Here is a 57,671-nt window from a genome sequence, read left to right as displayed (position 1 = left end):
CAACAATTTTTTTAATGGCTGCAGGCTGATCACCTTCCGGCTTATATTTAGAGACTAACTCAAAACGATCGTTCACTTAAAAGCCTCCATTCTTAAATAATCATATTGATATTTTATCACAAATATTTGGAAAATCACTAAAAATACGAACTAAAGTTCGTATTTTTAGTGATTTTTTTTATAGTTCAATCCTTTCCCCTAAAAACAAAAACTAACCCTTTATTTTGATGAAAAAGGGCTAGTTTTTGTTATGTTTTTCTTTTAAATTTCTCGCAAACATAAAGCCTGCTACTAGAGAAACGGCATCCAAACCTGCAATCATGTAGTAATCTGAGTATCCTTTAAAATATGAGGCAAGCAGCAATGCGGCTGTTAACAACGCTCCAACATAGTGATTGTACGTTACCCTTGTAAACAATAAAACAAGAACGAAAGGAAGAATTAAAGCTAAAATAGCTTTCGTAACCATGAAAGATCCCTCATATGAGAAGTTTTCTTTTATTCTATCACATCATCCCCTTCAAAGTAATTTTTCTTCCATATACGATCTTAAGAGTTATATATTATTGACATAATGTTAATTATCCTTTACATTATGTATAGATTAATTAACAAGAAAGGAAATAATTTATGTTGCAAAATCGTGTTCGGGAGCTGAGAGCTCGATTTCAATTAAGTCAGTCTGATTTAGGGAAAAAGATAGATGCTACCCGCCAGACAGTGGGGATGATAGAAAAAGGAGACTACTCACCCTCAGTTGCGTTGGCTTTAAAAATATCTATGGTATTCGAGCTTCCGCTGGAAGAGGTTTTTTGGCTTGAGGAGGAAAAAAATGATTGAACGATTTTTACGATCACCATTCACTATGGCTGTAATGCTTCTTGGTGCGGCATGTGCTTATGGGGTATCCATTTACACAGAGGAGAGTACCCAATCCCTCTTGTATAAATCCACCATTATTCTTTTTATTGCATTTTATTTTGTTTACTTTGTCCTTCTTTATTTTTTTAACAAAAAGAATCCTAAAAGGAAGATTCCTTATTTAACCTATAGACCTTATGAATTTAAGGAAGAAGATGAAGGACATCAATATATTACATTTAGGGCATGCAGAAATGTGTATATCTATTATTATTTTGCTATTCCCGCCGCGCTTATTCTAGCTGCAATTTTTAAAGATTGGGCAATTGCACCTTTTATTATCATTGTGTTCTTAGGTATTGGACAATATTTAGTTTATTGGTTAGAAATTCGCAAATTACATTCATAAAATTAGGAGGAATATATATGGAGCTTTTATGGCCTTATTTTGTTGTCTTTATTTTAGCCGCCATTCCGTTATTTGAAGTAATTGGTGTGATTCCGCTTGGTGTTTTGGCAGGCCTTCCCCCCATTCCTGTAGGTATTGTTGCTTTTCTAGGAAATGTTGTAACCATCCTTTTATTAATATTTTTGGTTGATCATATGAAGGCATGGATGAAGAGAAGAAGAACAAGAAAAATTGACTCTCATGAAGAAACGGCTGCATCTATGGAACCTCCAAAAGAAGGAACCTCTAAACGATCAAAACGGGCAAGGAAAATTTGGGAAAAATATGGTCTTCCAGGTTTAACAATTATTGGCCCGCTTGTAGTAGGCTCCCACTTATCAGCATTTATGAGCATGAGCTTTGGCTCTAAGAAAAGCTGGGTTACAGGCTGGATGATTGGAAGCTTGCTGCTATGGTCAACCGTGACCACAGCAGCTGCTTTTTACGGTATAGGATTCCTTAATGAATCCACCGGAAGCGAAGGATTCCTGGTTGATCTGATAAAAGGGGAATAGATGTAAGAAATTTTAAAAATAGGCTGTCATTTACCTGGCGGCTTATTTTCATTTATGGATAAACGAATCGAAATTTTGCTTATCTAACACTTTCCTCTTAAGTATTTTTTCGAGCTGTTTCTCCCTGCTGCTGAAAAATATTTGTCAAATTGCCCGGGAAATTAGAATGTATTATATTTTAACGTCGTATAAAAGTGTGGATAATAGGTATTGCTGTACTTAGACTCCTTTATTTCGACTAAAAAATAGAGGATGTACCAGCCACTGGAGACATCCTCGTTCAATCTAAGCAAACAGGCATAGAAGGATCTAATAAGTGATCGAAAAGCATGTTGATCTGTGACTCAGTATTCCTTGCCTGGGACAATGCAGGTAATTCCTGTTGAGAGAAAAATTTCACATCATTTGTTTCAATTCCAGTCTCTGCTGCTCCGCCAATGATCTGACATTGTATAAATAATTTATAATAATGATAGAGCTGCGGGGGATGGGGGTGCTTGTTCATATCTAAAACAGCTAGAAGCTTTATGGGCTGCACTAGAAATCCAGACTCTTCTTCAACTTCTTTCTTGATATTTTCAGAAGGAGAAAGGCCAACTTCGCAAAATCCGCCTGGTAGTGCCCATTTTTGATCCTTTTTTTCCTTAACGAGCAAAATCCTTGAATCTTTGAATACAGCTGCTCTTACATCTATTTTAGGAGTTTGGTAGCCTTTCTCCTTGCTAAATAACTGTTTGACCTTCTCTATTTCAACTTCAGTATGTGCTTGCAGAATTTCTGCACTAATTTCTGTTAATTCTTCATAACGTTCAATATCATAGATATCCTTTGAAAAAGTTAATCCAGCCTGAGAAATCGCCTGAATTCTTCTTGCCCACTCTAACCATTGATTACCCAATGTATCAACCCTCTATTCTAGTTTTCGATTTATTCTATGAAAAAAGCATAATTTCTGTGTCGGCTTTTGTTTTACAAAGGGGGATTCTTGCAAAATAGATCACTAGGTTTGGCGAATCAAATCCTAATTTCAGTGGTTCGCAGCATTTAAAATTAGCTGGTTCATATCGACAATTTCCAGCTGCTAACAAAGTCTCCGCTACAATATAGAGGTACATGGGACATTGAACTTTTATATATTCTTCCAGACAATAAATCTTAAGTTCGCCTCCCAATAAAATCCTTTTTACACGTATATATTCAAACCTATCATAATAAAGGTAATTAAAAAAGGAATTCTTCTGATAAAAGAAGAAATCCTTCTAATGTAAGGTTGTGCAGCTTCAGTGGACTATTATTATCGCAGACACTTTTCGTGTTGCCTCATTCGCTCTATCTCGTACATATGGCGATAAACGAGCTCTTCTCTTTTTGAGGTTGCATTAAGCAGATGCTTCTTCAACTTGATTTAACAGTCTTGCATGAATGAGGCGCTTGCGAACTTCAATTCCGATCCAGCTTGCCAAGAATGCTTTGATTAAGCCGACAACGATAAAAGGGTACACACCAGCTGCCATAGCTTCAGGCCATGACAAACTTAATACAATTTTCAATTGAATCGTTCCGCAAATCAGGGTTACAATCATTCCGACAACGTTAGCGACAAGCGCCATTGCAAAGGTGTGCATAGTTTTTTCTAAAATAAGACCAGTAAAATATGCAGCTAATATAAAGCCGATTATATATCCCCCTGTGGGACCGATTAGGATTGCCAGACCCCCTTTAGCCTCAGCGAAAACTGGCAAACCAATTGCACCTAGTGCCATATAACAGACCATTGCAAGAGCCCCGTACCTGCTGCCCAAAATTGTGGCCGTAATCCCGACTGCTAGTGTTTGTCCACTTATTGGAACAATCGGGAGAGGAATTTCAAGCTGGGCAAGAATAGCTGTGACAGCCGCAAACATTGCACACAATATCATCATTCGTAAACTCTTTCTACCCTTTTCCACTTCATTAACCCCTTTTGTAAACTTTTATTAACAATAAGTTAACATAATTCCCGGAAAATAAATAGTATGTTTTTAAAACTAAGTTAGTTAAGGTATTAAATTGAAAAATAGTATAGAAAAAAGCATGAGGGTTAATTTCTCATGCTTTCATCATCTTTGATAACTTGCTTTTTTTCTTTGTTATAGAACCTTAATAAATCTCCATATATTATTCGATCAGAATATGTTAGTTCTTTATCTGCCTTATCATCATATTTTGAGCAGACTTCATTCTCTTCAACAACTTCTCCTGTTTCCCGCTCATAGCAAATTCCTGAAACAGAAATATATTCCTGTGTAATGAAATTGCCATTCCTCAAAACGGTAAATGGAGTGTGATCGTCAGAAAATAAATCGCTGCCGAAATGAATGATGTTATCTGTGTTTACACCCAGCAGATGCAAAAGGGTTGGTTTTATGTCAATTTGTCCGGAAACCTGTGTAAAGATTTCAGGATTCTTATCTGTTATCCCTGGCATATGGATGAGAAAAGGCACGCGCTGAAGCTGGGTATTTTCATAAGGAGTGATCTCTTCTTTCCCTAGCAGCTCTGCCATTGCTTCATTGTGATTTTCGGAAATTCCATAATGGTCTCCCATAAATAAGATGATAGAATTCTCATACAATCCTTCACTTTTTAACTTTTCGATAAATCTCTTTAAAGCTTCATCTTGATATCTGACAGTTTGGATATATTGATTCAATATCTTACTTTTAGAGGTGTATTCGTCAATTAAACGATCTTCTTCCTCTAATTCAAACGGAAAATGGTTCGTTAGCGTTATAAAATAACTATAGAACGGCTGAGGGAGATCCTTCATCATGTCAACAGACTGTTCAAAATACTCTATATCATTTAACCCCCACCCGATCGAATTTTCTTCGTTCACATCATACCGATCGACATCTATAAATTCATCCACTGTAAAAGACTTATACATCTGATCACGATTCCAAAAACTAGAATTATTGGCATGAAAAGTGGCAGAATAGTAGCCTTTTTCCTTTAATATTTCCTGTGTTGAGTAATACTTATTGTTGCTATGAGTAAAAAACACTGCACCTCTTGCTAAAGGATATAATGAATTCGCTACAAGAAACTCTGAGTCAGAGGTTTTTCCTTGCTCTGTCTGGTGATAGAAATTCTTAAAGTAATAGCTTTCCTTAATAAAATCGTTAAGAAAAGGAGTAATCTCCTGTCCATTGATTTTTCTATCGACAACGAAGCTTTGTGTGGATTCAAGTGTCACGAAAATAACATTTCTGCCTTCTGCTATGCCGAACTTATCTTCCTTAGGCTCTGTTTTGTTTGATTTAATATAGTTCTCAATTTCTGTTAATCTATTGCTGTCAGCAAGTGCTCTTTGGGCAGTTGTTTGTGTTTGTTGAATAGAATCATAAATATGAAAGTTAAACATTCCAATATTCTTGACAAGCATTTCACGGTCAAAAGATCTAGCTAACAATTGTGGTTTTTCAGCTTCTGCAAGTCCTAAGTTGAACATAAATAGGATCCCAACCAAAAGAAAGTATGCCTTTTTTTCTTTTAATGTCACTTTCATTTCTATGTTTTTTCGTTGCCTGGCAAACCAAGCTAATATTGCCACATCAATAAAAAATAGAAAATATTGAGGCTTGACCAATTCCAGAATACTGCTGCCTAAATCCCCCATATTACTCGATTGAAATAGGACCGGAATGGTTAAAAAGTCATTATAAAAATCGTAAAAAATCATATTTGCGATGAGAACAATCGTAAAGATGGCGCTCATAAAAATAATAAAAATGTTTCTTTTTCTTTCCTTCATAAATAAACTGAATCCGAATGTCAGCAAAAAAAAGCTGAGCGGATTCAAAAATAAGATAAAGGCTTGCAGTAAGTTTTCTATTTTCATATCAAAGCCGGTTAAATAAACTGCGTACGTCTTCATCCACATCAAAAACACGGCTAAAAATAAAAAAGAATATTTTTTTAACAAGTGACTAAGCATATGCCCTCCTGAAGCAGCGAGTTTTATGGTGAAAGGTGAGTTTTTACAATATATTTACACATTCTTAACAATACTCTTACATTGATAAAGATTACTAGAAAAAGGTATGTTTTTCAATTCATTCGAGTCAAAAGATTTTAATCTATTTCCAATCGCAGAATAAACCCATTTTTTTATAGAAAAAAACACCTCCTTCATCGCATTATTAAACGATTCAAGGGGTGCTCAACATTCATCTGTAGTCCGAGGCAGTTCCAAGCGCCTATGCTGTCTTTATTCTACTGGATCCTTACGCTGATCGTATAGGTTGCTTCTCATTTTAACCCACTCAAATAGGTGGGTTGCGATGACTTTTAGAACGGCATAGCCGGGAACGGCCAATATAATTCCAATAACTCCAAATAGATTACCTGCAGTCAGAATCACGAAAATAATTGTTATCGGGTGTATATGAAGCGTCCGTCCCATAATTTGTGGAGAGATGAATTTTCCTTCTACTAATTGGACAACCGTCCACACGATTATTAATTTAAGCAGCATAAATGGTGATGTGACAATCGCGATAATTAGCGCCGGAGTAATCGCAATTGCAGGTCCCAAATATGGAACAATAGCTGTACAAGCAGCAATCAGCGCAAGCAATGAAGCATAATCCAAACCAATAATCAAAAATCCGATATACATCAAGATTCCGATACAAAAACTGACGATAATCTGACCTCTAATATAGGAGCTGATTTGAAAATTCATTTCCTGCATAACAGTATATGTAGAGTTACGCAGCGAGATTGGCAGAAACTTTAGAATGAACTTAGGTAGTTTTTTCCCATCCTTTAATAAATAGAACAAAATAAATGGGAGCGTAATGAGGGCTAAAATAAAGTCCTTTACTGCTCCGACAATATTTCCTAAGCCTGTAAAAGTATTATCTATTATTTTTGTCGCCTGGTCCGAGATTTGCTTAGAAAGATCTGCTACATTTATATTCAACGTTTTTTGAGCCTGATTGACAAAGTCACTACCAACAACCTGTTTAACTAATAATTCAACATCCTTCGCATACTGGGGGAATCGAGCAATTAAACTCATCACTTGCTCACGCAAAAATGGAATGACAGACACAATTAGAATTGTCAGTATCCCAATAATTAAAACAAACAGCAGGAGAATCGAGTATACTCTTCTAACTCCCTTCCTCTCCAGGAAATCAACAATTGGATTTAATAGGTAATAAACCACTGCTGCCAGTAATATTGGAAGTAAAACAGTTTTTATCAAAACTGTTATAGGTGTAAAAATAAAAGATACTTTCATAAAAACGAGAATGTTCAATCCGATCAATAATGTAACTAATAAGAATAAAACAAATTTATTATTTAAAATGAATTTTCTAAAAATACCTACTCTAGTATTCTCTGGCTTCATGAGCGTTCTCCTTTCTCTCTATCCACTCAAGAAATGAAATAAGCTTTGACAATTATAATGAAATTATATGCCTTTCTTTGCCAGAACACAATCAATCTTCGCCTTCTGTAATAAATATTTCATACAAGATAAATCTTTTTACAATTCCGATTTTCGTCTTTTTAGCAAATTAGCTAAACAGCTTGCATACACATGAATGGAAGGAGGACAGTCATGCTCAGACAACGAAGAATACGCCGGCATAAAGGGCCTTTATCTTTTATGCAAAGCTTATTGCTTTCATTTATCATCTTTCTCCTGTTCACAGTACAAAGTTTATGGATTATTCATAAGGGAATCAAGCCTACCTTACTTGAGATTGCTAATTTAGAAACACAAAAAATAGCAACCTCAGCGATCAACTACGCTGTCGCAGATACAATCGAAAGGACAAATATGAATGAGTTAATTGACATTAATTATAATAATAAAGGTGATGTCAAAACGATTGGCTTTAACCCAAAAGTATATAATACAATTCATTCAAGTGCTGTAGCCAGCGTTCAGGAGTATTTAAAACGAATGGAAACAGACAGTCTTAGTGAACTAGACCTCCCTGAGAATATTGATGTGGGTCCAGAATTAGAAAATGGTATTGTGTATTCGATTCCCTTAGGCCGCGCAACTAACAATGTTTTATTAGCACAGTTAGGTCCTAAGGTTCCAGTAAAATTATCAGCCATTGGAGATGTCGATGTTGACCTTCAAGAAAAATATGAAAATGTCGGCATTAATAATACGTGGATAAGAGTATCGATGAATTTAATAGTTGATGTGAATGTCATTATTCCTTTTGCCACGGATACTGACACTGTCAAAACCTCTATTCCGCTCGGCATGATGTATGTGCCTGGTGATGTCCCGCAATTTTACAACAGCGGAGAAGATGCAGATGTCTCAGTTCCAACTAAATAAAAATTATTTGTATTTTATATTAAATTATAATAATTATAAAAAAGTATTGATTTTTTATTGAGAAATGATATCCTTATATCTAGCAGGAAAGCTATTCTATTAAAATATGAGGTGATTTTGTAATGAGCAATGAAAAGAACAAGCTTACTACGAGCTGGGGAGCACCGGTTGGAGACAATCAAAACTCAATTACAGCTGGTTCTAGAGGACCTACTTTAATTCAGGATGTGCACCTCCTTGAAAAATTAGCCCACTTCAATAGAGAACGTGTACCTGAGCGTGTTGTCCATGCCAAAGGTGCAGGTGCGCACGGTTATTTTGAAGCCACGAATGATCTAACAAAATATACAAAAGCAAAATTCCTTTCCGAAGTAGGAAAACGTACACCGCTATTTATCCGTTTTTCTACAGTTGCCGGTGAAAATGGATCAGCTGATACTGTCCGAGATCCACGCGGTTTTGCTGTCAAATTTTATACAGAAGAAGGTAACTATGATATCGTTGGGAACAACACGCCAATCTTTTTTATTCGTGATGCGATTAAATTCCCTGATTTCATTCATACACAAAAACGACATCCACAAACACATTTAAAAAACCCGAATGCTGTATGGGATTTCTGGTCATTATCCCCTGAATCCCTACACCAAGTTACTTATTTGATGGGAGATCGCGGTATTCCTGCAACATTCCGTCATATGCATGGCTTCGGAAGCCATACATTCAAATGGACGAATGCTGATGGAGACGGGGTTTGGATTAAATATCACTTTAAAACAGAGCAAGGTGTTCAAAATTTAACAGAAGATGTTGCCGCACAAATCGCTGGTGAAAACCCTGATTATCATACAGAGGACTTATTTAATGCGATTGAAAAAGGCGACTTCCCTGCATGGAAGCTGTATGTACAAATCATGCCATTAGAAGATGCTGATACTTATCGTTTTGACCCATTCGATGTGACTAAAACTTGGTCTCAAAAAGATTATCCACTAATTGAAGTAGGCCGAATGGTATTAGACCGTAATCCAGAAAATTATTTTGCGGAAGTAGAACAGGCAACCTTCTCTCCTGGAACATTAGTCCCTGGTGTTGATGTATCACCAGATAAGATGCTGCAAGGACGTTTGTTCGCTTATCATGATGCACATCGTTATCGTGTAGGCGCGAATCATCAAGCATTGCCAATCAACCGTCCGCGAAATAGCGTGAAGAACTACCAGCGAGACGGTCAAATGCGCTTTGATAACAACGGCGGCGGTTCAGTTTATTACGAACCAAACAGCCATAGCGGTCCGACAGAATCACCTCAAAACAAACAAGCCGCATACCCAGTCTCAGGTTCAGCTGACAGCGTCGCTTACGATCATAATGATCACTACACTCAAGCTGGAGACTTATACCGCTTAATGGATCAGGAAGAGCGTACACGTTTAATCAAAACAATTGTCGGTGCAATGAAGCCTGTCGAAAATGATGAAATTAAACTTCGTCAAATTGGACATTTTTATAAAGCAGACCCAGAGTACGGGAAACGTGTTGCAGATGGCTTAGGTCTAACAATTCCGCAGGAAGTTTAATAGATTTCAAAATTCATTCTCAGTTGCATTCCCTTATTCTCACATAAGGAGCCCTCTCTTCTAAATGTTATAGAAAAAGCCTGCAGATTCGTCAAATTTGATACGATCTGCAGGCTCTTTTTTTGGTACGAAATGTTGTTACCAATGATTTTTCTTCAACTTGTTTTAAACTTATCGATATAGACTTTTGCAGTTAGAGGCCTAAAGCAAAAGAATCCTTTATTAATTTCCCACGAAAATAAATTAAAATTTTATAGAAGGAGGGACTAATATAATATTAAAAACTTTGAAAAGACCTTAGCCTCATTCTAAAGTCTCTCCAGCCAGGACCCACTTTCGTTTCCTATAAATTATACCGCCGCTGTATCCCACTTCTTCTCATCTCTTACAAATAAAATCCCTAATTCATGATGTTCGTTCTCATAAAATGCACGTTTTTCGAAACGGACTTCACCATTTAGACCGACAATTTCCAGTTTACAAGAAGCACCATATGTTTGCAGTGCTTCATAAAATTCCTCTACTGTTTTTACGTTTATCCCATTCACCTTCATAATGATTTCGCCCACTTGGAGATTGAATTTTTGTGCAGGAGAATTCGGAAGGGTTCCTAATACTACTAGACCAACATCTCTTTTTGAGAAATAGAAGGCTGCCGAGTCATCATTCATTCTTTGTTTTATCGTTAGAAATTCCCTTCCGATAATCGCAATAACGATGGCTGCAAACATGAGCGGTGTCCATATAATACTAAAGCAAGCAACAACTGTTGTAATTGCACCGAGAATACTGATTCTTTTAGCCGTTATTTTAATGCTTTCCTGCGGAAGAGAGCCTTGAACTCGTTGATGGAATCCTAAGAAAAACGGAATAAATAGGAGCAGGAATGGTTCTCCATTAATTGTCAGCACCGGCCACCAGGAAACTATTGATGTTAATGAACCCCCTGGTACGAGAAAAAGCAACGGCAGCATCCATGTCCGATTTGAGACATGATTTCCGATTGGGAGGCCTCGCGTGCTTATTTTTAGAAATGGAGATGTCTTAATATGGGCAGATCTATAAACTAATACTCCCTCTACTACTAATACTAATCCTACCAATATTGCTAAACTGGAGAAATTTGTTTTCTCGATATCGATAAAAAAACGTTCAATATATGAGTTTTCTTGATTTATCAATACGTAGCTTACTATAAATGTAAAACCCAATGAAAAGGCCGCTGAAAGCCAGCGAACACGAAATGTCAAGCTAAGGAAAAAGGTAACGAGCGCTAGCACCACGACTGTTCCAAATGGAAGAGCTGCTCCTGCTGCAAACAAAATCACCGAAAGGATCACACCGGAAAGCAAACCCTTTGAATAAGTAAAGCGAATCTCATCATATATATCCTCTACTCTTACATGAAAGGATCTACGCTCTCTTTTAATACGAAAATACCCATAAGCTAACGTCACCAAGATAAAATAGTAAAACAATGGATGCAGAAAGAAACGCCCAATTGCCTTTAGAAATTCAATTGTCCAATCCATCATCATGTCACATCCACCACCTTGACTGCTCTCTATCGAACAAGTTTGTATAGCTATTTTATCATTAAAATAATGGGTTGGATATCATCAATCCAACATTATTATTTATTTAAATTTTGCCACAAATTTGTATTTGATAGAGAAAAATCCAACAACGAAGGATGTAGTTTTATTTCCAGCAGCTCTTCAATCAGCTGCATAGAACGTTTGATATCTGTTAAATTAAGAGAAAGACGTTTCCAATTATTTGTTAGATAGTGAAAGTATTCTTCTACTAAATCCTTATCAACTTCAGCAATATTTTTTACTGATGTATAGTTAGCCAAGTACATACAAAATAATTGCAGCCATTTTTGAATTTTAGCATTAGAATAAGTGGATGGCCCTGTGTACATCTTGAATTGTTCCAATAAATGTCTATAGGTTTCTTCTCTCATCACACTAACCCTTTTCAAATTTCCCCCCCCAATGTCTAAAGCATGTTGTTAGAGCAGCAGCTCTATTTTCTTTCTTTAGCAGCATTTCATTTTTTCAAAAAAAAGATGCCTGAACTGTTAATTTACTATATATTTCGAAATGATGACATTTTTTACGTTAATATTATAAAAAAACACTACTTTCGTAGTTGTTTTTTTAATGAAAATCAAACTAAAGAAATGTATCCTTTATGACTCTAAGGAACCAAATTGGAAGAAATTATATATTGACAAAATGTTGAGTCTTCGAAACGAACAAAAAAAGCTAAGCGAATTATCACTTAGCTTTTAAAAAGAGCTTGTATTGCTGTTTGTAGCTGTAGATCGTTTTTTTCATTCTTTATCAATTCTGTAATGGCTTCATTCATCTTTTGTGCAGTGTTTGCATCAATTTGACCCGAAGGCTTAACCTTATGGACCTGCTGAAAGGCTTTTACTGCTGTTTCAGTACCTTCACTATAATATCCATCTTCACGTCCAGGTTCGAAACCTAAGCCCTTAAGAAGAACTTGAGCGACTTTTACCTTTTCTTCATTCATATCCTTCTTCAGCACCTTTTCAATTTGCAGGGGACCTGCAGTGAAGTATTCAGGCTGCTGAATTTTAATTGTAGGCTCTACTCCTTTTTTATGAATCCAGTTGCCATCAGGAGTCAGCCACTTATAGAGAGTCAGTTTAATATTGCTGCCATCTCCCATCGGAACAGCCTGCTGAACCGTTCCTTTTCCAAAAGACGTATTGCCAACGACTTTGTAACCTGACGCTTCTTTAAGCGCACCTGCAAGGATTTCTGAGGCAGAAGCACTGCCCTTATCTGTAATCACGCTGACTGGATAATTCTTCTTTTTTTCTAAAGTAGAAAAATACCGTTTCTTTTCTCCATTCCGTTCTTCTATTTGGATATAAGGTTTATCTTTAGTAACAAATTGCTTAAGAATTTCTTCAACACTTTGCAAGTACCCGCCTGGGTTGCCTCTTACATCAAGAACCAGTCCTTCTATCCCTTCTTTCTCAAGTTGGACAAGCTGTTTAGAGAATGATTGAGCGGTATTTTCTGAGAACGAAGTAATCTCGATATACCCTACTTTTTTGTCTTGATATTTTTTTACTGAACTAAAGACGGTTTCAAGAGGAATTTCATCTCGTTTTACGTCAAATGTAATATTTCCTCTTGTTCCTGGGCGATGTATTTCAATCTTAACCTTTGTTCCCTTTTTCCCGCGAATTTTAAGAACCGTTTCATTAAGGTCATTTCCTTTTACAGCTTTATTATCAATCTTGAGGATTTCATCATTAGGCTGCAGCCCAGCTTTTTCAGCAGGTGAACCTTTAAAGGGAGAAACTATGATCACTTTCCCTTCATTCATTCCTACTTCCGCACCAATACCTTCAAATGAGGAGTCAAGAGAATCAGTGAATTGTTTAGCTGTCTCCTTGTCCATATAAACAGAATAGGGGTCATCCAAGGAGGAAAGCATTCCTTGAATGGCTCCTTCTAGGAGCTCTTCTTCATTCACTTCCTCCACATACCGTTCCGAAATCAACTCATAAGCTTGCTTCACTTTATCAAAGCCGGGCTCATCTTCCTCACCCGACTCTTGACTTATGATATCAGCCATTGCCGGAGCAGCAAGTTCTTCTGCCTTATCTGCTTCTTCTTTTTCAGTAAGTTGAATACCTGCATACATTCCGCCGGCACCCAATATCACCCCGCCAGCGAGTATGAATGCCATTATTCTTTGGTTCATTTTTTTCCTCCTCTTTTGAAACTATTACAGCAGCAAGTTCGTCTTAAATACTAGAAGGTCGTTCAATACTGTCTATAGTATATGTCAAGCTTGTACAAAACATGTAAAGAAGAGAAATGTTGGGCTTATGGAGTAGATCATAACTTCTCTGATTTAATTAAATACGAGGCAGATCTGGTTCCTTCTTAAATTATCAACAGCAAATATTTTATTTCTTGAAATAACGAAAACCCCAAGGCGCTAGTTTTTCTGCATAAGCACTCAGGCGAGATGGTATGAAGATTGTTATTTAACCTACTTGACAGATTGGCCTATGATCTAGGGCTGATGTTGCCTGGCCTGAAACGACGTCATGTCCTTATGCCTGCCCGCATTAGGAAGTCCTGTCAGCCTGCGTTGGAGGACAACACAAGCGCACTATAATAGGTTAATCCTTTATTGAACTTAAAATTATAATTAAAGAACGAAAAGCGCAGAGCACCCGTCTATCGGCGACAAGCACAAGGCGAGCCGGCATGAAGGTTGGTCTTTAACCTTCTTGACGGATTGACTTGTGACCTCGAGCCGATGGCGCTCGGAGCTGGACATAGATACCAACCTTTGTCACGTTAATACTTTAATTAACTTAAACTTTCTTAACTGAGAACGAAAAGCGCAGAGCGCCCGTCTATCGGCGACAAGCACAAGGCGAGCCGGCATGAAGGTTGGTCTTTAACCTTCTTGACGGATTGACTTGTGACCTCGAGCCGATGGCGCTCGGAGCTGGACATAGATACCAACCTTTGTCACGTTAATACTTTAATTAACTTAAACTTTCTTAACTGAGAACGAAAAGCGCAGAGCGCCCGCCTATCGGCGACAAGCATAAGACAAGCCGGCTGGAAGGTTGTTCTTTAACCTTCTCGGGCGGATTGGCTTATGACCTCGAGCCGATGGCGCCTGGAGCTGGACAACGACAACATTCTTTAACACGTTAATACTTTAATTAACATAAACTTTCTGAACTCATGAAAAAACTCTTAAAACGTTTTAACGTTTTAAGAGCTTTTACTTGGCTATATTTATGGAAGGAAATTCATTGGATCAACAGGGTTTTTCCAAGCACCGTTATGGATTTCAAAGTGCAAGTGTGGTCCAGTAGAATCTCCAGTGTTGCCCAATAAACCTATTTGTTGACCTTTGCTAACTGATTGGCCGGCACTTACTTGTCGTGCTGATAAGTGAGCATAAACGGTAGTATAAACCTTCCCGTTAATGTTGTGAGTTAAAAAGACAACATTTCCATAGCTGCTTGAATAATAAGAACGAATCACAGTTCCTGCCGCAGATGCAACGACTGGAGTACCTATACTGTTAGCAATATCAACTCCTGCATGCAATTTACCCCAACGTTGGCCATATCCAGAACTAAGTCTTCCATTAGCCGGCCACATGAAGTCACCGCTCGTTACAGCTGGTGCTGATGCAGGTTCTGAAGAACTGCTGCTGGAGCTGCTGCCAGCATTACTGCTGGCATTTGCAGCTTTTGGTGCCGAAGCAGCCTGTTGCTTAGCTGCTGCAGCCGCTGCTGCTTCTTCTGCTTTTCTCCGTTTTTCTTCTTCTTCTGCTTGCTTACGACGCTGCTCTTCTAATTTAATTGCTTTTTCCTGTTCTGCTAAGAATGCCGCTTCATCTTCAAGCTCGTACAAATCTGATTCAGCTGATTTATGTTGCTTTCGAACTTCTTCCATCAGCTTTGCTTTTTCAGCTTGCTGAGCCTTTAATTGATTTTTAAGAGTTTCTAGCTCAGTTAATGCTGTTTCTAAGTTTTTTAGCTCACTACTTAGTTCTGCTTCTTTTTGCTCTAAAAGTTTAAGGTCATTTTCATGCTCTTTCAGGATATCTTTGTCGGCCTCAACAATTGTTGTAACAGCGCTAATCCGGCTTACAAAGTCACTAAAATCCTGAGCACCCAGAAGCACATCTAAATAGCTAACTACACCGCCTCCTTGTTGAAGAGAGCGTACACGGTCTTTTAGAAGCTCATTCCGTTTTTCTATACGTTGTTTAATTTCATCAATTTCAACCTTCAATTGTTCAATCTCTTTTTTGGTTGCGTCGATTTCCTCTTGCTTTTTAATAATTTGCTCATTCGTGGATGTAACCTTCATATCAATACTTTTAATATCGGCATCTAACTGATCTTGCTTATCTTGAAGCTCATTTATTTCTTTCTTTTTTGATTCCATATTGGAATTGTTTTCTGATTTCTTACCCTCAATTTCTTCCTTTTGCTTATCCAAATCTTCATATGCATGGGCCTTTTCGTGCTTTAAAGGGATGAGGGTACCGCTTGTCCCAATCACAGCTGTTAATCCCAATATCAAAAGCTTTCTATTCACCGGGTTTCCTCCTCATTAATATGTATCAGATAAAAAAACGCTTCACGTCTTTCTCAGAAGTGAGAGCGAGAGGTCGGATTGGATGAAATCAGCGATTCAGCTGATTTCTTTTTTATAATCAACCGCCCAACTCCTCAACTCTTTAGTGCTTTAATAAAATTAAGCATTCTGAGCTTTTAGGTGAGGCAGACTAGCAATCTGCTAGTCTATACTCTTAAGAATTTACGCACCGACATTAAGCTTCCCCAAACTCCAATTAGAGCTCCGATTAGTAATAATATCGCCGACACCTGAAAAACAAACGGACTGGACGGTAAGAGTTCAATAAATGATCCGCTCACGCGAGGAGCAGCCCACTCATAAACATATTTATATGAAGCGATCACGATCGCGATTGGAATAATAGAGCCCAATATACCCAGGATCAATCCTTCGATAAAGAAGGGCCATCTTATAAACCAGTTAGTTGCCCCCACAAGTTTCATAATCTCAATTTCTCTTCTTCTAGCAAAAATCGTAATCTTAATTGTATTTGAAATGAGGAACATCGCAGTAAACACCAAACCAATGATTAACCCGATACCAATATTTCTTGCAATTTCTACCGCATTAAATAACTTTTCTACCTCATCCTGTCCATAACGGACTTTATATGCATTATCAAAGTCCTCAATCTGCTTGGCAATTTGGATGGTATCACGAGGGTTATCTGTTTTAACAACAAACACATCATTTAAAGGATTGTTTTGTTCAAACAAGCCAAAGGATTGACCTTCTTCTCCGAAGCTCTCAATTAAATTTTCTAATTCCTTTTCCTTAGGAGAAAATATGACACTATCAACTTTATCTATATTTTCGATTCGCTCTCTCAGTTGATTTTGTTCTTTTTCGTCGGCAGTTACATCAATATGTACTCGAATTTCTACGTCATCTTCTATGTTTACTGCAAAATTGTTTAAATTCAGCATAATCGTCAAAAATACGCCGACCAAAATCAGTGTTACAGTTACGGCACTGACAGATGCAAATGTCATCCAGGCATTTCGCCCCAGTGACTTTAAACTTTCACGGAAGTGACGTCCAAGGGTCCTAATCATAAGTCCCATACTCCCCTCTTGCTTCGTCACGCACAATCTGACCTTCTTCGATCGCGATGACTCGTTTTTTCATGGTGTTAACAATCTCTTTATTGTGAGTCGCCATAACAAGTGTTGTTCCACGATTGTTGATTTCTTCAAAGATATTCATGATTCCCCATGAAGTGTCAGGATCAAGGTTTCCGGTTGGCTCATCAGCAATCACTACCGCAGGATTATTAACGATTGAGCGGGCAATCGAAACTCTTTGCTGTTCTCCGCCTGATAATTCGTTCGGAAAATGTCTTGCTTTATGTTTAAGCTGAACAAGATCCAGCACATCCAAGACTTTCTTCTTAATATTTTTCGGCTGTTCTCCGATAACTTCTAGTGCAAAAGCAATATTTTCATAGACTGTGAGCTTCTCGAGTAATTTGAAATCCTGGAATACAACGCCAATACTTCTGCGAAGATATGGAACATTTCTTTCTTTAATTTCCGCTAGGTTCATGTTGTTAATAATGATGCTTCCTTTTGTCGGCTTTTCTTCGCGGTACATCATCTTAATAAAAGTTGATTTACCTGCCCCACTTGGTCCGACAACGTAAACAAATTCCCCAGGATGAATGCTGATGTTAATACCATTCACGGCGAGAACCCCATTGGAGTATGTTTTATAAACTTCCTTCATTTCTATCATGATAAATCACCCAAAGCTGTTTTTTTCAAATCAATACGAAAAAGAATCTCTCTTTTTGTCTAGCTTTGTCGAATTGATATGATTAGAAGTATTTGGCAAAACGATATTTGCTCAACAAAAATATTATATCATCAAATTTCGCCATAACTAGACTAAATTATATTACATTTTCATTTCAAAGGTATATTTTGTAGAAATATCTTAATAAACTTGTAATATAGGTGGAAGTATATAGTAGATTATTGTTAGCGAATAGGCCAAATGTCACTAATTATTTGAATATTTAAGTAATTATACTGAGGTAAGTCTTGGAAACACATGACCAATGAAAGGGTTGTCGATTTTTGAAGTTTTATGTTTTACTATATCGAGATTATATTGAAAAAACGAAAAAACACAGAGCTTCCGCCTATCGGCAACAAGGCACTCGAGTGAATCTCATTAAAAGGCTGTCTTTGAATTTTCGGGAGAATTGGCTTGTGACCTCAGTCGTACTAAGTGTTGAAGCTGGATAATAACAATACTATTAATCACGATAAATAGTTTAATAAACTTGTTTGAGCTAATAAGAAAACGCATGCCTCTTTCTAGAGTTGAGAGATGGGAGTTGATGAAATAGCGATTTCTTTATAATAAAACATTCAATAAAGCTTAATTTAAACTTAAACATTTGAACTTACTAAGGAATTGATGTGCTGTTATGAGAATTCTTTCATTCGTTTGATGCTTTGTACAGTCACCACTAATTGCACGGTTAACGAGATAAATGCATTGTTAATCCCATTAATTGCACCTTTTTCAAAATAATTGCACACAATTGTGATAAGACTAATTCACGAATCTCGTGTCCTCTCAGTTTGCATGCATCTTGATAGTTTGAGTTAAAAAAGGAAAAACTTATCATATCTTGAAAAGTCAAAAAAGGACCCTGAGGCCCTCTACTATCATTTCTTTTCTGACAGCCATTTTGCAACAGCTTTTGCTTGTTCCTGTTCAATAATTCCGCCTTGCATTTGTCCTTTACCATTATTAATAATGTCTTCTATTTCTTCATGGTTGTACTTACCGCCTACTGTTGCTAACTCAGGTCCAACTCCGCCTTCTAGATTCTGGCCATGGCAGCTTATGCAGTTTTGTTGGAATATCTCCTCTGCTTCGCCTGAGGCGACTTCTCCTGATTTGTCAGCGTTATCCGCCGATTCTTCTTCTCCACCGCCGCATGCTGTTAAGACTATTGATGTACCAAGTAGAAGTGCAAAGAATTTCGTTTTCATTGAACGATTGCCCCCCGTTTAGATATTCAGATTACTGTTATTATATACTAACTAGGCTCTTTTAAAACCTTCTCCTAGTACCTCAGAGGCATCCATTACAACTACAAAAGCAGCAGCATCAATACTTCTTACCAGTTGTTTCAATTTAGTGAATTCTGTTTGATCGACTACACACATGAGAATCGGTTTTTCTGAATCTGTATAGCCCCCAAACGCAGAAAGCTTTGTTACACCCCGGTCTATTTTATGTAATAAAGCATCTCGAACTTCTTTTTCTTTATTTGTAATAATCATTGCCATCTTAGAACGACCTAATCCAATTTGAACAACGTCAATTGTCTTACTTGTTACATATAAAGAAATTAGGGCATATAAACCTCTTTCAACATCAAATACAATTGCAGCTGTTAAAACTATAATACCATCAATAACGGCAACACATGTCCCAAGAGATAGACCTGTGTATTTGTGAATGATTTGAGCAGCAAGATCTGTCCCTCCAGTAGAGGCTTTCCCGCGAAATACAAGCCCAAGCCCCAACCCTACACCAATTCCCCCAAACAATGCACCTAATAAGGGGTCAGTGGTGACAGGCTCAAGATCTCGGGATAAAAATACAACAAATGGCAGAAAAATAGTTCCTATTAAGGTTTTCACTCCAAATTGCTTGCCAAGGAAAACAACTCCCGCAATAAATAATGGAATATTAAATGCCCACTGTACGTAAGCTGGTTCAAACCCAAGTGCAGCTTCCAATATCGTACTAATTCCACTTACTCCACCTGATGCCACTCTGTTTGGCAGCAGGAAAAGGTTAAATGCAAGCGCAACAATCCCCGACCCGCACAATATATATAAATAGCTAATAACTCTGGCTAGGCCGGAATGATAAACTGTGCTGCGTCTCCGCATATTCATACCGTATACCTCCGTCATCATAATAGGCTTGGCCCCAAGCCTTAATGAGTATAGCACCCACATTTACAAACTGCAGATGCTATTCTAATAACTCACTAAAGAGGCAAAGAGAGGTTTGTATCCATAGTTTTCGTCGTTAAAGTGTGAATTATGTAAGAAAGAGAGGCTTTCAATGTGAGAAGCCCTATTTGATCCGGCCGCTGTTTAAGGAGTAAGGTATAATTTTTTCATATGTGGATTTGGTTGAGGGTTCGTTAGGGAATTTCAAAACTCTCAAGCTTAATGAATTCAAAATGTTGAATATAAAATGAAGAAGGGGCAGACGCCAAAATAAAATTTGGCTCCTGCCCCTTTACTTTTAAATTAAAGTTTAGATCTCAAATAGGCATCAATAAACGGATCAAGCTCGCCATCCATGACAGCTTGAGTGTTGCCGATTTCTGTGTTTGTTCGATGGTCTTTCACTAAAGAGTAAGGGTGAAAAACATACGAGCGGATTTGGCTTCCCCAACCAATATCTTTTTGTTCACCGCGAATTTCGGCCAGCTGTTCTTCCTGCTCTTCAATTCTCTTTTGATAAAGCTTAGCTTTTAACATTTTCATGGCATGCTCGCGGTTTTTAATTTGTGAGCGCTCGGTTTGACAGGAAACCACTACACCAGTTGGAATGTGTGTGATTCTGACCGCTGAGTCCGTTGTATTAATATGCTGACCGCCCGCTCCGCTTGCACGGTACGTATCAACCTTTAAGTCCTCAGTCCGGATATCTATTTCGATTTCATCATTGAATTCAGGCATAATCTCACATGATACAAATGAAGTATGCCTGCGACCGGAAGAATCGAATGGTGAAATACGAACCAATCGGTGTACACCTTTCTCAGCCTTCAAATACCCATATGCATTATGTCCTTTGATTAACAGGGTAACAGATTTAATTCCAGCCTCGTCTCCAGGAAGGTAATCAAGAGTTTCTACTTTAAATCCCTTATCCTCTGCCCAGCGAGTGTACATTCGAAGAAGCATAGAGCCCCAGTCTTGCGACTCTGTACCTCCTGCACCAGGATGCAATTCAAGAATAGCATTGTTCTTATCGTAAGGATCACTTAACAACAATTGAAGCTCAAACTTATTTAACTGATCGCTAAGGTCCTTTAATTCTGATTCTAGTTCCGATTGCAAATCTTCATCAGGCTCTTCTTTTACTAAATCATGTGTCACTTCTAAGTTTTCATGAGTTTCAGCAAGATCGTTGTATTGATTTACCATTTCCTTCAAACCATTCGCTTCATTAATAACCGTTTGTGCTGCCTGTTGATCATCCCAGAAAGAGGGATTTGACATTTGTTCATCTAGCTCTTGTATACGAGCCTGCTTTGTTTCAAGGTCAAAGAGACCCCCTAAAGTCCGCTAATCGCTTAGCCATTTTTTCTAATTCTTGTCGAATTTCTACAAGTTCCATATTTGCCACCTCATCATAAATTTCAAAACAGAGAGAGGTGAAGAACACCTCTCTCCTTGGACAAGTTATTGCTGCCCGCAGCAGTTTTTATATTTTTTTCCACTTCCGCAAATACATGGATCATTCCGGCCAACATCGACAGCCTTCCGTGCAGGCTTTTTCTTTTGTTGTTTTTCATCCCCTTCTTTTGGATGAACAGCGGTTTGGCCTTTTGCTACCTCTTCACGTTCAAGGTTGTTGCGGATTTCTGCTTTCATGACATATTTTGCTACATCGTCTTCAATTGATGCAATCATTGCTTCAAACATTGCGAAGCCTTCCATTTGATATTCGCGAAGAGGATCAGTTTGAGCATAAGCGCGTAAGTGTATACCCTGGCGCATTTGATCCATTGCATCAATATGATCCATCCATTTTGTATCCACTGCACGAAGAACAATTACTTTTTCAAATTCTCGCATTTGATCAGTTCCAAACGCTTCTTCTTTTTCATCATATTTTGTTTTCACTTTTTCAAGGATATGCTCGATCATTTCTTCTGGTTCTTTTCCTTTAAGATCATTGATTTCCACTTGACCTTCTGATAGAAGGTTTCCGTTTAAGTAATCAATAATTCCTTCAAGGTTCCATTCCTCTGGAAGCTCTTCTTTTGGAGTAAAAGAATGAACAGTACGCTCGACTGTTGAAGAAATCATTTTTTCAACAATATTCCTTAAATTATCAGCTTCAATCACATCTGAACGCTGTTTATAAATCACCTCACGCTGCTGACGAAGAACATCGTCATATTGCAGCAATTGTTTACGTGCATCAAAGTTATTCCCTTCCACACGTTTTTGAGCAGATTCAACAGCTCTGGAAACCATTTTACTTTGTATCGGCTGTGTATCATCCATACCAAGACGATCCATCATATTCATCATATTCTCAGATCCAAAGCGGCGCATCAATTCATCTTCCATTGATAAATAGAATTGAGTCACCCCCGGATCTCCCTGCCTGCCTGAACGCCCCCGCAGCTGATTATCAATCCGGCGGGATTCATGACGCTCAGTACCAATGACAGCCAAGCCGCCAAGGTCAATCACGCCTTCACCCAGCTTGATGTCTGTACCACGTCCTGCCATGTTTGTAGCGATCGTGACAGAGCCTCGCTGCCCTGCTTCCTCAATAATTTGTGCTTCACTAGCATGCTGCTTTGCGTTTAATACATGGTGGGGAACGCCTTTTCTCTTTAATAATTTTGAAATCAACTCTGATGTTTCCACAGCAACAGTACCTACAAGGACAGGCTGGCCTTTAAAATAACGCTGTGTTACATCATCCACAACAGCCTTGAACTTTCCTTCCATTGAACGGTACACAAGGTCTGGTTTATCATCACGGGTGATGGGACGGTTTGTCGGGATTGCAACAACCTGCATGTTGTAAATATTACGGAATTCTTCTTCCTCTGTTTTCGCTGTACCCGTCATTCCTGCAAGCTTATCATACATCCGGAAATAGTTCTGGAACGTGATCGTTGCAAGGGTCATACTCTCATTTTGTATATCTAGGTTTTCCTTTGCTTCAATGGCCTGATGTAAGCCTTCACTGTAGCGGCGGCCCTTCATAAGACGGCCTGTAAAGGAGTCGACGATGACAACTTCGCCATCTTCTACAACATAGTCAACGTCTTTTTGCATGACAACTTTTGCCTTGAGCGCCTGATTAATGTGGTGTATCAATGCCACATGCCTGATATCAAACAGGTTTTCAATACCGAATGCTTTTTCAGCTTTTGTGATACCATCCTCTGTTAGCTGAACACCTTTTGTTTTAACATCAAAAGTGAAATCTTCATCTTGTTTTAAATTGCGAACAAACCCATTCGCTTGAATGTACAATGTAGTAGGCTTTGCAGCTTGGCCAGAAATAATGAGGGGTGTACGAGCTTCATCAATTAAAATCGAGTCAACCTCATCGATTACGGCATAGTTTAGCGGACGCTGCACCATTTGTTCTTTGTAAAGCACCATGTTATCACGGAGGTAGTCGAATCCAAGCTCATTGTTTGTAGAGTACGTAATATCTGCCGCATAGGCCTCTCTCTTTTCATCTTTAGAAAGGCTATTTAAATTCAAACCGACAGTCAGTCCCAAAAATTCAAACAATCTGCCCATTTCATGTGCGTCACGACTGGCTAAATACTCATTGACCGTCACAACATGTACACCTTTTCCTGACAATGCATTTAAATAAACCGGCATTGTGGATGTTAATGTTTTACCTTCCCCTGTTTTCATCTCTGCTATGTTTCCTTCATGGAGAGCCATCCCCCCCATAAGCTGAACATGGAACGGATACATTCCTAGAACACGCCGTGAGCCTTCCCGAACGACTGCAAAAGCTTCCACAAGAATGTCATCCAGTGCTTCTCCTTTTTCAAGTCGATCCTTAAACTCTATCGTCTTCCCTTTAAGCTCTTCATCAGACAATCTTTCCATGTCTGAGCCGAGCGCATCTATTTGATTCGCAATTTTGTCGTATTTGTTTAATTGCCTTTTGTTGAAGTCAAACACTTTATTTAATATTCCAAGCATTCACGAACGCTCCTCTTAAGTGAAAATGTAGTTCACTACATAGAATTTATTAATAAAACCTCTTAAATCGTGCTGCAAATTAACTCATTATTGCAGCTCACCTCACAAAGCTACAATCAATTTTATCACATGTTACCACAAATCCAAACGTTTTAAAGGTCTTCTAAGTAATAATCTGAAAGAATTAACAGAAACTTAACTTAAGGAGAAGCTTTACTTGTTAAAAATAGCACGTAATATATGAAGGGAATTTTTCGATACTTCCTTCGCAAATAGCTGGTCCTGACCATTTTGATATAAAAAGATTCCAACTGCCAGCACGAACGAGATGGCAACTGCAAATGCCCTGGATTTAAAGATTGATTTCATGCAATCACCTCTTTAGGGATTAAAATCATGCCTGTCCCCTTAGCTTATTAAAAAGGTATGACTAAATGATGAACAGAATGTAAAAAGGAAATGAACTTTATTGTGAATGAGATATGTTTTAAAAGGGGAGAGATTGGGTAAATAGTGAACTGGAAAACATGTCATTGAATTGGAGCATAAAAATGAAAGAGACATTAATCAATAAATTATTAAATAAAGGCATTTTTAAATCTGATGACGGGCGGCAGCTCTATGAATTAAATGTTGAGGAGCTTACAAAGATACTGTTTGTTGATCATAAAGAAAGATTTTAAAATTAAAACGGTACCAGGTACTCGCGGTACCTGGTACCGAAAACTTGGTAACGAAAACTATCGTTCCATCATTTTTTTAGGTATTGAATAAGATCCAGATGCTTTTGCCATAGATCAGCATTTGCTTGGGCATAAACGATAGCTTCATCCTTTTGTCCCAATTGATAGGTTTCTGGCATTCTATGAGGAACCTTCTTTTTTCCACTTAAATAATCAGCGACATATGGGTTTTGCTTCATGGCATTTTCAATCGTTGATTTAAATTTCTTAGATAATCCACTATTCAGGTATTCAATCAGGGCGGTATTGAAGACTCCAAAAGCTGTGTATTCTTCAGGGTACTTTTCAAGAAGGTTATTTGCTTTTTTATATTCTTTTCCTTTTATATATAATCTGAATAACTCATAACGGACACCCTGGTTATCCATTTCATTTAATGAAAGTATTTCCTCATATTGCTTAGTAGCTTCATGAAGCTGTCCAGATTCATATAACCCATCAGCATACAAGGCTTTTACTCTCATATAAGGTCTTGTTTCGGTAAGTCCCCAAAACATTCCTTTATTTTCAACAAAATACCTTTTACCCAAATCCTTTTCTCCGGCTTTTACACCTTCTTTAAGCTTCCTCAAGTACTTTTCTTCGGTAGGTTCATTTTCCGCTAAAATTGCATAGGCATCTGGACTATTCGGATATAAGCTGATCGCTTGCTTAGCAAGCTTGTACCTTTTTGCGCCCTGAGACTCTAAAGCTTCATATAAAAGGTCTTGGGCTTGATCTTTCTTTGAGAGCTTTGGTTTAGAGCGAAGCTGTGGGTTGTTAAGAGATTCATTTAAAAATTCATTCATTTCTTCCATAGAATCAAAATCTTTGTCTTTTATTAATTGCTCGGCTTCGCGTAATGCTTTCTCTGTTTCAAACCTTGAGAAATTAGCGAATGGGTCTTCATAAAACCCTTCTCCGTCATCATCCTCTTCAAATCCTGCCGGAAGCTTGGCAAGTAATTTTTCAATTTCCTCTTCAAGTCCTTCTTCAAGCTTTCGATAAGTTTTAGAAACAGTGGCTGCACTAACTCCGTATTTCTTTGCTATTTCTCCTTGAGTATAGAAACCAAGCATTGGGACATTTGTATCAACAAAATAATGTAAACCTGCTGCATAGCTCTCTGGTTTGCGAATTTGCGGATCTTCTTTTAGGCAATAAAAATGCCACATAAACGAACCTACATCAGCTAATTCAGCCGGCCACCCAGTTTTTAATGCGACATTCTGATATAGAACTGATACCATTCTATGATAAGGATTTTTCCATTCAAGCTCTTCTACCGAAGGCATATCACCCATTTCCACAAATGTATTATCTACGATTAAAACAGGATAGATAGCACGTAATTTGGCTTGATCGTCATCAAATCCTTCCATTTCATGAAACTCTTTTAGGAAAGAAGGAATATCAAAAAACAACTCTACAAATTGACCATACAAAAACGAATAGGACGATCCGAAAGGCAGTAAGAAACCGCCCAACAAAGATCCTTGCTCTATTTCAGCAGGAGCTTGCAGCTTTACTGTTTTTAACTCATTCGTAAAAATATCTTTCACTTCGAGATGAAGATTATCTAAAATGTTTGTCACTTCAACCAGTGATCCAGTTGCACCAATCCATTTTTCCAAAAGGCTAATTGCTGATGGCCGGTATTTGTTTTTAATCGCTTGACAAAATCTATGAAAAATCGTTTCTTGATCCTCAAATTGAATGCTTAAAACACACCATGACAATAAGATCAAATGAATCTCTTTAAACTCTTCATCTGACAAATCACGCTCACCGATTATTTCTTCAAGAACCTCGTCCAATACATCTGGATAGTGGTTGACTGCATATTCACGGAGTTCTTCCTGAATTTGCTGAAGCTCACTAAAAATAACATCACCCAGTTGAACTACATTGCTGTTCATGCAGCACTTTTTATACTTTTTTCCGCTTCCGCATGGGCATGGGTCATTTCTGCCAACAGACAATTTGAACACCTTCTTTTGTCACTAATTTTCTTGATTTTAGTATAAGGACTCCCTCTATTTCTTTCAATGTTGAAGAATTAATTTAGTATACTCTTTAAAATCAGTCAAATGCTTGTCAAGGATGTTCTGTAAAATCAGCAAATTAATCTCTTGATAATCATGGACAGCGATATTTCTAAAGCCAACCATTGCCTTCATTAACCATTGCCTAATTACATTATAGCAAGGTTTGTTCTCTTCCTATTCAATCTTCAAAAGAAAAATGTTTAAAATTCCTTAATAAATCAAAATTCATTTGACCGGATAGATTCAATCGTTAAAAATACTTGACCTCTGTTTACCGATCGATAGCATTAGAGGGCAGGAAGACTGCTCTTAATTTTTCTTGGATTGGTCTATGCCCTCTAACCAGTTGCACCCTTAGTAATATTGTAATTCAGTTAAAATCTTTTCCATCAAAAAAGTGGCAAAATGCAAGGGTGCATCTGCCACTTTAAAATAATTTATCCTAATTTAAGCATTCGGTTCAATCAATCCATATTTCCCATCATTTCTTCTATATACCACATTGGTTCTATTCGTTTCTGCATTCGTGAAAACGAAGAAGCTGTGACCCAGCATGTTCATTTGAAGAATGGCTTCTTCACTATCCATTGGTTTTAAGTTAAAGCGTTTTGTTCTTACTAATTCATGTTCTTCCTCATCGACTGCAACAGCTGCTTTTTCCGGTTCATCATTGACGAACATATATTTTGGAGAGCCTTGTTCGCGCAGCTTGCGGTTTACTTTGGTTTTGTGTTTACGAATTTGGCGCTCCAGTTTATCAACGACCAAATCAATTGCCGCATACATATCCTGATTGTGTTCCTCGCCGCGAAGCACGAGTTCTGTAAGAGGAATGGTGACCTCCACCTTAGAATCTTGATCGTTGTAGAATTTCAAATTAACATGTACATTCGCTTCTACTGGATCGTCAAAATACCTTTCCAGTTTCCCAATTTTCTTTTCTACAAAATCTCTTAATGCTGGAGTTACTTCAATGTTTTCCCCTCTGACGTTATATCTCAATCAGAACTCCTCCTTTTGTTAAGGATATGTAAACTTATTTCTACACTTCCCTTCTACATTCCTGCTTAAACGTAAAATTTATGTGAAATTATTATGAATATTGTTGAGGAATGTAGCAATTTAAGAAATAATCTTTACAATTCCTCCGAATAGGTGGAGATAGTATATGAAGAGTGACGTGATAATATGCTACAAACGGTACCTGGTACCGTGTCAACCCGTGAACTTATATTTTAAATTTATAACTAGGTCTTGTAGTTCTTGGGGAGCTTGCTTGGATTGAGCAGAAGAGGGATTTCTTCTGATGATGCTTAGGTTTCTTCGATTGAAGCTAAAATTTGCTGGGCTTGATGGACGTTATCCTTCGTTATCTTTCTCATATACTCTATCATGAGCTCTCCACGTCATACTCAACCTTTCTCCAATATTAAAATTAATAGGTGATAATAATGCTTCAATCAATAAAATTGCTCTGTTGTATGGTTAGGCATAGATTTCACCTATTTTCTTTTATCATAAAACATTCCATCTGCTGTACGATTTTGGTATGGATTCACGTATTTGACTGCAGATGATTTTGTCTTTCTTACATTTTGAATATCCTGCTGAATCCCTGCTTTTACTTTGACTAAAAGAGGTAATATAATTTTGTCTTGCTCTATGATTTTTTTCATTAAGCGACTTTCCTGAGATGATAAGGAAGTTTGAATTTTTTTCATAGATTCATCCCTTTTGTCTAACAGAGACATAATATCCTGAATTTGGTCGTCACGCAGTTCTCTTTTTACTGTCTTATCTAGTGCCTCATAAAGCATTTCAGTACTTTTAAAAAGTTCTTCTATCGCAGCCATCAAGTCTGACCGCCTTGACCAAACTGATGTTTGTGAGACAATTGAATGACTTGCTTCCATGTGTCACGAAAATCAGACACATATTCAGCAACCTCATCAAGTATTGCTTGGTCATTTTTAACATTTGCTTCGATTAGGCGATGGGTTATATATTCATACATAACAATCATGTTTTCCGAAACTTCCAAATCTTGATTTAACGTAACTATTAATTCATTTATAATTTTCTGCGCTTTAATGAGATTCGTATTTTTTTCTTGAACATTACCATCAGTGATGGCTAGTTTTGCCAGGTTAATAAACTTCAGGCAACTGTTATAAAGCATCAACGTTAACTCTCCCGGGGATGCTGTTGTTACCGAATTTTGCTGATAGGCTGCATAAGGATTACTCATTGCCATTACCAACACTCCTTGTTTTTTTGTTACATTCCTCCGCCAAACTGCTGCATGAGGTACATAGATTGTTCATTCATCCGCTGGATAGCCTTTTCCATGGCCGTAAATTGCCTCCAATAGCGGTTTTCGATTTGGATAAGGCGGTCTTCAAAACGTGTAATCTGGTTATCGACATCTTTTAAGTTACGGCCGATCAAAAAAGAATCATTTGTTGATAATGTACCTGTATTGCCGGCTTTTTGTTCAATATTATTTTTTGTATCCTGCAGTGTCTTTCTTAGACGCTTTGTAAGACCTTTTGTTTCATCTGTTGAACCGCTTGGGTTGAAAAGCTGAAAAATGGATTCAGGGTCTTTATCAATTGCTTCACGTAATTTTGTTCCATCGAAAATAAGCTTGCCCTTGTCAAGATAGTTACTCGACGTCTTAATTCCGATTTGAGAAAGCATGGCCGCTTCCTGACTAATGCCTTCGACGGGACTATATATATCTAACCGAAGTTGATTCAAGCCTCCAGTTAATAATGAGTCATTTTTAAGAAGTCCGCTTTTTGCTTTTTCCTCCCACAATTCAATTTGCTTTTCATTAAGCTCTTCTCTTTCATCATCAGTAAATTGAATAAACTTATGTTAAGGTCTTTATTCACAGGAAATAAGACTTATAAAAGATTTTCTTTTAAGCCTTTATTTATGTATCCGTTCCTCCAAATATCCAGTCATGTTACATTAACAAACTGTTTTCTATATAAATCTTTCGACGCTCATTACCAACTCAACCACTATAATAATTCGACAAAATTTGTATATCTGTATCACTTTTATAGGTTATTTTTCCCTTTTTTTACAAAAATAATTATTCCAATTGATTTCTAAAATTGTAAATAATATCATATTGAATGTATCCAAAATTGACTAAATTCTTACATTTTTCGATTGCTATTTTCATAGTGCAACAAAATTTTCACTGAATCTATGAGTCTAAATACATAATGGTTTGTTACTAATGGAGCAATTTTGGTAAGAATATCGTCATTAGTGGAAAATTCTGAAAGGAGTGTTTAAATGTTTAAAAGAATTTCAGCTTTGGTATTAGCACTGACTTTAGCAGTGTCTCCAACACTTGTCCATGCTGCTGAAACAAATGTGGAAGCCCCAAAGAAAGAAGAAAAAGTCAAAGTTGAGGACCCATCTGCTTTAAAAACCGAAGGAACAGAAAATGAACCAGAAAAACCTATTGAAGCGGCAAAAACAAAAGACAAAGCTGAAAAGGGTGAAGCACCTAAAGTAGAAACTAAAGAAGAAAAGCCTGCAGTAAAAGAAGAGACAAAACAACAAGAAGCACCCCCAGTTGTAGAAAAGGTTGAAGAAAAAGCTGATGATACAAAAGAAGAAGTATCAGAAAATAAAAAAACAGAAGATAATAATCCTTCCGAACCTCCAAAAACAGACGATACAGCTGATAATTCTGAACAAACAATAGAAGATAAAGAAGCCAACGAGAATGAAAATGAAGAAGATCTGCTATTTTGTGATGAGCAAGATTTTGGTGGACTTATTGGCGGAGGGTCAGAATTCAATGAAGAAAAAGGCTATTTTGAACTTAAGATGTACGCAAATATTCTTAATTGTAAAGATGAAGTTGACAAAAATGGTTATTATGGATTTCCCCTTCCACAAGGCGTGAATCTTATAAAAGGGCTTATTCCAGAAGGTGTAATACAGGACGGAAGAATGGTTTATGTTAAGTACAAACCTGTACCATTTGATGAATACATTTATGAAAAGTTTAACCTTCCTATAGAAGGAAAAGCTGTTGAAAGATATATATATATGAAGGGGGCAGATATGAGAGACAGGGAGATATATTTACTAAAACGCACGACATTGATACTGTAACTCTCTCTTTTGCAAGTATTGGGGCAGAGAAGAACCTGATGAAGAATCGGAAGACTCATTATCTGTCGTCGAAGGCTGGGAACAAATTAACGGAAAAGCAACTGGAAATGTGAAAGAAGCTGGAAAAGATGGATTTGTCCTTGATGTAAATATCTCCCTTGAAAATACCGGTGAAGCAAATCTCACTGATGTGAAAAAGACAAGGGTTTACTTGCCGGTCTCTGATGAAGTAGCTATTGGCCAAAGCGATGATGCAGAATGGATTGAGCTAGAGGACGGTCAGATAGTTATGTCTCTACCAATCAATAAGGATTCGATTAAATCGGGTGAAAAAGTAAACATCTCTGCAACTATCCCTGTTTTGGGGAAACCGACTCAAACACAGTCAGAAGGAGACTTAGGACTGTTATATGATGAAGAAGGAGAGCTCCTTGAACTTGGGGCTATAGGAAGTACAAAGTTTGATTATTCTGTTATGGATAAAGAACTATACTTTGAAGCTAACGCAAAAGCGATAGCAAATGTCCCAGGGTTTAATAAAAACCAATTTGCTTTAGGCTTTAGCGCTGAAATTCGTAATTTACTTGCTGAAGATGTGGATAGTTTAGATATCGAATTTAACGTTCCTGACACAATCAAAATCTATCCTCCTGAAAGCTATGAATCTGGCGACCTTCCAGACTACTTTGACCTTCCAGGTATTGATGATGGATTGAATGAAAACCTTGACCTTAAATGGAATAGTAATACAGCGACCGTCAATCTTCCTGATGAGGATTTTGGTCCAGGCACAGGATATCAGTTAGCATTCTCTGCACTAGGTGAAGCTAAATCTCTTGATGCACTTAAAGGGTTAAAGGTAACAGTTAAAGCCAAAAGAGGAGACAACACAGTTGAAGAAATTACGGTCCCTCTAGTCGTTGAATACTATGAAGATAATGTCGGTAACGATGATAATAACGACGATAACAGTGGAAGCGACAAACCATCAGATGACGACAAAAACAACGGAGCAACTCCGATTGTTAACAAGCCAGACAATAACAAAAAAGAACATTCTAATGACAAAAAATCAAACAACAACAAAGACAAGTCATCATCTGATAAAAAACAAAACAAACAAAATAAAGAAAACAAATCTGGGCATAAGCTGCCAAACACAGGATCATTTTTCAGCATTGGCTTCATGCCGATTGCGGGAGCTAGTCTCCTTTTATTAGGAGCCCTGCTTTATTTCCGCAGTAGAAAATTGAAAGCTTCATGATTAAAGAAAAGACACTTGCTTTTGTTATTAACAAGGCAAGTGTCCTTTCTTGTTTCATTGGGGGTTATCTCTTCCCTTGATTTATTTTATAATAGAATTCAATGAGGTGATAGACATGGAAAATAAGCAAATATATGATCTTTTAGTTTCAATAAATCATACAATAGAACAATTTGAAGGGCGATTCGATAAAATAGAAGAACGGTTTAATCAAGTTGAAAAACGATTTGGGGACATTGACGGACGATTCGATAAGGTTGATAAACGATTTGGGGACATTGACGGACGATTCGATAAAGTTGATAAACGATTTGGGGACATTGAGGAACGATTTAATAAAGTTGATAATGAAATTAGTGAAGTCAAAGAAATAGCAAGGCGAATAGAAGTTAGTAATGAAGACGATATTCTTGCTATGCTTAAGCAAGTGCAGAACAATACTAATATGTTAGGCAAAGATGTTAAGTATCTTTCTGAAAAAGTTGGACATCATGAAATGGTATTAAATAGATTAGCTGAGAATTAACGGGGCTTTAGCTATAGTGATTCAGTATTGATTTGTCAAATGGCTCATTTTTCGTTTGCTATAAAAAAGTTTCATTGACTGTCATATATCAAAATTCCTTGAAAATATAAATCCCTCAATCCAACTTCTTAGGTTAAGCATTATCTCGCCTTTAGTTCAGTTTGTTCAGCTAAAAAGTTCAATTTCGTTACCTAATGTTCCAACAATGGAGTACAGCATGATTCCTGCCACTTTGTCTTGCATGATGAAAGTTTGGTACATTAGAATGCCTTCGCCTATGATTTCTGGTTTAACGTACTCTACAAAGCATTCTTGCAAACTACTAGGCAAACTAATTAATGTAAGATCATCATTAAAAGTTTCTAATATGGCCTCTAGTAAGTTTAATTGATCGGAATTTAATTCTGTACTCCCCTCTGCATAACTACTTTGATCAATAAAGCTTCCACTGTTTTTTCTTTTTCATTTGATCATTCCCCTTCAAAGTGGTCTTTTCATCATTATGTATACAAAAGAGACCCTAGCAAAACTAGAGTCCCTTTCAAATCATCTAAAATTAACGAAGAAGTTGTAAAACTCCTTGTGGTTGTTGGTTAGCTTGAGCCAACATTGCTTGTGCTGCTTGAGAAAGAATAGAATTCTTCGTTTGGTTCATCATTTCTTTCGCCATCGTGCGAACATTTACTTTCATAAATGACCAGACTATATCTTCACCCTCTAGCAATCTAGTAGGGGTCGGGCACTTCGGATTCACAATGCTGATGACCATTGTTTCACCTAAGGATTTCATCATCATAGCTTTCGCCTTAGACGGTCTACCCTAGTCGTTGAACCTTCTCCATCCTTTCGGAACAGGAGCTTGGCTGCTGGTTGCCCAAATCTTTTCTTTTTTCAAACCTTCACGCTTGTCGTTTCCAACTACGTTGTGGTAAGAGAAGCTCTAAGGGTTTTCCAGCAATTCACCCGATTATACTCACTAGCCGTTACCAGCTAGGACGACTGTGCTTGTTGCTGCTTAGGCAGCTAAAACATAATCTACGTCACGGATACGAGATTCTGCTGCTGTTAGATTTTCAGAAGATGTGTTTAAGTTGTTGATTGTGTGCTCTAATCTATTTTGATTAGCCCCTAATTTAGAACGCTCTTTAGAAACCTTTTGTATTGCTTCATCTAGTACGCTAACAGCTGTACCCGCTTGACTTTTTGTTGATACTTGCAGATTACGTACTCCAAGAGTATCTGCTCTCATATCTTCAAAAGAAAGGTTTAATGTTTGACCTTGATTAGCTCCAATTTGGAAATCAGCACTTCCATCAGCACGAACATCTTTAGCTTCAGTCTCTGTAGAGAAGTTAGATAGTGCATTAGAAGCTGCTTCTTTACGAACGCCTGCAGCACTTTTTACTTCAATTGTGAATCCATTAATTTGTCTAGCCGTTCCAGCACCAGCAGCAGTTATTTCCATTTGGTTTCCTGTCACGCCATCAAATGCTGCTGTAGCTGAACCTTCAGTTGTAATTGCACCAAAAACAGCATCAATATCTTGCGTTGTAATGTCTGTTACATCCAACGTAGCAGTATGTTGCGTTCCATTAATTGACCATGTTGCAGTAATCGTATCTCTATCTGCTATACCTAAATTGTTCCCATTAGCATCTTTTAGCGAGTCTAAAGTAGTACCAGTTACGTTATCCGCATGCATTGTATTTGAGATTTTGTGAGTAGCAACTGCTTGTCCAGCTCCCATATCACCATTCAGTAATTTCTTAGTGTTGAACTCAGTTTGCTCTCCAATACGTTGAATTTCTTCACCCAACTGATTAATTTCATCCTGAATGTTACTACGGTCTTCAGCAGTATTTGTATCATTTGATGATTGAACTGCTAATTCACGCATACGTTGAAGAATACTATGAGTTTCATTTAGCGCTCCTTCAGCAGTCTGAATCATTGAAATTCCATCCTGAGAGTTTTTAGATGCTTGGTCTAACCCACGAATTTGCCCACGCATTTTTTCAGAGATTGCTAAACCAGCTGCATCGTCTCCAGCACGGTTGATACGAAGACCAGAAGATAATTTCTCCATTGATTTCGATTGTGCACCGGAAGCACTATTTAACTGACGATAAGTATTCAACGCCGCAATATTATGATTTATTCTCATTTCTTATTTCCTCCTTGAAAGTTTGGTTTCACATCCGTGTGAATTGATTTTAAAGCAGGTTTAAAAGTCGGCCGCCTTTTGTCTGCTTGTACAGTTTATATATCGACTTTTTGGTAGTTTGTTTTAGTTCTTTTTATAGAAATTAACAAAAAAACCTTAAGCATTTTTGCTCAAGGTTATCGGTTCGTTTATTTTAGTTGGTTGAGATGGTTTAGCGAGATGGAAGCGGCTTGGTTGTTTTCTTCTAGGATAGAGAGGTAGATTTCTTTTCTATGTATTTCGATGTTTTTTGGGGCTTCGATTCCGATCTTGATTTGGTCTCCCTCAATCGAGAGGATTCTTACTTCGATTTCGTCGCCGATTCGGATGGCTTCGTTTGGTTTTCTTGTTAAAACTAGCATGCTTCCACCTCCTATCCTTCTCTTATAATAAGATGCTTTGTTTGAAATTCTGAATTTTCGAGGATGATTTGTTTAGCTTTCTTATTTGTTCGATTGATAATGAGCGGTGCCCGAAGGTTTGCTGTCGTGTTTTCAAAAGGTTCCTTAACAGTAAGGATCGTTATCACTTCAACATCCTCTGCTTTCTCGATTTCTAAATCTTCCATTGTGTTTGGATTAAGATCGAATTCATAGCTTTGAAAAAATAGGAAAGGACTTGTTACGATAAATGCCAGATCTGATGTTTGGATAGACTGCATTGCGAAAAAGGGTGATTCTTCACTTAATGGCAATAAGGCAAATTGCTTCTCGTCATGAAAGCCAGGGATCCCATTTGAGAACTGCAGGATCTGCTCTTCATCTATGTTGGTGCTTCCGTGATATTTCGTTTCTATTATCATTATTCACATTCCTTTTCAAGGGGCTCACTCTATTATACCTTTATGTCTAGGTTAGTAAAATCAATCTGTAAACTCGGTTCTTTCAGAAGTTCAATTCCAACTTTCCCAGACTCGTAATCAACAATTGGTTTGTCTGGCGCAGCATCAATAAATGGCTTTTGCGGAGCGGTTTGAGACCAAATGGCCGATGGCACTCGGGGCTGAACAAAGATAACATACTTAATGCAATAACACTTTAATCAACTTGTACCTTCTAACCTCATGTAAAAAGCCATCTTCCTAAAAAAGATAGCTCATCTTAAAAAATCCATTAATGTAGGCTGAATAAGTCTTGAACCAACCGCTAAGGATGCGCGGTGAAGGCTTTCCTGTATCGTTAGGTTCATGATGACTTTTTCAATGTCGGCGTCTTCATTTTCTGATAATGTTTTATTGGCTGTTATTTCTTGATTGCTTAATCGATCTTCAATCAACTCTAAACGGTTATAACGGGCTCCAAGCTCTGAACGTTCAGCATTCATCGTATCAAAATGAGCATTAATATCGTTTAAGAAATCTTCTGAACCGCTCATATTACCTGAATTGAGAGCAGCTTGGATCTTTTCAAGTGTTTCAAATAGATTATCCCCTGATTCCAGCTTTTCGCCAAATGCATTCAGACCATCAACATTTGATTTAAGCTGGACCCCTTTTGAAACTTCGACCATAAAATCGGAGGATTCAAAATGATAGGTGTAAGAACCATCGGAATTTTTCGAGATAGCAGGCTGATCGGTTTTTGTTCCATTGAAAATGTAACGGCCTGCTACTTGAGTATTTGCCACTCCGATAAGGTCTTCTTTTAATTGATTAATCTCTACCTCAATCGATTTTAAATCTTCAGGACTATTCGTCCCATTTTTTGCTTGGACTAAAAGCTCTCTCACACGATGTACCACCTGCTGGGCATGTTCAATTCCGCCTTCTGAGTTTTCCATCCATTGATAGGATTCCGTCAAATTTCGTTTATATTGTTCAATCTCCGTTAAGTTTGTCCGGTAGAACATTCCCTTCATCGCCACAACCGGATCATCAGACGGACGTTGAATTTTCTTCCCGGTATTCATCTGATCTTGGTATTTCCCCAGCATTTGGTAGCTCCTGCTCAAATTTCTCATCGCGTTATTTGCCAGCATTCCTTGGGTTACTCGCATTTATGTCATCCTCTATCTTCCGGCAATACCCATGCCGTTAATGATTTTATCAAGTAATTCATCCTGCAGAGAAAGCATTCGCGCTGACGCATTGTAAGCGTGCTGAAATTGGATCATATTCGACATTTCCTCATCAAGAGAAACCGAGCTTACCGATTGCCTGCGTTGCTCTACAGCTCCCGTCAAGACAGCGCTATTGTCTCTTAAACGAATCGCTTCCTGAGAAACTACAGCCATACCGCCAATCATACCTTCATAAAAATCCTGTAAGTTTGTAGTAGTATCTCCAATCGTGAGTGCACTGTTTTTCATTTCTGCCAATGCAATGGCATGATTTCCATCACCTTTTTCTCCATTACTGGAGGCGGCTATGTTATCTATTGTTTTTACAATGTCTTCATGAATGTCGATAGAGGACGCAGCTCCCTTCGGATCCGTCAATCCTTCCAGATCAAAGAAGTCTGATACAGGCGTACCATTATCAATACTCGATATGCTGTGTCCTTTGTTTATGCAGGCTATTAAACTCTTTAGCAAAGCTATAGGCCATTTCATCAAGATTTTTTAGCATGTCAGGATAAAGACCTGATTCGATTTGTTCTCCGCTGCCAGTTTTATATGTATATCCGTAAGAATCTATTAAACTGCTAATCTTCCCCTCACTTTTAAAATCCATACTTGTAATCTCTTTTGATCCAATGCTGATTGATTCAACAAGTCCATTGCGTTCATTCATGCTGACCGCTACTTCATTTACCTGCTTACTTGAAGAATCTACTAAAATCTCATGAGATTTTCCGTTATCAGCGACAAGCTCGACTGTATATAACCATTCAGCAATTGCCAGGCTGTTTCCGCCCGTTTTTTGCGGAGTTACCTTTACATTTGCTAGAGTGGAGAGCTGATCGAGTAATCGATCTCTTTCATCATATAAGTCGTTTTGAAGATAGCCATGGGGTTCAGTTTCAGAAATTTGCTTGTTAATCTGATTAATTTGATTAGCTAATGAGTTAATTTCCTTCACTGAAACATCCAACTCATTTTTCAAATCTTTTTGGACAGATTTTAAAGAAGTCGATAAATAATGAAACGTTTCAGCTACCCCAATTCCGCGTTCGCGGACAACTGAACGTGCCCCCGCGTTTTCTGAATTTAGCGCTAAATCCTGAAGGGATTGCCAAAAGCGGTCCAAAGTCTTCGATAAACCGGCATCTGAAGGCTCGTTCATGATCTCTTCCATCTTTTGAAAAGCATTTGCCTGGGAATTCCAGTATCCAAATTTTTTATTCTCGCCTCGGAATTGGAGGTCTAAAAATCCTTCGCGCACCCGCTGGACAGAGCCTGGTTCTACACCTGTTCCCATTTGTCCAGGAAGCTGAGTACGGTCCCTTGATACAGCAGGATAAGGATCTGTCTGCACAAAATTTACTCGTTGTCTTGTGTAGCCGGGTGTATTGGCATTTGAAATATTATGACCTGTCGTATATAAAGCACTTTGTTGTGCATTCATTCCTCGTTTTGCCACTTCTAAACCATGAAAAGTTGAAATCATCTCACGTTCCTCCGTTACGCTCTTGAATCAAATAATGCCCGCCGTTTTGCGTCTGTTCCTTGCTTCTTTGCTGAAGCTTGGTATGTAAGCGGCTGTTCTTGAGGTGCAATCATATCAAGGGACATAGAAATTTTAGAATCAATGCTTCTTCTACTTCAGTCGACCGCCCGTGATTTCCTTAAGTGCAACCGATTTATTTCCTCTTTTTCGCAAAAAGTAATAGACAGTTTCAAAATGTTTTTCTTCCACTAAAAAGCATTCCTGACAAACAATACGAAATTGAGTTTTTACAAATAGAGCATTGCAATTCGGACAGTCGGATAGTTCATTCATAAAAGGTTCTCCTATCATCTTACTATACTTTATATATCGGTTTCTAAAGGGAAATGTTAACTTCTTATCAGGGTTAACGAAGACACGGATTTAGCTCCATGCTCAAGGAGGATTTTGGCCGCGTGACGCAATGTAGTTCCTGTTGTATAGAGGTCATCGATGAGAAGGATGTTTTGATTGGAGATGGCGGAGGGGCTTGTCATTTGAAAAACATTTTTCGTTTGGATTCTTTCCTGGCGGGACTTTTTTGATTGTTTTTCATGATGAAGTCTAGTTATTGGCTCATAAATAGAAAGATCCAAACATTCAGCAAGAAGCTTAGCTTGATTGAAGCCGCGTTCGTACAATCGTTCCTTACTTGAGGGAATAGGAACAATCATATCATTTTCTTGAAAATATTTTTTAAACGTGTTTTCGAAAGCATACTTAAATACGTAAACCAGCTCAGCATCCCCGCGGTATTTAAAAGCTGCTAATACCTCTTTCATAAAGTCGTTATATTCATACGTAGAGCGGTTACAGACAAGTGTGTCCTTCCATTCAGGCTGATTCTGCCACCGGCTGCAGTCTGAACAAACAGGTTCTTCAGTCATCCGCCCGCAAACAGTACAAATGGGGCCTGTTAACAGCTTAAATTGCTGCTCACATTCTTCACATATTTTCTTTTCCTTTATTAGAAGAAAAAGACTTCTCCATGAACTTTTCATTTCAAGTCTTTGGTCGCAAATAAGACACTGGTTCATCTGTCACCTCGTTTTTTCATTTCTTCACAAAGAGGGTTATCGGAAACAATCTTTGCACATTCTGCCAGCTTGACCTGTAATGATGTCATTTCCTGTTTGTCTATATAGTTTGCTTTAACATAAGCAACTTTTTCATAATCGGATACATAGCGGGGCTGGACTTTATTTAACACAAGCGCAAACACATTTTCCTTGCATGTTTCACAAAAACAATTCATTCCCAGTTTTTCTTTATAGGAATCCAGCAGATGCTTCACAATCTGTTCCATCGCATTTATAACCATAATATCCTCCTAAAAAGAGATTTTTCAGTGATATTTTGTCATAACTGCTTTAAATTAGGAATGATTCGCCATTATATATTCGATTTTTTGGCAAGAGAATTCATTGCTTCAATATGATTTTTCGCTTGAATCATCGCCTCTGTTTTTCCATAGTGGAAATAAAAAACATCCCCTCCCGGATAATCGGGGTGCCTGCCAACCCGGCCTGCGATTTGTACGAGAGCACTTTCTGTGAAAATACTGTCTTCGGCTCCAAGAACGGCCACATCTGAATTTGGAATTGTCACTCCCCGCTCAAGGATCGTTGTTGTAACAAGTAACAGTGTTTTACCTTCACGAAATGCTAGTACCTTTTCTTTTCTTTCAGGATCTTCTGCGTGAACAGAATCAACCAGATCACAAAATGGTTTAATGAGATCGACAATTTTATTAAGAAATTCAATTCTTGGCGCAAAAATAAATGCCTGTTTCTGATTGTCAATTTGATTTAGAACCCAATTTAGAATGGTTTGCGGCAGCTTTCTTTTCTCTAACGCCTTACGCCAATTTCCACACCATTCAAAGGATGGTACAGGTAATGTATGGCCGTGATAACGAGCTGGAATCTTTACACAATCGAGCTTTCTCCTTTCGACTTTATGCTGCATCTTTTTAGAAGGGGTAGCCGATAAATAGATAAGAGTTCCTTGTGGCTTTCTTGCTTTTTCTGCTGCGAACTGAAGGGTTTCATCCAATGAGTATGGGAAAGCATCTACTTCATCAATAATGAGGACATCAAATGCTTGATTGTAACGGAGAAGCTGGTGGGTAGTTGAAATGGTGAGTGACGCTAGCTTTCCTCTATCCTCGCTTCCACCATATAATACAGCTAAATTTGCGTTTGGAAACGCGTTTTTGAGCCTTGGTGAAAGTTCTAGGACGACATCAGTCCGCGGTGTGGCAATGCAAACTCTCTTTCCTGCAGCCAATGCCTCTTGTATCCCTTCGAATAAAATCTCTGTTTTTCCCGCTCCACAAACTGCCCAAACTAGAAGTGATCTGGGAGCTTTTATACTTTCGATCATTTTCTTGGATGCATTAGCTTGACCGGCTGATAATGCCCCTGACCAGACTAGAGAATTATGTAGAGGAGGTAATTCCAGAGCAGGGCCTGACCAAGTGAAAAAAGGAGTACATTCACAGATTCTCCCCATCATGATACAGGATCTGCAATATGTGCAATTTTCACCGCATCTCGCACAATGAAAAACAGCAAACTTATTTAAGTTGTTGTTTCCACAGCGATTGCAGAACCAATTTCCATTTTTCTTAAATACTCCATAATCCAAATTTAGATACCCTTTTTCAAGATGAGATTGCATTTCGCTTAAAGGGAGTGATAAGTCGTCATTGGTTAAGTGTCGTCCATAAAGAATATTTTGAAGGTCCTTGTTAAAGGAAAATGATGTGTCTAGCGGAGGCCGTGGCAGGAATGAACATTCTGATAGCTTCCTGCCGCGTTGGAGGTCATAGGTTAGTGTTAAAGCATCTATGGATGAAATGATTCTCATTTTTCACCTCGTTCATTTATATAATTCAATGATTTTTCGATAGCGCTTTTCAACACTAAGTGGTGAGCGGTCTAATTTTTTGGCGATCTCTCTATACTTCAGTCCTTCTTCTCTAAGCTGAAGCAATTCTCTATCCTCTAATGTACTCCAATGCTTATACGTTCTTTGTTTCTTATCGTATAGAATAGACAATTTTTCTAAACACTCCTTTTTTTGGATAACTTACTAACAGGTAGTATTATCCATGACAATTTATCGATTGTCTATACAGGAAGCTAGCAAAAGGTCTTTTATCCTATGTATTCGAAATTTTCCAAATACACGAATGAACCTAATAGATGGGATGGGGCAGGAACATGGCGAAATCTTTGATCGTGGGAGTTCTCCTCTTTGAATGGTTCTGCTTATCGATGACGAGTATATGACAGAAAGCACAGAAAAGTCCATATTCGGTCAGCCCGCGGATTATCAGAGTCATTCCTATGTCAATTTATTTATTCGGCCATTTCTTTTGGGAATTCGACCAATTTTTCCATTTAGCTGACATTTTCCCGCCTCAATTCAACCAATTCCTCTGTTTATTCGGCCAATGCTTTAGTACTAATTTTGAAGCATCCACTTAAAAAACTGCTCCTAAAAGCAGCTTCTATTCACTATTTTTTATACCAAGCAAGCCCCATTGAGCCTTCACCTAGATGAGTTCCAATTACAGGACCAAAGTAGCTGATCGAAAACTCGACATGAGGATATTTTGCTTCAAACTCTTTCTTGATTTGGATGGCTTCATCTTCACGATTCGCATGAATAACAACAGCCTTCATTGGAACCTTGAGGCTTGCATCCTCGTTAAATAGTTCAAATATTCGGTTCAATGCTTTTTTACGAGTGCGGATTTTTTCATAAGGAACAATAAGCTTGTCAACAAAATGCAGTAGCGGTTTCACCTGCAGCAAACCGCCAATAAAAGCTTGAGCACCGCTTAACCGGCCGCCTCTTTGCAGATGAGACAAATCGTCTACCATAAAATAGGCCCTGGTCGATTTTTTCATTTCCTTTAATCGTTCCATGATTTCTTCAGGTGATTTTCCTTCTTCAGACATTTCTGCTGCTTCAATTGCAAAAAAACCTTGAGCCATACAGCTTATTTCACTGTCAAAAGGATATACATTTATGCCTTCTGCCATTTGACCTGCAGTAACTGCCCCATTATATGTACCGCTAATCCCGCTTGATAAATGGATGCAAATCACTGCCTCGTATTCTTTTGCTAGCTTTTCAAATATTTCAACAAACAAACCAACAGATGGTTGAGATGTCGTCGGCAAGTCTTCTCTACTCCGAATCTCGTCGTAATATTGATTCGCTGAAATCTCAATCTCCTCTTGATAGGACTCCCCGCCGAAAATGACACTAAGAGGAATCATATGGATATTCAGCCTCTCCCGAACCTCTTTCGGTATATACGCCGTACTATCCGTTAAGATTGCTGTTTTCATGTAACTAGAATCCCTTCCTTATCATTAATTTTTTTCCAAATAGTTTAATCACTATTTTATAAGAAAAAGAAGGAAATTTCATTAGTTATCTGTGAAATGGCTATATGATAGTCCAGATGGATTCATTTGAGCCTATAAATAAAGAACCTTAAAAGGCATAAACCCAATCAAGGTAGAGAAACTTTAATTCTCTTTAATCTGATACTTCTCTTTTATTTGTTCTAATAGATTTTTGGCTTCAATTTTCTTATCAGGGTGTTTCTTAATATAGAAGTCACAAGCCACTTCTAAGTAGTCACAAAGTTCCTCATGAGTGACAATGTCCTCTTTTATTTCATCTAACCCATAGTAGTAATAGAATAGTACTTTATCCTCTCCAAAATATTCCTCCTCGGAGGTGTCAAATTCATCAGAATATACAACGCCTAATGTATCTCTTCTTACAACATTTTCATCTAAAAATCTTTGTAAAGTTTCTATGAAATTATAATCTATAGTTAATTCTAGTAAGACATTGATTACATTTTGTTTTTTTAAATCTTTATTTAAGTAAGTATCTCTAAACAATCTTCGTTCTGATTTGAAGTTTTCGTTCATTATGTTTCTCCTTTATTTACTAAACTCAATGACTGGATAGAAGTTACTAATCTCGCCTGTTTCTTTGTTTCTAAATCCTTCAAACTTTAGTCCATTACTTGATGTTCCCCATATTTTATCTTGGTATCCTAATTCATCTACTTGGTTTTTCAAAAGACCATTTTCCATAGCTTCTTTACCCAGTATTATAATATTTTCATTAGAAATCACATTAGGATCATATATAGTTTTAAGTAAGGGATCTTACCCTTCCTTTGGTACAAATTTAAACTCACCTGTCCCTTGTCCTTGATAATCTTTTATTTCGACTTTTAATCTATACTCGATGTCATATACCCCTTTAATATCTGGATGCTCAATTTTCTTGACTTCCTCTAATTTATATTGTCTATTGTTATGAAAGTACTCTTTGAACTCATCATAGTTATGTCCACCACTTACCCCATGACGTTTAGTACATTTTTTAACTTCTCCAGTTAAGTGTTCAATATAGTAACCTTCTTTGTACTTAAGGTCACCCGTACCCTCAATCCGCCCATCCTCCGAATTGCCTCCGGTCTTTTTCTTATCTCTATCAAGATCAGCCCGATAAATATTATGATCCTTCCCAGTATCACCATCAAATGAATCGCCTCTACCAGGTCCGCCTAATCCATCAGCAAACACAAAATTCAGCTGATTTAAGTTTAGGTTGTAAATTGTGGTATTAAGCAGCCTTCTCCACCTTTCTACTAAGGTAACGGCTGGCCACTTATGGATTTTGACTTTTGGGTCGGGCTTTTCTTTGCTGTTTGCTTCAGGCTTAGACCCTTTTTCTTTTCCGACCTGCTTAATCGGTGAGTTTTGTGCACCAATCGGCTTTACTCCGCCGGCAAACAGGGCAGCTAAGGATAAACTGCTGGTCCAATGTTCTTTTGAAAAGGGTTCATCTGGATTGAAGGTATTATTGCTAATATCAAGGGCTCCGATTGTTAAATAGTTCCCAAAGTCATAGACAGAGTCAGTTGCTTTGTCTGCTCTTTCGTTTAGACCTTCACCAAAGCCTTTAATTCCATCAAATGCTCCGATCGTTAAATAATTTCCAAAATCATAAAAAGAGTCAAGCTTTTTTTCGTTTCTTGATTCAAGTCCGTTCAAAAAATCTGCTCCGATTTCGCCAAAGCTATTTAATGACTTTTGTAATTGGGTTTTCTTCTTCGGATTGTTTTTCTTCCTCTTTACCATAATTAACCCTTGATTGTTCCGATGTCCACTCAGTAGAAGCAGACCCGCCGTCAATCGTATTGATTGAAGAAAAAGTAAGTTTAAATTCCCCAATCTTCCTCCCCATTTCCCGCAGATATGCCCTTGTTTTCCCAAGCGGTCCATTGACGATTTCCAAATAAGCTGTTTGGAAAGATTGGATGATTTTTTCGTGTGAAAGAACATTTTTAAAGGATTGAAAGGATTCTCCAAAATAGTGAACCGCTGCAGCTTGTCCTGCCTTAAACGTATTTTTTAGTCGATCTGTAACAGGATTCATAGAAAGCAATGAAGTCACCGCTAAGGGTGCAAATGTAAGCTTTCTGCTAAGGGTATTGATTTGTGCTGCGAGTCTTTGATCTTCTTCTTCCATTTTAGTTCGTGTCCGGTGAATAAGGATTTGAATAGTATCAAGACAGTCTTTATATTGATGAATGGCGTGTTTTAATTCGTCTTTCAGATCCTCTATTGCACCTGTCGTTCCACCTGAGAGATTCATTAGCAAGGAGCTGTAATGCCATGTGAGGGTTTGAGCGGCTTCACTTGCTTTTTGTTCTGCTTTATTAATTTCTGTTGACAATTGCTGCAGCTGTTCGGGGTAAATTTGAATTTCATTCATCGATAGTCCTCTGCTTTCTGGAGCAGGCGATCAATTTCCCGGCTGATTTCTCCTTGCAGATCAAATCCAATACTAGTTACGATCGCTTCCAGCTGTGAAAGATCTGAAACAAGCCTTTGATAAGCATCTGCGGCTCTTCCTTTCCAACTGCTGGCATATAGCTGATTTCCTCTTTGATAGAGATCTATACTTTCTCTAAATTCACTTAAAGCATTTCGGACATTAAATAAATAGGCTTCAAGTGACTCAACTTCCATTTGAATTTTCAATTTTTTTGCCTGCCGTTCGATGTCTGACAAAGAATCGAGCACTGGCAGTCACACCCTTTCTAGAACATTCCTACACACTATGGTAAAAGAAGGAATATAAGAAAGAAATCATTCATTTTTCCTATTTTATCTTGATATCAGACCAAATTTTCTCTCCAAAAAATTCCGAAAAATACCTAATTTTATGTCGATCGTTATAAATCACCTAAAAAAAACCCATCAAATAGGATTAAAGATCTATAAATTATCCAAAAAAAAACTTCTTCTAATCCTTTTTAGGTATATCAGTACCAGCTATAAAAAATAAAAAAAGATCTGCCAAAGCAGACCTTTCATCGAACCTCTACCCAGCCATTTTTAATGGCGACAACAACGGCTTGAGTACGGTCATTTACATTCATTTTTTGTAAAATATTGCTGACATGGTTTTTGACCGTTTTTTCGCTAATAAACAACGCCTCTCCGATTCCACGGTTACTCTTCCCATCAGCAAGCATCTGAAGAACTTCACACTCACGACGGGTCAAAATATGTAATGGACGACGAATCTCAGGTTGGATAGCCTGGCTTGTCCCATTTGAACCGTTTGTAGCTAATTTGCGGAACTCATTAACAAGATTGTGAGTAACTTTAGGATGAAGATAAGAACCGCCGGCTGCAACCACTTTAACCGCTTCAATTAGTGTGTCTGCATCCATTTCTTTTAGAAGATATCCCCGCGCACCCGTTTTTAGCGCATGCGTAACATAATTTTCATCATCATGGATTGATAAAATAATAACCTTTGCTTCCGGATTTGCTTCCACAAGCTGACGCGTTGCTTCCACTCCGTTTACATTCGGCATATTGATATCCATGATCACGACGTCTGGTTTATGATCTTCTACGATTCGTAATGCTTCTTCTCCATCGTCTCCCTCTGTGACCACTTCAAAACTAGGTTCGAAATCTAAAATACGTTTTACACCTTCACGAAATAACTGATGATCATCAATAATTGCGATGTTTGTTTTAGTGCTCATGCATACGCCTCCCTAATTTCCATTCTAGTCTAAAGGTCAACTGGTGCGTCAATATGCCTTTCGACTCGTTTTACACATTTAACGGTACTTGAATCATAATAAAAGTCCCGAGCCCGATCTTTGAATCAATTGTGATTTTTCCCTCCAGGAGCTCTACTCGTTCTTTCATCCCGATTAAGCCAAAGGAATTTTCTGTTTTGCCTTTCACAGTCTTGATATCAAAACCTTTCCCATTATCCTTTATCATTAAAATAACATAAGAACGATTTATTTCAACTTTTATTGATATTTCACTTGCTTCTGCATGCTTTAAAGCATTTGTAACAGCTTCCTGAGCTAAACGAAACAAAGCGACTTCAAATCTGGATGGAAGTCTATTTTCTAATTCTTCCCCAATTGTTTTAAATTCAATTCTAGTTTTGCCATTGTATTCTTCAATCGTGTTGACATACTTTCTGAGGGTAGGGATGAGACCAAGGTCATCAAGTGCCATCGGTCTTAGATCATAAATAATTCGTCTAACCTCATATAACGCATTTCTGACATTTTGTCTTAAATTGCGAATCTCATTAAACCCCTCCTCTGTTCCCCGGTCACGGAAAATCCGCTCAATTAGTTCAGACCTCATCATAACATTTGCCAGCATTTGAGCCGGCCCATCATGAATTTCCCTGCTGACCCTTTTTCTCTCCTCTTCCTGAGCTTCAATGATTCGCAAACCAAAATCCTGCTTCGCTTGAGCATCCTCAAGCAAACCGCCGACCTGCTTAAGGTCTTGGTTTAAATAATTTAAAACAACTGTTATTTGGCCTACTAGAGCCTCTGAGCGCTCAATAATTTCCTGTAAACCAAGAAGCCTGCGTTCTAAATCATCTCTGCGGTCCCGAAGCTGCTTCTCCTGATTCTGAAGCATTGCAAGGTCCACTTGCAGTTTATGAGCTTTTTCATAAGCATCCCGAATTTCCTCTTCACTAAAGAGTTGGAAGTTTTTGCTTACTTCAGATAGTCGATTCCGGGCAAATCTTGCATGAATTTCAAGATTATCACCTCGTTCTATTACTTCGTTCACCTGTATCTTAATTTGCTTTAATTCCTCAACAAGCCCTTCATACTGGCCGCGAGACTGCTCCCCAATCTGAAAAATATCATCCTTGCTTCCGTCTACTGTCGAAATCATTTTATCAATTATTTCATCAAGAACTTTTGAATCTAACTTCATGGAAGTCACCATTTTACCTCCAAATTGTCATATTGTTAACAAATCGTTATACAGCTTTTCATTGATGTAAGAAATTTGTCGTTTTATAATAAAAGAATGTGAATTAATAATAATGGACTTTTAACGTACATATTCCTTGCTGCTCTTTTTTTCAAAAAAAATGTTGCTATTAAATATAAGTGGTCTTCATATATAGGCAATCGATATAACTTCGATTGCTTCCAGTCTCACATATGACCTCCCACTTCAAGCTTTATTCTGGAAGTAATCATTTTGTTTTAATAGTAAAAGGTTTGCGAAACAATATTCTCATATACAAGAACACACTCCAAAACACATAGCAGGAGGTGTACAAACATGCTACCTTATTATTATACCGTAAAAGAATACGGAGAGCATGAAATAGTCATACAAAAATCGCGGTTTATCTGTTACTTAAATCGTGCCAAAACTGAAGAAGAAGCGCAAGACTTTATTAATAAAATAAAAAAGAAACACTGGAACGCCAATCATAATTGCTCAGCTTATCTCATCGGTGAACAAGACCAAATCCAAAAAGCCAATGACGACGGCGAACCAAGCGGTACAGCCGGAGTGCCAATGCTTGAGGTATTAAAAAAACGTCAGCTTAAAGACACTGTCGCTGTCGTTACACGCTACTTCGGCGGAGTAAAGCTAGGTGCCGGCGGTCTTATCCGGGCATATGGAAAATCTGTATCAGAGGGTTTAAATGAAATTGGTATTGTCCAGCGAAAGCTTTCCCGAATCATGCACACAAAAATCGATTATACCTGGCTGGGAAAAGTAGAAAATGAGCTAAGATTGTCTTCTTATCGATTAAAAGAAATACACTATATAGACGATGTAGAGATAGAGACATATGTGGAAGAAGGCCAGAAAGAACACTTCATCGAATGGATGACAGAATTAACCAATGGGAAAGGTGAAATTTTTGAGGGTAATGTGAGATATTTAGAAGAAGATGCTGTTTTTTAATTTATGTTTAAGAGGAGAAGCTTTTATGAATAGACAAGAACTCAAAGTTGAAAAAAAGAGAAGAAGAAAAAAGAAAAGACCTGTTTTAAGAAGACTTTTACTTATCACTGTTATCCTTTTCTTTATTGTAGGAGGATATGCAAGCTATTTAGTATACAAAACGATTCAAGCAGCAAATGAATCGTATACCGAATTAGAACGCGGTGAAAAGTCTAAGCTTAGAGAAGCCGCCGTTACTGCTGGAAAAGACCCAATATCTATTCTTCTTATGGGAGTTGAAGATTATTCCAGCGGCGGAGAGAATGGAAGAACTGACTCATTAATCGTTGCTACAGTAAATCCAGATACAAAAGATATGAAATTAATTAGTATTCCTCGTGATACAAGGGTTTATATTGAGGAAGCTGATAAAGAAGACAAGATAAATCATGCTTATGTTTATGGTAAAAAAGAGGCAACTATTAATGCTGTAGAAAACCTGCTGGAAATACCTATTGATTATTATGCAACTGTTAACTTTAATGGTTTTAAAGAAGTTGTAGATGAAATTGGCGGAGTCACAGTTGATGTTCCTTTTAATTTTTGGGAAAAAAGTGATGAGAATAATCAAAGAATATATTTCGAAGAAGGCAAAATGAAACTGAATGGGGAGGAAGCACTGGCTTATGCCCGTATGAGAAAGCGCGACCCTAGAGGTGATTTTGGCCGGAATGATAGACAAAAACAAATTATAGAAGCCTCTATTGATAAAATAATGTCTCCCAACAACTTGCTAAAGCTAGATGAAGTCGCAGAGCATGTTGGAAAAAATGTAGAAACAAATTTACGAATATCTGAAGCTCTTGCCATTCAACAACGTTATGGCGGCTTTAATTCATCGTCAATTGATCAATTGACGATTGAAGGTCAAGATGAGTATGTTGGAGGCGTATATTACTTCTCTCCGGATGAAGAAAAACTGAAGGAATTAAAGACAGAGCTCAACAATCACCTTGAACATACATCTTCATTAGCAGATTCAAATCAAACTGAAGATTACGATACAGAGTAAAAAAGATGAAGGTGATTCGGCTTTAAATTTAAGACAAGCACAAGGCAAGGGGACTTTCTCTTGCCTGTGTTGCTGTTTTATAGAAATCTTATTGAAAGTTTATTTTAAAAATAAAGAAAGGCCTGGAATTCAAAGTTAGCTTTCACTTTAAATTCCAGGCTTTTTTTATCGGGAAAGTACTTGTTCTTTATTATCTTGGTTAGAATACTTCCTTTTTTGTCTTTTTTTATAGATATTACCAACTGATCCTATTAAATACTTACCTATATGTGTCAAAGAAAGTAAGTAAGTTGTGACCCCTGATAAAATCATTGATCCGGTAAACAGAAAAACCAAGTAAACATAAAAATTAGGAAATGCTGTTTTACTTACATTCTCAATCAACACGATTTGGAAAAATGGATGTAATAAATAGATTCCGAAGCTTAACCTGCTTATCCAATTTACAATAGTTGGCAGCCTGTTCATCTTTGAAGCGATATAAAATAAAATGAACCAAATCATGATGGTAAAAAGAAATACATCTACCCTTTTAGAAGACATCACAGGAATAATCTCTACATAATAAAGATATAATATTGCTGCACATGAAAAAAGACTCAAAACAACAATTTTACCGATATGTTTATTTACTAGTTCCTTAAACCTCTCAAAGTGTTTGCCGCAATAATAAGCGATCGCAAAATAAAAGATCCAAGCTAAAAATGGATACCAATACCATCTCTTCCAAATAACATCTCCATTCGTTAACGTATTTGGCGGTGAAGTAAGATTAAAGTAGGATAAATAACCAACATTAATGATAAAGGTAACAATCAGAATTACTATTGGCGAGACTTTGTTCTCTACCTTTATAAATAGTGCGTGTAAAATGTAGAATTGAAATATAATTAATATAAAATAACCATGATAATTCCCTTGCAAATTGTGAAGAAAAATGTCCAGAACAGATTCAAAATTTAGATTAGGGTAGTTCGTTACAATAGAATATAATAATGCCATAAAAATAAATGGTACTAAAATATACTTAATCCTTTTAGGAAAAAAGGTCTTAGGCAATTTTTCCGAATAAGAATAGGATAATAAAAATTCCGATATAATGATAAATAAGGGTGTAGCAAACAATAACAGCAGTCTTGAATTATTGATAACTGAATGTTCGTTTTGCGGAATGCCAAAAACGTTCATTGAAGCTCCAATTGCATGTAAAAGCACAACAGCAAGACATGCAAACGCTCTTATAAAAAAAATCTCATTTACAACATTCTTTTTCTTCATCTATTTGCACCTCTCATTTGCACCTCACACTCATGGTCATACTACCATTAAAAAGGTAGCAAGCCAACCTTTTTTTAAATGGAAATAATATTATAAAATAACATTTTTTTCACCCTTTTACTTTTACCCCCAAATTTCCATCAAATTTAAAATAGGATTTTAATTCTTTTCCATCGCTAATAAACTTACAATTTTTGATGAATAACTTTCCTCTTTATAATTAATTAGATAAAATGATAAAATAATGAAAGCCTGTGTAAAAGCTTATTTGGTTATCCATTTGAAAATTAATAGTTATTTCAACATTTAAAAAAATCTTTCGTTTTTCGATATTTATTAATAGAAAGTTAAGGAGGAAAATGATAATGACAAACATAAAAAAGTCCGTAAAAAAAGCCATTATTCCTGCCGCTGGATTAGGAACTAGATTTTTGCCAGCAACAAAAGCAATGCCAAAGGAAATGCTTCCTATAGTGGACAAGCCTACTATTCAATATATTGTCGAAGAAGCAATTGAATCAGGGATTGAGGATATTATTATCGTTACTGGAAAGGGAAAAAGGGCTATTGAGGACCATTTCGATAATAATTTCGAGCTCGAGGACAATCTTTTAAAGAAAGAAAAATTTGAACTTCTTGAAAAAATAAACCAACCTGCAAAGGTAGATATCCATTATATTCGTCAAAAGGAACCTCTCGGCCTTGGACACGCTGTATGGTGTGCACGCAAATTTATTGGTAATGATCCTTTTGCCGTTTTACTAGGTGATGATATTGTACAAGCGGAAAAGCCTTGTTTACAACAATTAATCGAACAATTTGAAAGTACCGGGAAATCCATCATTGGTGTACAAACTGTACCGGAGGACGAGACACACCGCTATGGTATTGTTGCTCCTAGAAGTAATGAAGGAAATCGATATTACGTAGATTATCTAGTAGAAAAACCAAAAACCGGAACGTCTCCTTCAAACTTAGCTATTATGGGTCGATATGTTCTAACTCCCGAAATATTCACTTTACTTGGTGAGCAAGAAAAAGGGACGGGCGATGAAATTCAGCTGACAGATGCCCTGCAAAAACTTAACAGCCTGCAAGAGGTTATTGCCTTTAACTTCGAAGGAAAACGGTTTGATGTAGGTGAAAAGTTAGGATTTATTAAAACTACTATAGAAATGGGACTTGAAAGAGGAGAATTAAAACAAGAGCTAGTATTATTTTTACAAGAAATGCTCAAAAAAGAAAATATTTATAATTGATACAAATGATCGAATAAAGAAATAATAAGTCCTTTACATGCATGATCATGCTAACAAAAGAAGGAGTTTGTAATATGCAGTCAAACAAGCTTAAAATAAGTGTTGTTATCCCAATATATAATGTTGAACTTTATCTTGAAGAGTGTTTAGACTCTGTAATAAACCAAACTTATGGTATTGAAAATCTTGAAGTCATCTTAATAGAGGATCAATCTACTGACAATTCATATGAAATAGCGGCAAACTACCAAAAAATGTTTCCCGAACATGTTACTCTTATAAAAAATGAGGAAAATATGGGTTTAGGGAAAAACCGGAATATTGGTGTAGAACATTCAACAGGAGATTATGTACTCTTTATTGATAGTGATGATAAATTCCCTTTAGATGCCATTGAAAAATTCACCAACCCTTTAAAAGAGGATCCTGACCTTGAATTATTAATTGGAACCCATCGAAATTGGTTTGGAGAAAAATTGACAAGTTCACCTATATATAAGCAATTGAAGTTATTTGCCAATCAATCAATCATTAATATTACAGAATTGCAACTGAAAGAATTATTACTAATTTTTGACTTAACTCCTGCATGGGCAAAGCTTTATAAAACTGAATGGATAAAAAAGAATCAATATAAAGCTGTTGAGGGGCATTACTATGAAGATGCCTTCTTTACCATGACTACTTTTTTTAATGCAAAGAAAATCAAATTCATTAAGGATGTTGTCTATCTTTATAGAAGGGATAATTTTTCTTCCATTACAAGAACTTTTTCTAAACAAAAAAATGATGACTATCTAAAAAGTATAATGGATGTTAGAACTCAACTTCTTATTGGAGACTTTGATAAATACAAAATGTATTCAGAGCTCAGGCTTTTTAACATGTGGAGAAATGTCATTTTTGTAAACTGCGTGGAATTAATTTCCAATGACGAACTTCCTGATTACGAAGAAGACATTAAGAGGTGGCTGCTATTATCGAAAGAATTATCGTCAAGCTTTGTTGGCAGACTCCCTTTATTTTGGCAAACAATCTTAAAGAAAATTTCTACCTCAAAAGAAGAAAACTTAATTGATTTGATTTATTACTTTAAAAGGCTAAAAAAGGCCAATCCAAAATATATATCAAGAAGCGTATTTAATGAAAATGAAAGAACTTTTTCATTTGCTGAGCTATTAACTATTTTCAATACGATTGAAAATAACCTTCATCTCTTTGAGCACAAAATCTCAAATGTTTACTTCTGGAGATTAGTAAGATTTACTGTTTTTGAAAATATACTTGTTCAACTTAAAATGCAAAAGCTGATGGGCAGTGAAAATACGTTTGGAAAATCATCCATTCTTGAACAAATCGAAAGGTACCATACAACGGAAAATTCACCTTTTTATGGGGAATACTCTTTAAATAGCATCATTCTTGATCATTCAAGAAGACAAAAGTATAAAGGAAAATACATTGATTATAAATCTTATCATCTTTTGGAGCAATTAGATGATAAGAACATCGATTATCAAGTATTAGAACTTCCTCATAACGGAGAACATTATATTGATTCATCCGAAAACAGAAAATATCTAGAATCGCTGTTCTTGTTTTTAGAAAAGAAGACCAAATCTAATTTTTCTTTTAATCAAGACGAAAGCCAATTACTCCTTCAGATAGAAGAAGCCTTTTATGAACAAACGGGAGTCATTCTTGAGATAAGAGACCTTATTAAAAAGGTAATTAATGATTTCAAGTTGAGGTATTTATATTTTGTAAAGCTATTTAAAAAGCGAGGGGTTAAAAAGGTATATTTGGTTGGTGGATGGTGGCATACAGCCATAATTGCTGCCGCTCACAAATTGAACATTGAGGTAATAGATGTGCAATATGCAGCCTATTCTAAATACCATCTAGGATTTTGTTATGACAATGTAAACAGCAAGATCCCTTATTACCCTGACAAGATCTATGTGTGGGGAGAATATTGGAAAAATAATGGCTATTTACCAATTAAAGAAGAGAACAAGCTGATATTTGGAAACAAATTTATGCAAGAAAAAATAGAAGAATATAAAGATGTAAAAAAGAAACAGCAAATTTTAGTGATTTCTCAGGGTGTACATGGTGATGATATTAACCATACGGCATATAAACTTGCAGAGAAATTACCGAATTACGAAATTGTTGTAAAGTTACATCCAAAAGAAAATGAGGAACGTTACAAGGATAAATATAACGGCCTCCCTAATTTCAAATATGCTGATAATTCTATAGATTTATTTCATTACTTTGCAGAATCAACATATACAATTGGTGTGTTTTCTACCGCAATATTTGAAGCGGCTGCTTTTCATAATAAAGTTATTTTATTAAACTTATTGGGAGTAGAACATTTTATCGATTTAGTAGAAAGTGAAAATTTTTATTTAGTGAATGATGAAAGAGAAATTGTCGATATTGTTTGCAATGAAAACAACTCAACCAAGTCTTTAAATACCGATATGTTTTTCAGTACAGAAATAGGTATCAAAAATTTTTAGTTGGCAAACTGCGCTGCTAAATAGTTAATGGAGGAAATGAAAATTGATTTTTCTAGAGTTTGAGGGCCTTTTAAAATCAGAATTTGAAATGAGCTTAAATGAATTAATATACAAAGCTGATCAAAATAAGCGAGAATATGTTTTTCAAAGATTGATCACACTTACATCAAATCTTGTTGAAAACAATCATTTTAATAAAGTCATCAAATATTTTTCAAAAAAAGGCGATGTAAATAGTCTCTATAATTATTTAAGATATTATCTTGAATTTCCTATTTTCACTGCTGAAGAACGAGATGATAAAATTATATCTGATTATCATTATATCTCTGATGATGTACCCTTAGAATTACTTGATGTATCAGAAGAACTAAATATTGAATTTGACTTTCAACAATTAGAAATAAAAGAAAACAGCTTAATGATGAAAGGCTTTGCTTTTATCCCCTTCATTAACATGGAAAAAAAGGAGGATATTAAAAAAAAGCTTATATTAGTTAGTGAAGGCAAAAAAAGAGAGTATGAACTTGAAAATATTGAAACGGAAGAAACATTAGATCAAGGAAACGGGATTTATTATTATCAGTATGCAGGTTTTGAAAAAAGTATATCTCTTAATGAAACAGAATCCAGCTTAACTTGCTTCTTAGAATTGACCAAAAAAAATGGGGTCAAATATGAAAAGTATTGCTTTGATATTGTTAATCAACAAATCCAAATCGATACGCAAAAACGAAGAAGCGAATTAAACCCTATTATTAGAGAAGTGACAGAGCCAGAATTGTTGTTTGTTGAAGATGAGCAAAATATAAATATATCTTTAAAAATAGATGACAATCTCATAAACAGCTTATTACATTCTTCTAATAATATTCCAAGCATACAGTTTGGTGATTCAGTTCTAAACTACAAGGATATTATTGAAAAAAACGTAGTAATCAACAACATCACATATTTAAACCAACCGCTTTTAAGATTTGAAATAAATCCATCATTATTAACTAATCAAGGTAAAAGTTATATCGTATTCACCTATAATAACAAGAGGCAAGATATAAAATATACGAAAGATCAACATGCCGTCCTTGATAAATTAAAATGTGATGAAACAGGTTTATATGTAAGTATTTTTTCAAATAAGAAAAATAATATAGAGCTGCATGTACAAGATAAACAACAGCTCCAACAGACACCAGGCACTTTAAAAAATATGGTTAAGTTTATAAGAAAAGTTAAACGGCGATTAAGCTAATATACAAAAAAAGAGGGTTAAAATAACCCTCTTTTTTTGTCCTTTTATTATTCTTGAGTATGTTTTATATGCTCTTTGCTTTTGAAAATGATCATTTTGCTTACTAAATAGTTAAACACTATTACCACAATATTACTAACCGCTTTTGCAAATAGGTCGTTTGTCGAAAGCAATTCAACTAAGAAAATCATCAAGAGCAAATCAATAATTAAGGATACGATCCGATAAAAAATAAACCAGAATAATTCTAAAAAAACCTCTTTCATCCCAGCTTTCCTAGAATTAAATACGTATATTTTGTTTGTAATAAACGCAAAAATGACAGAAATCGTCCAGGCATAGAAGGTTGACAGTGTATAAGATACATGTAAAATGTCTGCTAATAAGAAATAGCAAACGATATTTACAATTGTCGTTAACACTCCAAATACAAGATAGGACACTTTTTCTTTATTATTTTTCATTCAGTACCTCTACCTGCATCTTACTATTATTATATTCATTCACAAAATACTGAGGTCTCCTTTTAGACTCATTAAAGATTCTGCCTAAGTATTCCCCTAAAATTCCGAGGCAAAGGAGTTGGATTCCTCCAATAAATAAGAGGACACTCATAATAGAAGGATACCCGCTAACACTTGCTCCAAATAACAACGTTTTTATCACGATAAAAAACATATAAATAAAAGCACACATCGAAATAGCCATACCGAGCCAGGAAGCAAATTTAAGAGGAACTGTAGTAAATGAGGTGATCCCTTCAATGGCCAATTCTGTTAATTTGAAATAATTCCATTTTGTTTCACCTGCTGCCCTTGAATCTCTATCAAATAATATTTCTTTTTTATTAAAACCAATCCAGCTAAAAAGCCCTTTCGTATAACGTTGACTTTCTCTCATAGAAATTAAGGCATTGATACATCTTCTGTCTAAAAGCCTGAAATCACCCGTATCCTCCTGAATCGGTATCCTTGTTAATTGTTTTAAGAGACGATAAAACATTTTTGAGGTTTTCTTTTTTACCCAGGACTCACCGGACCTGGATTTTCGTTTTGCAAATACGTCGTCATAGCCTTCTTCCCAATATTTTATCATTTCAGGTATTAACTCGGGAGGGTCCTGCAAATCAGCATCCATAATAATTAAAGCATCGCCCTCTACAAAGTCCATCCCCGCTAACATAGCCGTTTCTTTACCAAAATTTCGGGATAAATCTAGATAACTAACTCTATAATCTATCTCTCTTAGGTTTTTTATCTTCATAAGAGTTGTATCAGAGCTTCCATCATTAACAAATAGAAGTTCAAAATCATAATCTTCAATAGCATCTATAACAGAAGTAACTCTTTCATAAAATTGAGGTAATACTTCTTCCTCATTATAGGCAGGGACTAATATAGTAATTAGCTTCATAAGAATCTCCTCTATCAAAATATTATATAGAACAAAGAACAACCACCGCTTATCTGGTCAAGACCCCAAAAAGTGGAGATGTAAAAAAACCGGAGCTGTTTCTAAAAGGAAATGGCTCCCTTTTTATTCATTAAGTTTTTGATCGTTCTG

General features: G+C 36.8%; 57 protein-coding genes and 3 pseudogenes (1 of these 60 running past the window's edge). 14 read left to right on the top strand and 46 right to left on the bottom strand.

What is annotated here, in order from left to right:
- Together uvrB and IC621_RS14415 are read right to left on the bottom strand one after the other, a co-directional pair.
- Positions 1 to 76, bottom strand: the beginning of a protein-coding gene (gene uvrB / locus IC621_RS14420; protein ID WP_191159024.1) for an excinuclease ABC subunit UvrB. 1,910 nt of this gene lie to the left of the window's left edge; the window shows 76 of its 1,986 coding nt (coding positions 1-76); it begins with the start codon at positions 74 to 76; its stop codon lies beyond the left edge, outside the window.
- A 162-nt stretch (positions 77 to 238) separates the two neighbouring features.
- On the bottom strand, positions 239 to 469 hold the full coding sequence (locus IC621_RS14415) for a DUF2198 family protein (protein ID WP_191159023.1): 231 nt from the start codon (positions 467 to 469) through the stop codon (positions 239 to 241).
- Positions 470 to 630: 161 nt separating this feature from the next.
- Between IC621_RS14415 and IC621_RS14410 the strand changes: the two genes are divergently transcribed.
- From IC621_RS14410 to IC621_RS14400, 3 genes are read left to right on the top strand one after another with little or no spacing between them, the layout of a single operon-like run.
- Positions 631 to 840, top strand: coding sequence for a helix-turn-helix transcriptional regulator (locus IC621_RS14410; RefSeq protein ID WP_191159022.1), 210 nt, complete (start codon positions 631 to 633; stop codon positions 838 to 840).
- Positions 833 to 1,270, top strand: coding sequence for a hypothetical protein (locus tag IC621_RS14405; protein WP_191159021.1), 438 nt, complete (start codon positions 833 to 835; stop codon positions 1,268 to 1,270). The genes IC621_RS14410 and IC621_RS14405 overlap by 8 nt, the downstream gene beginning before the upstream one ends.
- Positions 1,271 to 1,287: 17 nt before the next feature.
- On the top strand, positions 1,288 to 1,824 hold the full coding sequence (locus tag IC621_RS14400; protein ID WP_191159020.1) for a small multi-drug export protein: 537 nt from the start codon (positions 1,288 to 1,290) through the stop codon (positions 1,822 to 1,824).
- Positions 1,825 to 2,104: 280 nt separating this feature from the next.
- On the opposite strand, the gene IC621_RS14395 is transcribed toward IC621_RS14400, so the two are convergent.
- From IC621_RS14395 to IC621_RS14380, 4 genes are all read right to left on the bottom strand, one after another.
- Positions 2,105 to 2,722, bottom strand: a complete 618-nt coding sequence (locus IC621_RS14395) for an NUDIX hydrolase (protein ID WP_191159019.1) — start codon at positions 2,720 to 2,722, stop codon at positions 2,105 to 2,107.
- Positions 2,723 to 3,203: 481 nt separating this feature from the next.
- A complete protein-coding gene (locus tag IC621_RS14390) occupies positions 3,204 to 3,773 on the bottom strand; it encodes a biotin transporter BioY (protein ID WP_396653031.1) in 570 nt (189 codons plus the stop codon).
- A 131-nt stretch (positions 3,774 to 3,904) separates the two neighbouring features.
- The gene (locus IC621_RS14385) at positions 3,905 to 5,803 is read right to left on the bottom strand and encodes an LTA synthase family protein (RefSeq protein WP_191159018.1); all 1,899 of its coding nucleotides are present in this window, start codon (positions 5,801 to 5,803) and stop codon (positions 3,905 to 3,907) included.
- 273 nt (positions 5,804 to 6,076) lie between these two features.
- Entirely contained in the window at positions 6,077 to 7,228 is a 1,152-nt protein-coding gene (locus IC621_RS14380) for an AI-2E family transporter (RefSeq protein WP_191159017.1), read from the bottom strand.
- Positions 7,229 to 7,441: 213 nt separating this feature from the next.
- On the opposite strand from IC621_RS14380, the gene yunB reads away from it, so the two are divergent.
- Both yunB and katA read left to right on the top strand, forming a co-directional pair.
- Positions 7,442 to 8,182, top strand: coding sequence for a sporulation protein YunB (gene yunB / locus IC621_RS14375; RefSeq protein WP_191159016.1), 741 nt, complete (start codon positions 7,442 to 7,444; stop codon positions 8,180 to 8,182).
- A gap of 122 nt (positions 8,183 to 8,304) precedes the next feature.
- Positions 8,305 to 9,762: a catalase KatA gene (katA, locus tag IC621_RS14370; RefSeq protein WP_191159015.1), complete on the top strand. Its 1,458-nt coding sequence runs from the start codon at positions 8,305 to 8,307 to the stop codon at positions 9,760 to 9,762.
- Positions 9,763 to 10,112: 350 nt separating this feature from the next.
- Here katA and IC621_RS14365 read toward each other — a convergent pair whose 3' ends face one another.
- The 11 genes from IC621_RS14365 to IC621_RS14315 all read right to left on the bottom strand — a co-directional run bounded on the left by IC621_RS14365 (position 10,113) and on the right by IC621_RS14315 (position 24,280).
- A complete protein-coding gene (locus IC621_RS14365) occupies positions 10,113 to 11,300 on the bottom strand; it encodes a PDZ domain-containing protein (RefSeq protein ID WP_191159014.1) in 1,188 nt (395 codons plus the stop codon).
- Positions 11,301 to 11,395: 95 nt separating this feature from the next.
- A complete protein-coding gene (locus tag IC621_RS14360) occupies positions 11,396 to 11,749 on the bottom strand; it encodes a swarming motility protein SwrAA (protein ID WP_224752541.1) in 354 nt (117 codons plus the stop codon).
- 302 nt (positions 11,750 to 12,051) lie between these two features.
- On the bottom strand, positions 12,052 to 13,518 hold the full coding sequence (locus IC621_RS14355; protein ID WP_191159013.1) for a S41 family peptidase: 1,467 nt from the start codon (positions 13,516 to 13,518) through the stop codon (positions 12,052 to 12,054).
- A gap of 1,061 nt (positions 13,519 to 14,579) precedes the next feature.
- Positions 14,580 to 15,899, bottom strand: coding sequence for a murein hydrolase activator EnvC family protein (locus IC621_RS14350; protein ID WP_191159012.1), 1,320 nt, complete (start codon positions 15,897 to 15,899; stop codon positions 14,580 to 14,582).
- A 206-nt stretch (positions 15,900 to 16,105) separates the two neighbouring features.
- Positions 16,106 to 16,996, bottom strand: a complete 891-nt coding sequence (ftsX, locus tag IC621_RS14345; RefSeq protein ID WP_191159011.1) for a permease-like cell division protein FtsX — start codon at positions 16,994 to 16,996, stop codon at positions 16,106 to 16,108.
- Complete coding sequence (gene ftsE, locus IC621_RS14340; protein WP_191159010.1) at positions 16,989 to 17,675, bottom strand: cell division ATP-binding protein FtsE; 687 nt, start codon at positions 17,673 to 17,675, stop codon at positions 16,989 to 16,991. The genes ftsX and ftsE overlap by 8 nt, the downstream gene beginning before the upstream one ends.
- Before the next feature lie 944 nt (positions 17,676 to 18,619).
- Positions 18,620 to 18,949 (bottom strand): cytochrome c551, encoded by a 330-nt coding sequence (cccB, locus tag IC621_RS14335; protein WP_191159009.1) that lies wholly within the window; start codon positions 18,947 to 18,949, stop codon positions 18,620 to 18,622.
- A gap of 51 nt (positions 18,950 to 19,000) precedes the next feature.
- Entirely contained in the window at positions 19,001 to 19,861 is an 861-nt protein-coding gene (locus IC621_RS14330; protein ID WP_191159078.1) for a YitT family protein, read from the bottom strand.
- Between the two features lie 369 nt (positions 19,862 to 20,230).
- Positions 20,231 to 21,329 (bottom strand): peptide chain release factor 2 gene (gene prfB, locus IC621_RS14325; RefSeq protein ID WP_224752540.1). Its coding sequence is split into 2 segments (ribosomal slippage): positions 20,231 to 21,265 and positions 21,267 to 21,329, totalling 1,098 coding nucleotides; the frame shifts between segments, so codons are not numbered across the junction.
- Positions 21,330 to 21,394: 65 nt separating this feature from the next.
- Complete coding sequence (gene secA / locus IC621_RS14320) at positions 21,395 to 23,911, bottom strand: preprotein translocase subunit SecA (protein ID WP_191159007.1); 2,517 nt, start codon at positions 23,909 to 23,911, stop codon at positions 21,395 to 21,397.
- Between the two features lie 213 nt (positions 23,912 to 24,124).
- Entirely contained in the window at positions 24,125 to 24,280 is a 156-nt protein-coding gene (locus IC621_RS14315; protein WP_191159006.1) for a hypothetical protein, read from the bottom strand.
- Positions 24,281 to 24,462: 182 nt separating this feature from the next.
- On the opposite strand from IC621_RS14315, the gene IC621_RS14310 reads away from it, so the two are divergent.
- On the top strand, positions 24,463 to 24,594 hold the full coding sequence (locus IC621_RS14310; RefSeq protein ID WP_224752539.1) for a Fur-regulated basic protein FbpA: 132 nt from the start codon (positions 24,463 to 24,465) through the stop codon (positions 24,592 to 24,594).
- A gap of 68 nt (positions 24,595 to 24,662) precedes the next feature.
- Here IC621_RS14310 and IC621_RS14305 read toward each other — a convergent pair whose 3' ends face one another.
- The 6 genes and pseudogenes from IC621_RS14305 to fliD all read right to left on the bottom strand — a co-directional run bounded on the left by IC621_RS14305 (position 24,663) and on the right by fliD (position 29,552).
- Positions 24,663 to 26,615, bottom strand: coding sequence for an SEC-C metal-binding domain-containing protein (locus IC621_RS14305; RefSeq protein WP_191159004.1), 1,953 nt, complete (start codon positions 26,613 to 26,615; stop codon positions 24,663 to 24,665).
- A gap of 63 nt (positions 26,616 to 26,678) precedes the next feature.
- Positions 26,679 to 26,813: pseudogene (locus tag IC621_RS14300) on the bottom strand (HepT-like ribonuclease domain-containing protein); the annotation flags it as partial.
- Between the two features lie 315 nt (positions 26,814 to 27,128).
- The gene (hpf, locus tag IC621_RS14295; RefSeq protein ID WP_191159002.1) at positions 27,129 to 27,683 is read right to left on the bottom strand and encodes a ribosome hibernation-promoting factor, HPF/YfiA family; all 555 of its coding nucleotides are present in this window, start codon (positions 27,681 to 27,683) and stop codon (positions 27,129 to 27,131) included.
- Positions 27,684 to 28,183: 500 nt separating this feature from the next.
- On the bottom strand, positions 28,184 to 28,534 hold the full coding sequence (locus IC621_RS14290) for a flagellar protein FliT (protein WP_191159001.1): 351 nt from the start codon (positions 28,532 to 28,534) through the stop codon (positions 28,184 to 28,186).
- Entirely contained in the window at positions 28,534 to 28,935 is a 402-nt protein-coding gene (gene fliS, locus IC621_RS14285) for a flagellar export chaperone FliS (protein ID WP_191159000.1), read from the bottom strand. Before fliS ends, IC621_RS14290 begins: the two co-directional genes overlap by 1 nt.
- Before the next feature lie 23 nt (positions 28,936 to 28,958).
- Positions 28,959 to 29,552: a flagellar filament capping protein FliD gene (gene fliD / locus IC621_RS14280; protein WP_191159077.1), complete on the bottom strand. Its 594-nt coding sequence runs from the start codon at positions 29,550 to 29,552 to the stop codon at positions 28,959 to 28,961.
- 441 nt (positions 29,553 to 29,993) lie between these two features.
- Here fliD and IC621_RS14275 point away from each other — a divergent pair, with 441 nt between their 5' ends.
- The 3 genes from IC621_RS14275 (at position 29,994) to IC621_RS14265 (ending at position 32,617) form a co-directional block, all read left to right on the top strand.
- On the top strand, positions 29,994 to 30,827 hold the full coding sequence (locus IC621_RS14275; protein ID WP_191158999.1) for a hypothetical protein: 834 nt from the start codon (positions 29,994 to 29,996) through the stop codon (positions 30,825 to 30,827).
- A gap of 109 nt (positions 30,828 to 30,936) precedes the next feature.
- The gene (locus IC621_RS14270) at positions 30,937 to 32,091 is read left to right on the top strand and encodes an LPXTG cell wall anchor domain-containing protein (RefSeq protein WP_191158998.1); all 1,155 of its coding nucleotides are present in this window, start codon (positions 30,937 to 30,939) and stop codon (positions 32,089 to 32,091) included.
- 115 nt (positions 32,092 to 32,206) lie between these two features.
- Entirely contained in the window at positions 32,207 to 32,617 is a 411-nt protein-coding gene (locus IC621_RS14265) for a hypothetical protein (RefSeq protein ID WP_191158997.1), read from the top strand.
- Between the two features lie 556 nt (positions 32,618 to 33,173).
- Here IC621_RS14265 and IC621_RS26530 read toward each other — a convergent pair.
- From IC621_RS26530 to IC621_RS14180, 20 genes and pseudogenes are all read right to left on the bottom strand, one after another.
- Positions 33,174 to 33,290: pseudogene (locus IC621_RS26530) on the bottom strand (flagellin); the annotation flags it as partial.
- 342 nt (positions 33,291 to 33,632) lie between these two features.
- Complete coding sequence (locus tag IC621_RS14255; protein WP_191158996.1) at positions 33,633 to 34,781, bottom strand: flagellin N-terminal helical domain-containing protein; 1,149 nt, start codon at positions 34,779 to 34,781, stop codon at positions 33,633 to 33,635.
- A 188-nt stretch (positions 34,782 to 34,969) separates the two neighbouring features.
- Positions 34,970 to 35,182, bottom strand: coding sequence for a carbon storage regulator CsrA (csrA, locus tag IC621_RS14250; RefSeq protein ID WP_191158995.1), 213 nt, complete (start codon positions 35,180 to 35,182; stop codon positions 34,970 to 34,972).
- Positions 35,183 to 35,193: 11 nt separating this feature from the next.
- Entirely contained in the window at positions 35,194 to 35,622 is a 429-nt protein-coding gene (gene fliW, locus IC621_RS14245) for a flagellar assembly protein FliW (RefSeq protein WP_191158994.1), read from the bottom strand.
- A 32-nt stretch (positions 35,623 to 35,654) separates the two neighbouring features.
- A complete protein-coding gene (locus tag IC621_RS27190; RefSeq protein WP_396653029.1) occupies positions 35,655 to 35,816 on the bottom strand; it encodes a DUF6470 family protein in 162 nt (53 codons plus the stop codon).
- A 99-nt stretch (positions 35,817 to 35,915) separates the two neighbouring features.
- Positions 35,916 to 36,815 (bottom strand): flagellar hook-associated protein FlgL, encoded by a 900-nt coding sequence (flgL, locus tag IC621_RS14240; RefSeq protein ID WP_191158993.1) that lies wholly within the window; start codon positions 36,813 to 36,815, stop codon positions 35,916 to 35,918.
- A gap of 12 nt (positions 36,816 to 36,827) precedes the next feature.
- A pseudogene (gene flgK, locus IC621_RS14235) lies at positions 36,828 to 38,367 on the bottom strand (flagellar hook-associated protein FlgK).
- 150 nt (positions 38,368 to 38,517) lie between these two features.
- A complete protein-coding gene (locus IC621_RS14230; protein ID WP_191158992.1) occupies positions 38,518 to 38,700 on the bottom strand; it encodes a hypothetical protein in 183 nt (60 codons plus the stop codon).
- Between the two features lie 56 nt (positions 38,701 to 38,756).
- Complete coding sequence (locus IC621_RS14225) at positions 38,757 to 39,443, bottom strand: ComF family protein (RefSeq protein WP_191158991.1); 687 nt, start codon at positions 39,441 to 39,443, stop codon at positions 38,757 to 38,759.
- Positions 39,440 to 39,727, bottom strand: a complete 288-nt coding sequence (locus IC621_RS14220; RefSeq protein WP_191158990.1) for a late competence development ComFB family protein — start codon at positions 39,725 to 39,727, stop codon at positions 39,440 to 39,442. Before IC621_RS14220 ends, IC621_RS14225 begins: the two co-directional genes overlap by 4 nt.
- A gap of 71 nt (positions 39,728 to 39,798) precedes the next feature.
- Positions 39,799 to 41,277 carry a DEAD/DEAH box helicase gene (locus tag IC621_RS14215; RefSeq protein ID WP_191158989.1) on the bottom strand — a complete coding sequence of 493 codons (1,479 nt, stop codon included), beginning with the start codon at positions 41,275 to 41,277 and terminating at the stop codon, positions 39,799 to 39,801.
- A gap of 12 nt (positions 41,278 to 41,289) precedes the next feature.
- Complete coding sequence (locus tag IC621_RS14210) at positions 41,290 to 41,469, bottom strand: helix-turn-helix domain-containing protein (protein ID WP_191158988.1); 180 nt, start codon at positions 41,467 to 41,469, stop codon at positions 41,290 to 41,292.
- A gap of 461 nt (positions 41,470 to 41,930) precedes the next feature.
- A complete protein-coding gene (locus IC621_RS14205) occupies positions 41,931 to 42,773 on the bottom strand; it encodes a DegV family protein (protein ID WP_191158987.1) in 843 nt (280 codons plus the stop codon).
- Between the two features lie 183 nt (positions 42,774 to 42,956).
- Positions 42,957 to 43,370, bottom strand: coding sequence for a ribonuclease toxin immunity protein CdiI (gene cdiI, locus IC621_RS14200; protein WP_191158986.1), 414 nt, complete (start codon positions 43,368 to 43,370; stop codon positions 42,957 to 42,959).
- Between the two features lie 12 nt (positions 43,371 to 43,382).
- The gene (locus IC621_RS26520; protein WP_318153048.1) at positions 43,383 to 43,595 is read right to left on the bottom strand and encodes an EndoU domain-containing protein; all 213 of its coding nucleotides are present in this window, start codon (positions 43,593 to 43,595) and stop codon (positions 43,383 to 43,385) included.
- Positions 43,596 to 43,613: 18 nt separating this feature from the next.
- Positions 43,614 to 44,594, bottom strand: coding sequence for a CdiA family toxin C-terminal domain-containing protein (locus tag IC621_RS14195; protein ID WP_224752536.1), 981 nt, complete (start codon positions 44,592 to 44,594; stop codon positions 43,614 to 43,616).
- Positions 44,533 to 45,231 (bottom strand): WXG100 family type VII secretion target, encoded by a 699-nt coding sequence (locus IC621_RS26515; protein WP_224752535.1) that lies wholly within the window; start codon positions 45,229 to 45,231, stop codon positions 44,533 to 44,535. Before IC621_RS26515 ends, IC621_RS14195 begins: the two co-directional genes overlap by 62 nt.
- Positions 45,228 to 45,542, bottom strand: a complete 315-nt coding sequence (locus IC621_RS14190; RefSeq protein ID WP_191158985.1) for a hypothetical protein — start codon at positions 45,540 to 45,542, stop codon at positions 45,228 to 45,230. Before IC621_RS14190 ends, IC621_RS26515 begins: the two co-directional genes overlap by 4 nt.
- A gap of 290 nt (positions 45,543 to 45,832) precedes the next feature.
- Positions 45,833 to 46,522: a response regulator gene (locus tag IC621_RS14185; RefSeq protein WP_191158984.1), complete on the bottom strand. Its 690-nt coding sequence runs from the start codon at positions 46,520 to 46,522 to the stop codon at positions 45,833 to 45,835.
- 70 nt (positions 46,523 to 46,592) lie between these two features.
- Complete coding sequence (locus IC621_RS14180) at positions 46,593 to 47,741, bottom strand: sensor histidine kinase (protein ID WP_396653036.1); 1,149 nt, start codon at positions 47,739 to 47,741, stop codon at positions 46,593 to 46,595.
- A 357-nt stretch (positions 47,742 to 48,098) separates the two neighbouring features.
- Here IC621_RS14180 and IC621_RS14175 point away from each other — a divergent pair, with 357 nt between their 5' ends.
- A complete protein-coding gene (locus tag IC621_RS14175; protein ID WP_191158982.1) occupies positions 48,099 to 48,737 on the top strand; it encodes a YigZ family protein in 639 nt (212 codons plus the stop codon).
- 25 nt (positions 48,738 to 48,762) lie between these two features.
- Positions 48,763 to 49,788 carry an LCP family protein gene (locus IC621_RS14170; protein ID WP_191158981.1) on the top strand — a complete coding sequence of 342 codons (1,026 nt, stop codon included), beginning with the start codon at positions 48,763 to 48,765 and terminating at the stop codon, positions 49,786 to 49,788.
- Between the two features lie 165 nt (positions 49,789 to 49,953).
- On the opposite strand, the gene IC621_RS14165 is transcribed toward IC621_RS14170, so the two are convergent.
- A complete protein-coding gene (locus IC621_RS14165; protein ID WP_191158980.1) occupies positions 49,954 to 51,066 on the bottom strand; it encodes an acyltransferase family protein in 1,113 nt (370 codons plus the stop codon).
- A gap of 365 nt (positions 51,067 to 51,431) precedes the next feature.
- Here IC621_RS14165 and galU point away from each other — a divergent pair, with 365 nt between their 5' ends.
- The 3 genes from galU (at position 51,432) to IC621_RS14150 (ending at position 56,108) form a co-directional block, all read left to right on the top strand.
- Positions 51,432 to 52,325, top strand: a complete 894-nt coding sequence (gene galU, locus IC621_RS14160) for a UTP--glucose-1-phosphate uridylyltransferase GalU (RefSeq protein ID WP_191158979.1) — start codon at positions 51,432 to 51,434, stop codon at positions 52,323 to 52,325.
- Between the two features lie 74 nt (positions 52,326 to 52,399).
- Entirely contained in the window at positions 52,400 to 54,856 is a 2,457-nt protein-coding gene (locus tag IC621_RS14155) for a glycosyltransferase family 2 protein (protein ID WP_191158978.1), read from the top strand.
- A 43-nt stretch (positions 54,857 to 54,899) separates the two neighbouring features.
- Entirely contained in the window at positions 54,900 to 56,108 is a 1,209-nt protein-coding gene (locus IC621_RS14150) for a hypothetical protein (protein WP_191158977.1), read from the top strand.
- 47 nt (positions 56,109 to 56,155) lie between these two features.
- Here IC621_RS14150 and IC621_RS14145 read toward each other — a convergent pair whose 3' ends face one another.
- Both IC621_RS14145 and IC621_RS14140 read right to left on the bottom strand, forming a co-directional pair.
- A complete protein-coding gene (locus tag IC621_RS14145; RefSeq protein WP_191158976.1) occupies positions 56,156 to 56,572 on the bottom strand; it encodes a GtrA family protein in 417 nt (138 codons plus the stop codon).
- Positions 56,562 to 57,521 carry a glycosyltransferase family 2 protein gene (locus tag IC621_RS14140; protein ID WP_191158975.1) on the bottom strand — a complete coding sequence of 320 codons (960 nt, stop codon included), beginning with the start codon at positions 57,519 to 57,521 and terminating at the stop codon, positions 56,562 to 56,564. The genes IC621_RS14145 and IC621_RS14140 overlap by 11 nt, the downstream gene beginning before the upstream one ends.
- Positions 57,522 to 57,671 lie beyond the last annotated feature (150 nt).

Origin of the sequence: Metabacillus arenae (assembly GCF_014773385.1) — a bacterium.
In the GTDB taxonomy this organism is placed as follows: domain Bacteria; phylum Bacillota; class Bacilli; order Bacillales; family Bacillaceae; genus Metabacillus_D; species Metabacillus_D arenae.
Note: the sequence above shows the minus strand (reverse complement) of the source record. Positions and strands in the feature narration are given on the sequence as shown.

Excerpts from the sequence above, each read along its gene's own strand:
- IC621_RS14415 (WP_191159023.1), bottom strand. The coding sequence starts at position 469 with ATGGTTACGAAAGCTATTTTAGCTTTAATTCTTCCTTTCGTTCTTGTT.
- IC621_RS14410 (WP_191159022.1), top strand. The coding sequence starts at position 631 with ATGTTGCAAAATCGTGTTCGGGAGCTGAGAGCTCGATTTCAATTAAGT.
- IC621_RS14405 (WP_191159021.1), top strand. The coding sequence starts at position 833 with ATGATTGAACGATTTTTACGATCACCATTCACTATGGCTGTAATGCTT.
- IC621_RS14400 (WP_191159020.1), top strand. The coding sequence starts at position 1,288 with ATGGAGCTTTTATGGCCTTATTTTGTTGTCTTTATTTTAGCCGCCATT.
- IC621_RS14385 (WP_191159018.1), bottom strand. The coding sequence starts at position 5,803 with ATGCTTAGTCACTTGTTAAAAAAATATTCTTTTTTATTTTTAGCCGTG.
- IC621_RS14380 (WP_191159017.1), bottom strand. The coding sequence starts at position 7,228 with ATGAAGCCAGAGAATACTAGAGTAGGTATTTTTAGAAAATTCATTTTA.
- yunB (WP_191159016.1), top strand. The coding sequence starts at position 7,442 with ATGCTCAGACAACGAAGAATACGCCGGCATAAAGGGCCTTTATCTTTT.
- katA (WP_191159015.1), top strand. The coding sequence starts at position 8,305 with ATGAGCAATGAAAAGAACAAGCTTACTACGAGCTGGGGAGCACCGGTT.
- IC621_RS14365 (WP_191159014.1), bottom strand. The coding sequence starts at position 11,300 with ATGATGATGGATTGGACAATTGAATTTCTAAAGGCAATTGGGCGTTTC.
- IC621_RS14355 (WP_191159013.1), bottom strand. The coding sequence starts at position 13,518 with ATGAACCAAAGAATAATGGCATTCATACTCGCTGGCGGGGTGATATTG.
- ftsX (WP_191159011.1), bottom strand. The coding sequence starts at position 16,996 with ATGATTAGGACCCTTGGACGTCACTTCCGTGAAAGTTTAAAGTCACTG.
- ftsE (WP_191159010.1), bottom strand. The coding sequence starts at position 17,675 with ATGATAGAAATGAAGGAAGTTTATAAAACATACTCCAATGGGGTTCTC.
- cccB (WP_191159009.1), bottom strand. The coding sequence starts at position 18,949 with ATGAAAACGAAATTCTTTGCACTTCTACTTGGTACATCAATAGTCTTA.
- IC621_RS14330 (WP_191159078.1), bottom strand. The coding sequence starts at position 19,861 with ATGCGGAGACGCAGCACAGTTTATCATTCCGGCCTAGCCAGAGTTATT.
- secA (WP_191159007.1), bottom strand. The coding sequence starts at position 23,911 with ATGCTTGGAATATTAAATAAAGTGTTTGACTTCAACAAAAGGCAATTA.
- IC621_RS14315 (WP_191159006.1), bottom strand. The coding sequence starts at position 24,280 with ATGAAATCAATCTTTAAATCCAGGGCATTTGCAGTTGCCATCTCGTTC.
- IC621_RS14310 (WP_224752539.1), top strand. The coding sequence starts at position 24,463 with ATGAAAGAGACATTAATCAATAAATTATTAAATAAAGGCATTTTTAAA.
- IC621_RS14290 (WP_191159001.1), bottom strand. The coding sequence starts at position 28,534 with ATGGCTGCGATAGAAGAACTTTTTAAAAGTACTGAAATGCTTTATGAG.
- fliS (WP_191159000.1), bottom strand. The coding sequence starts at position 28,935 with ATGGCAATGAGTAATCCTTATGCAGCCTATCAGCAAAATTCGGTAACA.
- IC621_RS14275 (WP_191158999.1), top strand. The coding sequence starts at position 29,994 with ATGTTTAAAAGAATTTCAGCTTTGGTATTAGCACTGACTTTAGCAGTG.
- IC621_RS14265 (WP_191158997.1), top strand. The coding sequence starts at position 32,207 with ATGGAAAATAAGCAAATATATGATCTTTTAGTTTCAATAAATCATACA.
- IC621_RS14255 (WP_191158996.1), bottom strand. The coding sequence starts at position 34,781 with ATGAGAATAAATCATAATATTGCGGCGTTGAATACTTATCGTCAGTTA.
- csrA (WP_191158995.1), bottom strand. The coding sequence starts at position 35,182 with ATGCTAGTTTTAACAAGAAAACCAAACGAAGCCATCCGAATCGGCGAC.
- fliW (WP_191158994.1), bottom strand. The coding sequence starts at position 35,622 with ATGATAATAGAAACGAAATATCACGGAAGCACCAACATAGATGAAGAG.
- flgL (WP_191158993.1), bottom strand. The coding sequence starts at position 36,815 with ATGCGAGTAACCCAAGGAATGCTGGCAAATAACGCGATGAGAAATTTG.
- IC621_RS14230 (WP_191158992.1), bottom strand. The coding sequence starts at position 38,700 with ATGAATGAACTATCCGACTGTCCGAATTGCAATGCTCTATTTGTAAAA.
- IC621_RS14225 (WP_191158991.1), bottom strand. The coding sequence starts at position 39,443 with ATGAACCAGTGTCTTATTTGCGACCAAAGACTTGAAATGAAAAGTTCA.
- IC621_RS14220 (WP_191158990.1), bottom strand. The coding sequence starts at position 39,727 with ATGGTTATAAATGCGATGGAACAGATTGTGAAGCATCTGCTGGATTCC.
- IC621_RS14215 (WP_191158989.1), bottom strand. The coding sequence starts at position 41,277 with ATGAGAATCATTTCATCCATAGATGCTTTAACACTAACCTATGACCTC.
- IC621_RS14205 (WP_191158987.1), bottom strand. The coding sequence starts at position 42,773 with ATGAAAACAGCAATCTTAACGGATAGTACGGCGTATATACCGAAAGAG.
- cdiI (WP_191158986.1), bottom strand. The coding sequence starts at position 43,370 with ATGAACGAAAACTTCAAATCAGAACGAAGATTGTTTAGAGATACTTAC.
- IC621_RS14195 (WP_224752536.1), bottom strand. The coding sequence starts at position 44,594 with ATGGTAAAGAGGAAGAAAAACAATCCGAAGAAGAAAACCCAATTACAA.
- IC621_RS26515 (WP_224752535.1), bottom strand. The coding sequence starts at position 45,231 with ATGAATGAAATTCAAATTTACCCCGAACAGCTGCAGCAATTGTCAACA.
- IC621_RS14185 (WP_191158984.1), bottom strand. The coding sequence starts at position 46,522 with ATGAGCACTAAAACAAACATCGCAATTATTGATGATCATCAGTTATTT.
- IC621_RS14180 (WP_396653036.1), bottom strand. The coding sequence starts at position 47,741 with ATGAAGTTAGATTCAAAAGTTCTTGATGAAATAATTGATAAAATGATT.
- IC621_RS14175 (WP_191158982.1), top strand. The coding sequence starts at position 48,099 with ATGCTACCTTATTATTATACCGTAAAAGAATACGGAGAGCATGAAATA.
- IC621_RS14170 (WP_191158981.1), top strand. The coding sequence starts at position 48,763 with ATGAATAGACAAGAACTCAAAGTTGAAAAAAAGAGAAGAAGAAAAAAG.
- IC621_RS14165 (WP_191158980.1), bottom strand. The coding sequence starts at position 51,066 with ATGAAGAAAAAGAATGTTGTAAATGAGATTTTTTTTATAAGAGCGTTT.
- galU (WP_191158979.1), top strand. The coding sequence starts at position 51,432 with ATGACAAACATAAAAAAGTCCGTAAAAAAAGCCATTATTCCTGCCGCT.
- IC621_RS14155 (WP_191158978.1), top strand. The coding sequence starts at position 52,400 with ATGCAGTCAAACAAGCTTAAAATAAGTGTTGTTATCCCAATATATAAT.
- IC621_RS14145 (WP_191158976.1), bottom strand. The coding sequence starts at position 56,572 with ATGAAAAATAATAAAGAAAAAGTGTCCTATCTTGTATTTGGAGTGTTA.
- IC621_RS14140 (WP_191158975.1), bottom strand. The coding sequence starts at position 57,521 with ATGAAGCTAATTACTATATTAGTCCCTGCCTATAATGAGGAAGAAGTA.